Origin of the sequence: Paenibacillus sp. RC21, assembly GCF_044907935.1 — a bacterium.
In the GTDB taxonomy this organism is placed as follows: domain Bacteria; phylum Bacillota; class Bacilli; order Paenibacillales; family Paenibacillaceae; genus Paenibacillus; species Paenibacillus terrae_A.
This window is the reverse complement of the sequence record NZ_JBIYCS010000010.1, coordinates 1-57,671: the sequence shown is the minus strand read 5'-3', so window position 1 is coordinate 57,671 and position 57,671 is coordinate 1. Positions and strand designations below refer to the sequence as shown.

General features: G+C 47.3%; 54 protein-coding genes and 1 pseudogene. 16 read left to right on the top strand and 39 right to left on the bottom strand.

Annotated features, from left to right (window positions below):
* Positions 1 to 78: 78 nt before the first annotated feature.
* Entirely contained in the window at positions 79 to 513 is a 435-nt protein-coding gene (locus tag ABIA61_RS23650) for a hypothetical protein (protein ID WP_283654623.1), read from the bottom strand.
* A 278-nt stretch (positions 514 to 791) separates the two neighbouring features.
* Between ABIA61_RS23650 and ABIA61_RS23645 the strand changes: the two genes are divergently transcribed.
* The gene (locus tag ABIA61_RS23645) at positions 792 to 1,256 is read left to right on the top strand and encodes a MarR family winged helix-turn-helix transcriptional regulator (protein ID WP_014279758.1); all 465 of its coding nucleotides are present in this window, start codon (positions 792 to 794) and stop codon (positions 1,254 to 1,256) included.
* A gap of 175 nt (positions 1,257 to 1,431) precedes the next feature.
* Here ABIA61_RS23645 and ABIA61_RS23640 read toward each other — a convergent pair whose 3' ends face one another.
* The 9 genes from ABIA61_RS23640 to ABIA61_RS23600 all read right to left on the bottom strand — a co-directional run bounded on the left by ABIA61_RS23640 (position 1,432) and on the right by ABIA61_RS23600 (position 11,525).
* A complete protein-coding gene (locus ABIA61_RS23640; RefSeq protein WP_283654622.1) occupies positions 1,432 to 2,988 on the bottom strand; it encodes a glycoside hydrolase family 32 protein in 1,557 nt (518 codons plus the stop codon).
* 239 nt (positions 2,989 to 3,227) lie between these two features.
* Complete coding sequence (locus ABIA61_RS23635; RefSeq protein WP_404581336.1) at positions 3,228 to 4,727, bottom strand: glycoside hydrolase family 68 protein; 1,500 nt, start codon at positions 4,725 to 4,727, stop codon at positions 3,228 to 3,230.
* A 708-nt stretch (positions 4,728 to 5,435) separates the two neighbouring features.
* Positions 5,436 to 6,950 (bottom strand): MDR family MFS transporter, encoded by a 1,515-nt coding sequence (locus ABIA61_RS23630; protein WP_404581334.1) that lies wholly within the window; start codon positions 6,948 to 6,950, stop codon positions 5,436 to 5,438.
* A 172-nt stretch (positions 6,951 to 7,122) separates the two neighbouring features.
* Positions 7,123 to 8,661 (bottom strand): ABC transporter ATP-binding protein, encoded by a 1,539-nt coding sequence (locus ABIA61_RS23625; RefSeq protein ID WP_404519702.1) that lies wholly within the window; start codon positions 8,659 to 8,661, stop codon positions 7,123 to 7,125.
* 57 nt (positions 8,662 to 8,718) lie between these two features.
* A complete protein-coding gene (locus ABIA61_RS23620; protein WP_283654619.1) occupies positions 8,719 to 9,306 on the bottom strand; it encodes an ECF transporter S component in 588 nt (195 codons plus the stop codon).
* A gap of 125 nt (positions 9,307 to 9,431) precedes the next feature.
* Positions 9,432 to 10,190 carry an energy-coupling factor transporter transmembrane component T family protein gene (locus tag ABIA61_RS23615; protein WP_283654618.1) on the bottom strand — a complete coding sequence of 253 codons (759 nt, stop codon included), beginning with the start codon at positions 10,188 to 10,190 and terminating at the stop codon, positions 9,432 to 9,434.
* Positions 10,174 to 10,770: a GNAT family N-acetyltransferase gene (locus tag ABIA61_RS23610; RefSeq protein WP_404519703.1), complete on the bottom strand. Its 597-nt coding sequence runs from the start codon at positions 10,768 to 10,770 to the stop codon at positions 10,174 to 10,176. The genes ABIA61_RS23615 and ABIA61_RS23610 overlap by 17 nt, the downstream gene beginning before the upstream one ends.
* Positions 10,771 to 10,973: 203 nt before the next feature.
* Positions 10,974 to 11,279, bottom strand: a complete 306-nt coding sequence (locus tag ABIA61_RS23605; RefSeq protein WP_404581333.1) for a hypothetical protein — start codon at positions 11,277 to 11,279, stop codon at positions 10,974 to 10,976.
* Positions 11,280 to 11,324: 45 nt separating this feature from the next.
* Entirely contained in the window at positions 11,325 to 11,525 is a 201-nt protein-coding gene (locus ABIA61_RS23600; protein WP_404581332.1) for a hypothetical protein, read from the bottom strand.
* 181 nt (positions 11,526 to 11,706) lie between these two features.
* Here ABIA61_RS23600 and ABIA61_RS23595 point away from each other — a divergent pair, with 181 nt between their 5' ends.
* A complete protein-coding gene (locus tag ABIA61_RS23595; protein WP_134911241.1) occupies positions 11,707 to 12,186 on the top strand; it encodes a GAF domain-containing protein in 480 nt (159 codons plus the stop codon).
* Between the two features lie 89 nt (positions 12,187 to 12,275).
* Positions 12,276 to 12,755, top strand: coding sequence for a hypothetical protein (locus tag ABIA61_RS23590; protein WP_283654614.1), 480 nt, complete (start codon positions 12,276 to 12,278; stop codon positions 12,753 to 12,755).
* Positions 12,756 to 12,858: 103 nt separating this feature from the next.
* Here the strand turns inward: ABIA61_RS23590 and ABIA61_RS23585 are convergent, their stop codons facing one another.
* Positions 12,859 to 13,623 (bottom strand): MerR family transcriptional regulator, encoded by a 765-nt coding sequence (locus ABIA61_RS23585; RefSeq protein WP_404581331.1) that lies wholly within the window; start codon positions 13,621 to 13,623, stop codon positions 12,859 to 12,861.
* A 138-nt stretch (positions 13,624 to 13,761) separates the two neighbouring features.
* Positions 13,762 to 14,346 (bottom strand): TetR/AcrR family transcriptional regulator, encoded by a 585-nt coding sequence (locus ABIA61_RS23580; protein WP_283654612.1) that lies wholly within the window; start codon positions 14,344 to 14,346, stop codon positions 13,762 to 13,764.
* Positions 14,347 to 14,542: 196 nt separating this feature from the next.
* Between ABIA61_RS23580 and ABIA61_RS23575 the strand changes: the two genes are divergently transcribed.
* Positions 14,543 to 16,543: an oxidoreductase gene (locus tag ABIA61_RS23575; RefSeq protein ID WP_404581330.1), complete on the top strand. Its 2,001-nt coding sequence runs from the start codon at positions 14,543 to 14,545 to the stop codon at positions 16,541 to 16,543.
* A gap of 78 nt (positions 16,544 to 16,621) precedes the next feature.
* Here the strand turns inward: ABIA61_RS23575 and ABIA61_RS23570 are convergent, their stop codons facing one another.
* From ABIA61_RS23570 to ABIA61_RS23560, 3 genes and pseudogenes are all read right to left on the bottom strand, one after another.
* Positions 16,622 to 16,993 (bottom strand): MerR family transcriptional regulator, encoded by a 372-nt coding sequence (locus ABIA61_RS23570; RefSeq protein WP_283654610.1) that lies wholly within the window; start codon positions 16,991 to 16,993, stop codon positions 16,622 to 16,624.
* A 93-nt stretch (positions 16,994 to 17,086) separates the two neighbouring features.
* Positions 17,087 to 17,836 (bottom strand): annotated as a pseudogene (locus ABIA61_RS23565) (transcriptional regulator); the annotation flags it as partial.
* Complete coding sequence (locus ABIA61_RS23560) at positions 17,763 to 17,915, bottom strand: hypothetical protein (protein WP_283654608.1); 153 nt, start codon at positions 17,913 to 17,915, stop codon at positions 17,763 to 17,765. The pseudogene ABIA61_RS23565 and the gene ABIA61_RS23560, both read right to left, overlap by 74 nt.
* Before the next feature lie 252 nt (positions 17,916 to 18,167).
* On the opposite strand from ABIA61_RS23560, the gene ABIA61_RS23555 reads away from it, so the two are divergent.
* The 3 genes from ABIA61_RS23555 (at position 18,168) to ABIA61_RS23545 (ending at position 20,663) form a co-directional block, all read left to right on the top strand.
* On the top strand, positions 18,168 to 18,632 hold the full coding sequence (locus ABIA61_RS23555; RefSeq protein ID WP_283654607.1) for an AbrB/MazE/SpoVT family DNA-binding domain-containing protein: 465 nt from the start codon (positions 18,168 to 18,170) through the stop codon (positions 18,630 to 18,632).
* 305 nt (positions 18,633 to 18,937) lie between these two features.
* A complete protein-coding gene (locus ABIA61_RS23550; RefSeq protein ID WP_283654606.1) occupies positions 18,938 to 19,240 on the top strand; it encodes an ArsR/SmtB family transcription factor in 303 nt (100 codons plus the stop codon).
* Positions 19,241 to 19,271: 31 nt separating this feature from the next.
* Positions 19,272 to 20,663, top strand: coding sequence for an aldehyde dehydrogenase (locus tag ABIA61_RS23545; RefSeq protein WP_283654605.1), 1,392 nt, complete (start codon positions 19,272 to 19,274; stop codon positions 20,661 to 20,663).
* 87 nt (positions 20,664 to 20,750) lie between these two features.
* Here the strand turns inward: ABIA61_RS23545 and ABIA61_RS23540 are convergent, their stop codons facing one another.
* The 6 genes from ABIA61_RS23540 to ABIA61_RS23515 form a co-directional block, all read right to left on the bottom strand.
* A complete protein-coding gene (locus ABIA61_RS23540) occupies positions 20,751 to 21,179 on the bottom strand; it encodes a universal stress protein (RefSeq protein ID WP_283654604.1) in 429 nt (142 codons plus the stop codon).
* 27 nt (positions 21,180 to 21,206) lie between these two features.
* Positions 21,207 to 22,436, bottom strand: a complete 1,230-nt coding sequence (locus ABIA61_RS23535; RefSeq protein ID WP_283654603.1) for an MFS transporter — start codon at positions 22,434 to 22,436, stop codon at positions 21,207 to 21,209.
* A 41-nt stretch (positions 22,437 to 22,477) separates the two neighbouring features.
* On the bottom strand, positions 22,478 to 22,933 hold the full coding sequence (locus tag ABIA61_RS23530) for a MerR family transcriptional regulator (protein WP_283654602.1): 456 nt from the start codon (positions 22,931 to 22,933) through the stop codon (positions 22,478 to 22,480).
* Between the two features lie 359 nt (positions 22,934 to 23,292).
* Positions 23,293 to 23,394: a hypothetical protein gene (locus ABIA61_RS23525; RefSeq protein ID WP_014599460.1), complete on the bottom strand. Its 102-nt coding sequence runs from the start codon at positions 23,392 to 23,394 to the stop codon at positions 23,293 to 23,295.
* Positions 23,395 to 23,506: 112 nt separating this feature from the next.
* Entirely contained in the window at positions 23,507 to 24,094 is a 588-nt protein-coding gene (locus ABIA61_RS23520; RefSeq protein ID WP_283654601.1) for a TetR/AcrR family transcriptional regulator, read from the bottom strand.
* A gap of 201 nt (positions 24,095 to 24,295) precedes the next feature.
* Positions 24,296 to 24,907, bottom strand: a complete 612-nt coding sequence (locus ABIA61_RS23515; RefSeq protein ID WP_283654600.1) for a pyridoxamine 5'-phosphate oxidase family protein — start codon at positions 24,905 to 24,907, stop codon at positions 24,296 to 24,298.
* 115 nt (positions 24,908 to 25,022) lie between these two features.
* Between ABIA61_RS23515 and pdxR the strand changes: the two genes are divergently transcribed.
* On the top strand, positions 25,023 to 26,528 hold the full coding sequence (gene pdxR / locus ABIA61_RS23510; RefSeq protein WP_404581329.1) for a MocR-like pyridoxine biosynthesis transcription factor PdxR: 1,506 nt from the start codon (positions 25,023 to 25,025) through the stop codon (positions 26,526 to 26,528).
* Between the two features lie 14 nt (positions 26,529 to 26,542).
* On the opposite strand, the gene ABIA61_RS23505 is transcribed toward pdxR, so the two are convergent.
* A complete protein-coding gene (locus ABIA61_RS23505) occupies positions 26,543 to 27,148 on the bottom strand; it encodes a pentapeptide repeat-containing protein (RefSeq protein ID WP_283654598.1) in 606 nt (201 codons plus the stop codon).
* Between the two features lie 11 nt (positions 27,149 to 27,159).
* Positions 27,160 to 27,798: a pentapeptide repeat-containing protein gene (locus ABIA61_RS23500; RefSeq protein WP_134911259.1), complete on the bottom strand. Its 639-nt coding sequence runs from the start codon at positions 27,796 to 27,798 to the stop codon at positions 27,160 to 27,162.
* A 398-nt stretch (positions 27,799 to 28,196) separates the two neighbouring features.
* On the opposite strand from ABIA61_RS23500, the gene ABIA61_RS23495 reads away from it, so the two are divergent.
* Both ABIA61_RS23495 and ABIA61_RS23490 read left to right on the top strand, forming a co-directional pair.
* Complete coding sequence (locus ABIA61_RS23495; RefSeq protein WP_283654596.1) at positions 28,197 to 31,496, top strand: DUF5695 domain-containing protein; 3,300 nt, start codon at positions 28,197 to 28,199, stop codon at positions 31,494 to 31,496.
* Positions 31,497 to 31,692: 196 nt separating this feature from the next.
* On the top strand, positions 31,693 to 33,252 hold the full coding sequence (locus ABIA61_RS23490) for an Ig domain-containing protein (RefSeq protein ID WP_283654595.1): 1,560 nt from the start codon (positions 31,693 to 31,695) through the stop codon (positions 33,250 to 33,252).
* Positions 33,253 to 33,282: 30 nt separating this feature from the next.
* Here ABIA61_RS23490 and ABIA61_RS23485 read toward each other — a convergent pair whose 3' ends face one another.
* A complete protein-coding gene (locus ABIA61_RS23485) occupies positions 33,283 to 34,329 on the bottom strand; it encodes a hypothetical protein (protein ID WP_404519710.1) in 1,047 nt (348 codons plus the stop codon).
* A 274-nt stretch (positions 34,330 to 34,603) separates the two neighbouring features.
* Here ABIA61_RS23485 and ABIA61_RS23480 point away from each other — a divergent pair, with 274 nt between their 5' ends.
* Positions 34,604 to 34,870, top strand: coding sequence for a hypothetical protein (locus ABIA61_RS23480; RefSeq protein WP_404581328.1), 267 nt, complete (start codon positions 34,604 to 34,606; stop codon positions 34,868 to 34,870).
* 67 nt (positions 34,871 to 34,937) lie between these two features.
* The gene (locus tag ABIA61_RS23475) at positions 34,938 to 35,333 is read left to right on the top strand and encodes a hypothetical protein (protein WP_404581327.1); all 396 of its coding nucleotides are present in this window, start codon (positions 34,938 to 34,940) and stop codon (positions 35,331 to 35,333) included.
* A 392-nt stretch (positions 35,334 to 35,725) separates the two neighbouring features.
* Here ABIA61_RS23475 and ABIA61_RS23470 read toward each other — a convergent pair whose 3' ends face one another.
* The 6 genes from ABIA61_RS23470 to ABIA61_RS23445 form a co-directional block, all read right to left on the bottom strand.
* Positions 35,726 to 36,553, bottom strand: coding sequence for a carbohydrate ABC transporter permease (locus tag ABIA61_RS23470; RefSeq protein WP_283654588.1), 828 nt, complete (start codon positions 36,551 to 36,553; stop codon positions 35,726 to 35,728).
* A complete protein-coding gene (locus ABIA61_RS23465) occupies positions 36,550 to 37,434 on the bottom strand; it encodes a carbohydrate ABC transporter permease (RefSeq protein WP_044645320.1) in 885 nt (294 codons plus the stop codon). The genes ABIA61_RS23470 and ABIA61_RS23465 overlap by 4 nt, the downstream gene beginning before the upstream one ends.
* Positions 37,435 to 37,473: 39 nt before the next feature.
* Positions 37,474 to 38,754: an ABC transporter substrate-binding protein gene (locus ABIA61_RS23460; protein WP_283654587.1), complete on the bottom strand. Its 1,281-nt coding sequence runs from the start codon at positions 38,752 to 38,754 to the stop codon at positions 37,474 to 37,476.
* 173 nt (positions 38,755 to 38,927) lie between these two features.
* A complete protein-coding gene (locus ABIA61_RS23455) occupies positions 38,928 to 39,995 on the bottom strand; it encodes a response regulator transcription factor (protein WP_283654586.1) in 1,068 nt (355 codons plus the stop codon).
* Positions 39,992 to 41,788 (bottom strand): sensor histidine kinase, encoded by a 1,797-nt coding sequence (locus ABIA61_RS23450; protein ID WP_404581326.1) that lies wholly within the window; start codon positions 41,786 to 41,788, stop codon positions 39,992 to 39,994. Before ABIA61_RS23450 ends, ABIA61_RS23455 begins: the two co-directional genes overlap by 4 nt.
* A 133-nt stretch (positions 41,789 to 41,921) precedes the next feature.
* Positions 41,922 to 43,928, bottom strand: coding sequence for a beta-galactosidase (locus ABIA61_RS23445; RefSeq protein ID WP_283654584.1), 2,007 nt, complete (start codon positions 43,926 to 43,928; stop codon positions 41,922 to 41,924).
* A gap of 378 nt (positions 43,929 to 44,306) precedes the next feature.
* Between ABIA61_RS23445 and ABIA61_RS23440 the strand changes: the two genes are divergently transcribed.
* On the top strand, positions 44,307 to 45,224 hold the full coding sequence (locus ABIA61_RS23440) for an AraC family transcriptional regulator (RefSeq protein WP_283654583.1): 918 nt from the start codon (positions 44,307 to 44,309) through the stop codon (positions 45,222 to 45,224).
* A gap of 142 nt (positions 45,225 to 45,366) precedes the next feature.
* On the opposite strand, the gene ABIA61_RS23435 is transcribed toward ABIA61_RS23440, so the two are convergent.
* The 6 genes from ABIA61_RS23435 to ABIA61_RS23410 form a co-directional block, all read right to left on the bottom strand.
* Positions 45,367 to 46,455, bottom strand: a complete 1,089-nt coding sequence (locus ABIA61_RS23435; RefSeq protein ID WP_404581325.1) for a site-2 protease family protein — start codon at positions 46,453 to 46,455, stop codon at positions 45,367 to 45,369.
* Positions 46,456 to 46,529: 74 nt separating this feature from the next.
* Entirely contained in the window at positions 46,530 to 46,802 is a 273-nt protein-coding gene (locus ABIA61_RS23430) for a hypothetical protein (RefSeq protein WP_404519719.1), read from the bottom strand.
* A gap of 65 nt (positions 46,803 to 46,867) precedes the next feature.
* Entirely contained in the window at positions 46,868 to 48,145 is a 1,278-nt protein-coding gene (locus ABIA61_RS23425; protein WP_404581324.1) for a Tle-like phospholipase domain-containing protein, read from the bottom strand.
* 53 nt (positions 48,146 to 48,198) lie between these two features.
* Positions 48,199 to 48,474, bottom strand: coding sequence for a hypothetical protein (locus ABIA61_RS23420; RefSeq protein WP_404519720.1), 276 nt, complete (start codon positions 48,472 to 48,474; stop codon positions 48,199 to 48,201).
* A gap of 323 nt (positions 48,475 to 48,797) precedes the next feature.
* Positions 48,798 to 48,995, bottom strand: coding sequence for a hypothetical protein (locus ABIA61_RS23415; protein ID WP_283654578.1), 198 nt, complete (start codon positions 48,993 to 48,995; stop codon positions 48,798 to 48,800).
* Positions 48,996 to 49,131: 136 nt separating this feature from the next.
* Positions 49,132 to 49,503 carry a hypothetical protein gene (locus ABIA61_RS23410; RefSeq protein WP_283654577.1) on the bottom strand — a complete coding sequence of 124 codons (372 nt, stop codon included), beginning with the start codon at positions 49,501 to 49,503 and terminating at the stop codon, positions 49,132 to 49,134.
* A 273-nt stretch (positions 49,504 to 49,776) separates the two neighbouring features.
* On the opposite strand from ABIA61_RS23410, the gene ABIA61_RS23405 reads away from it, so the two are divergent.
* The gene (locus tag ABIA61_RS23405; RefSeq protein ID WP_404581323.1) at positions 49,777 to 53,139 is read left to right on the top strand and encodes a DEAD/DEAH box helicase; all 3,363 of its coding nucleotides are present in this window, start codon (positions 49,777 to 49,779) and stop codon (positions 53,137 to 53,139) included.
* Between the two features lie 324 nt (positions 53,140 to 53,463).
* A complete protein-coding gene (locus tag ABIA61_RS23400; RefSeq protein ID WP_283654575.1) occupies positions 53,464 to 53,919 on the top strand; it encodes a MarR family winged helix-turn-helix transcriptional regulator in 456 nt (151 codons plus the stop codon).
* Between the two features lie 130 nt (positions 53,920 to 54,049).
* On the opposite strand, the gene ABIA61_RS23395 is transcribed toward ABIA61_RS23400, so the two are convergent.
* The 3 genes from ABIA61_RS23395 to ABIA61_RS23385 form a co-directional block, all read right to left on the bottom strand.
* On the bottom strand, positions 54,050 to 55,000 hold the full coding sequence (locus ABIA61_RS23395) for a ring-cleaving dioxygenase (protein ID WP_283654574.1): 951 nt from the start codon (positions 54,998 to 55,000) through the stop codon (positions 54,050 to 54,052).
* A 46-nt stretch (positions 55,001 to 55,046) separates the two neighbouring features.
* Positions 55,047 to 55,673 carry a nitroreductase family protein gene (locus ABIA61_RS23390; RefSeq protein ID WP_404519723.1) on the bottom strand — a complete coding sequence of 209 codons (627 nt, stop codon included), beginning with the start codon at positions 55,671 to 55,673 and terminating at the stop codon, positions 55,047 to 55,049.
* A 316-nt stretch (positions 55,674 to 55,989) separates the two neighbouring features.
* Positions 55,990 to 56,361 (bottom strand): MmcQ/YjbR family DNA-binding protein, encoded by a 372-nt coding sequence (locus ABIA61_RS23385; RefSeq protein WP_283654572.1) that lies wholly within the window; start codon positions 56,359 to 56,361, stop codon positions 55,990 to 55,992.
* Positions 56,362 to 56,502: 141 nt separating this feature from the next.
* On the opposite strand from ABIA61_RS23385, the gene ABIA61_RS23380 reads away from it, so the two are divergent.
* Complete coding sequence (locus ABIA61_RS23380; RefSeq protein ID WP_404519725.1) at positions 56,503 to 57,384, top strand: metal-dependent hydrolase; 882 nt, start codon at positions 56,503 to 56,505, stop codon at positions 57,382 to 57,384.
* Positions 57,385 to 57,671: the final 287 nt, after the last annotated feature.

The window sequence follows — 57,671 nt, the reverse complement described above, 5'->3', positions numbered from 1 at the left end:
TTTTGGATTCAACTTTTAGCCACAATTAACAAATCAGAAGCAACCACTTGGTCGGTCATTTCGCTCATTCATGTAAAGTCAGATGTGAACGCTGCCAGAAAAGCCGTCTACATCGTCTTCGGGTTGATGATCGGAGCTGACGTTGTGCTCCCTTGTCTTCTTGCTGTTCGTTTGGGAGGAACCGTTCTTATACGCTTCGCTCCAATCTTCGTTGATGATGTGCGCGGGAATAATCCAATCCTCCGAACGATAGCCCGGATTTGGCACCCACACACTTCCTTGCAAGCCAGGAATGGCACCCGATTCGGAAGTGTGGTTCCCAGCCTCAAGCATGCTGCCCTCATAGGCTTGGCAAATCTCCAGTGCAGATAGTACATCCTGATTCTCAATATGAACACTCAGACCTGTGTCACCGTTTGTGCTGGCGGTGTACCCGATTTCTTTTAATGTTTCACAGGCTCGGACGGCCTGCTGCGGATCACGAAATTGAAAACGGAAAGAGCCCGTCTCCATGTGCCTCATCTCCTCTGTTGTATCTTATTTTGGGTCCAAAATATATGTTATTTTTTAATATAACCATCTGGGACGGAATTTTTACATTCAAAACCTTTATTTTTCAAAAATTTACTTTAAAGCTTTGAAATTAAATAGTTAAAAAAGCAGCTACTGTGACAAATCGCATGTTCTCATTACGTAAATCCCTTTATGCTAGTAACAAGGGTATGGTTGCCCGGTCATCCAAGCCGAGCGGTCAAAGGATGCCCAAATCCATACATAAAGGCGGAATGAAGATGATAGATTACCGGACACTGGTGACACAGCAATCCATGCATTTGTATAGCGTGTTTGGCAAGTCATTCAAAAGTGTAAATGAGCATGCGGTTGCTGGCATCAAAACGGTGGGCTTCAACCCAACGGCCTTCGCCGTAATGGAAGTTTTGTATCACAAGGGAGCGCAGCCAATCCAGCAAATTGGAGCAAAGCTGTTACTGCAAAGCGGAAATGTCACCTATGTTATCGACAAGCTGGAAAGCCGCGGTTATTTGCACCGTCACCCGTGCGACCAGGATCGCCGGATTATATATGCGGAATTGACGGACGAAGGACAACGCGTCATGGACGAAATTTACCCTGACTATACACGTCAGATTGAACGTGCTTTTAGCGGAATCAGCGAAACCGAAAGAGATCAGCTTATCGGTTTGCTCAAAAAGCTGGGCCGTAGCGCTGACAACCTGTCACCCTATCACAAATAGAATGAATAGTAGTTTTAGCAAATGATCGTTTGTGAATAAACGAACAATCTTATTGCTGTGCTAAACGAAAATTAGATTTACACCAGAAAAGTCCACCCTTATATTCATGGGTGGACTTTCTATATACCTGAATAGAGCGAAATATGCCCAATCTTACGAGCAGCATAAGTACCCGCTAACGATTAAAATGCTTGATCACTACATTGTTAAAAATAGCCGGGCAGCCATCGGTAAAAAGAGTAATTCCCTGATCCTCTAATCGCGGGAATATTAAACTGGAATACGCTACTTCTCCGTCATCTACAAAGACTTCAATGCTGGTTTTATCGACGAGAATTTTCAGGTGAACGTTTTTCTTAGTGGCATCAAAAGGTGCCCTGCTCTCTATATATTTTCCACTCTGATCCGGCTGCCCGGTGTTGGCTCTATTTACGTAAGAGTATTGCCCATCCACCGAAACACCCACATCCACATGACGCTTGCCGTCCGCTGACTCTCGAAGCCTGAATCCCGCATTTTTGATCATTGACCAAGATACATCCGCCTCTAACTGATAAGCATCGCCTGCTGCCGGAAGCGGGTGAGCACCCTCTACCTTGATCTGTCCAAATGATTTCTTTGAAGTTTGGAATTGCTCCAAAGCTTTTATCGGCTGTGAAACCAAGCGATATCCGGCATCTGCTGTATGCTTCAGCCGAATTTGACGAACAATCGAATCCATTCCATTAAAGCCTTCCTTCAGGGTAGGCGTGTTATGGGCATAATCCCAATTGTTCATCCAGGCCAGCGCATAACGGTGACTGTATTTATCTTTGTCTTTCCCATCCTCAAACGTAACTGCACCATACCAGTCAAAGCCATAATCCAGCCACTCAGGCTCACTGCGATCAAGGAGAAATGCTTCTCCATTAAAATCTCCCGTCCAGTAGGCATATGTGTTGGGTCCACCTGTCGATTTGCTATTTGCGCTCACGCCCAGAATCCATTGATAGCTTCCATCATCCGCCCGCATCTGGTAAAGGTCAGGACATTCCACAAGCCCGATATTTTCCGTTTGAAAGCCGCTCGTATAACGCCAATCCTTTAAATTATCAGACTCATAAAAGCCAATCTTTGTTCCTTCCGCCATGACCATCACCCATTGATTACGTTGAATATCTCGGATGATTTTAGGATCTCTGAAGTCCTTTGTACCGGGGTTGGGCATCACAGGCTTGTTGCGGTAAGAAGTAAACGTCTTGCCTTTGTCCTTACTGTACCACAAAAATTGTTCCTGCTTTCCTCCATCTGCGGAGGGCTGTGTCACAATGGCTACCAGCGTGCCTTTTCCAAAACCTGCGGTGTTATTATCGTCGATCACGACTGAACCGGACCAAGGATCTCCATTCGGGTTAGTATATTTGGGAATCGCCACCCCTTCATCTTTCCAATGAACCAGGTCGGTAGATGTGGCATGTCGCCATTCTGTACCGTTCTTTTTGGGATAGTCACGATTATATAAATAGTAATAATGATATTTTCCATCGAAATAAATGGGTCGTTGAGGATCATTCTTCCACTTATCCGGAACGGTAAAATGATAGGATGCCCGGTAGGTTGGCCTCTTCTGTGTTTCTAGACTTTCACTTTTAGCCGGGTGATAAAGGCTCCAGCCAATGGCTATTAATATACTCAGGCCCACGATGACCATGATGGATCGTATCCAAATGCTCTTAGAAGCTATGCTTTTCATCCTGACGATCCTCCCCACTCTCTTTGTCTGGATAGTCTGACGAGCATGCGGGAATGGTCGGATCCCATCCTCTCATTGCACGATATGTATTGTCCGGTATGGGACGGCTCGGTAAATCAAATCTCAGTCCCCGATATCGTCCCACCGGACTTTCTAAGTGAAGAAAAACGCCGATAGAGCACCGAGTTTTCCTTCACTTTCTTTTTTTGCTGCACTCTCTCGCTTAAGCGAATACCTGCTTACTTCTTCCCATAGTCATAGGGTGGAACTTCCTTGTCGTCCGTTGGGTCAATCGTGATTTGCCCTTGCTCCAGAATTCTTTTCTTCACAACAGAAGTTTTGGAGCCTTTAATGTTCAGCAGGAAGCTTGGCGCAAAAGTGGATTTGTGATCCGCGAAAAGCCCCCGGTTTGTCATATAGCTGGTTACTACAACGTTATTTCCTTTGCCTTGCGGAATAGCAAAATGGGCATACGTCCAAGTAATATCATCACGATCCAGATTTTGGTGAAGAACGAGACCGGTTCCATTCAGGGGCTTATAAGGCCCTGTCAAAGAAGTCGATACGTAACCTAGCATGTAAATATCGTCGCTTCCAATGGCATCAACGGTAACTTTGGAACCTCTGGTGCTTGTAAACAAATACCACAAACCATTCATTTTGAAAACATTCGCCCGCTCAATCTCATCAGTTACCAGATTGGATGCAATTAGCGGGTCCATAACTTTTTTCAACGTATAGTCATTATTTAATTCCACGATTCCCAAAGCACCGTTCGCCACTTCGGCCCCGTTTTTCTTGGGACTTTGCTGCAGATTATGTAGCTCTTCCGTGAAAAATTTGTTATTCCCGCCATAATACGCAGATTTATAAAGGGAATCCTCTCCCTGGTAGCCCGTCTCTGTACCTGTGTTCGCTTCAAATATGATGTATTTCTTCCCTTGATCCTCAATATAATGGGGGTCTCTGAATGTGTGGTTATCCAGGTTTACTCCCACGCTTTGCAGGACATTCTGGTAAATATTCCCATCTCCAGCATCGTAAATCGATTTGAGGTCCTCTATACCATTCACTTTCAGGGTTTCGTCATCGGGTTGAGAGAGATTGACTTGGGCCGTAGCCAAGGTTTGCTTGCCGTACAGTTTGTTTTCCGGCTCATAAGGCTGTCTGCTGGTATAAAATAAACGCACTTCTCCATCCGACGTTAAAGTAGCAGAACCGGACCATTCCTCCGCCTGATTTTTCAGGATCGGATCGTTTGCAAGGAATTTATCGTTATCCTTAAATACTCTTCCGGCATTTTTCCAGCCTTCCAGCGAGGTGTTGCCTGCTTTTTGATAGAACAGATAAATAAACGTATCCTCTGCTCTCTTAGGATCGCCTGCCAGTCCAAAAACAATATTGTACCCCTTGTAATTAGCTATCGTTCCATCGGCATTTTGTAGCGGCCAAGTATCCCACACATCCAGATCAATGAGCTTGCCCGACGCGTCGCGCCCTTTTGCCGAAGGAATATTCTTGATGATAGATGCATCAAAGGATGGAACTTCGAATTTTTCTTTGCCTTGCTGATTGAAAATGTTCAGCATATCATGACGCGTGATTTGAGTAAACCTGCTGTCTTCCTTGAGATCAGCACCGTCATTTTCCTCCGCAAAAGCTTGAATGCCGCCTCCTAACAGCAAGGTAGTTGCTACTGTTACGGTTGTTGCTTTTCTGAACCATTTATTAAACTTCAAGTAAGCCATCTCCCTTTTCTGATTATTCTTCCCTGTATCAGATACCCAACTTTTATGTTGGTAGGGCCATTCTATATTTAATGCTTAACGATTGATATAGACTAGATATCCCCTTTTATTCAAGGCTAAAAGAAGGAGACACGTCGAACTCTATCCTCATATTTTCCTATTTAATTTCTGAAAATACCATTTCTTTCATTTCATTTACATTTAAATAAGTTCGTTCCTTGCTTTTTTTGCATATTCAATTTTGCTAGGTAGGTCGCTTCATTTTCCTTCAAAATCATTCAGAAACATTCATCAAAAAATCCATTTGCAAACGAATTCAGAAAAATGGTACTTTAGGGCCCCTTTAATTTTCGAGAAAAATATTAGATACATGTGTAATAAGACTATTCTACCATTAATTTACTTATTTAATTATTCACATACAGTATTTCTGACATAAAAAATACACCTCTGATGCTCATTAGCCCAACTATATAAACTGAACTTTCTGCTTTATCTATGTGAGAAAAAAACTAAACCTATTAAACTATCAGGAAATGACGATTAAAAAAATAGCAGTAGCTCTGGACGCTATTTCCCTGTCCCAAGCTACCGCTATTTCCCTATATATTCTGTATTTCCATACCGCTATACAAGCAATAAACATTCTGTTGGCAAGCGCCACATGTAACAAGGAAACGATCTACGATTCCTTTATTCCTATGCAGTTCCTCCCTGTGCCACCTTTGCAGGCTTGCTTGCTTCTTCTTCCGTACCCGGTGGACGGTTCCGAAGTCCGAGGACGACAAACCAGCTAATGACTGCAATAACAACCATAATGATGAACAGGGAATGCAGACTGTTTTCCAGCACAGAACGGAGCAAGCCAGCAGTCTTGTCACTCAAACTTTGTGAGGCATGAGGTGCAAGCAGGCCGTTAATATCCTCCTGCGTAACCCCTTGCTGTGTAAGCTGTCCGTCTGCTGTCTGGGCAGCAATGCGATAATTCAGCCATGAACCGAAGGCTGCGACACCAATCGTTTGTCCCAGTGTGCGCAGGAACGTATTCAATGCTGTAGATGCACCACGCAACTGGAACCCGACCGAAGACTGGGCAATAATCGTAAACACGGTCATGGAGAAGCCAAAGCCCAATCCATACAATAATGTGGACAGGAACAGCAGCCAGATCGGTGCCATTTCGCCCATCAAGGTCATCACGAAGGCACCCAATACAATCAGGGTCAGTCCGACTAATGAGGTTCGACGCGAACCTAAAGTCAGCAAAATGCGTCCCCCGATCATGGAACCAAACAGCCAGCCTACTGACATTGGAGCCAGTGCCAGACCGGATGAAGCGGCATCTCCGCCGTGTACTCCTTGAATCCAAAGCGGCAGGTAGCTGGTCAGCCCGATCAGCAGAGAACTGACCAGCAGTGCTGCGGCACAGGAAAAAGCGATATCCCGTATCCGAAACAGCTTTAGTGGCACCATCGGTTCCTGAGCGCGTTTTTCGATCACCAAAAACAGAATCAGGAATAAAATAGCAACGGCAGCCAAGGCCAGCAATTCAGGAGAAGCCCAACCGATATATTGTCCGCCCAGTGCCAATACGAGCAAAAGGGCCGTCATTCCAATGGTAAAGGTAACAGCTCCCGGCACGTCGATGCGCGCGGTGCGCTTGGCTACCTGCTCCCGCAGGTAACGAGCGATGAAGAACATTGCAAGCAGTCCAAAAGGGACGTTAAAACCGAAAATCCATTCCCAGCCAAAATAAGTGACCACGTAACCGCCCAGCAAAGGCCCGATTAGGGAAGAAATCCCCCATACCGAGCTGATCATTCCCTGAACTTTTCCGCGTTCCTCCATTTTGTATATATCTCCGATAATGGTAAAGGTAACGGGAATCACGCCGCCCGCTCCAATCCCTTGAATAGCCCGGTACAAAATAAGCTGCTCCATACTACCAGCCAGCATACAAAGCAAAGAACCGAGTACAAACAATGAACAGCCGATCAGAAAAATCGGTTTGCGGCCAAATAAATCGCTAAGCTTGCCGAAAATAGGTGTGGTTACAGCCATCGTCAGCAAATAGGCCGTAAAAATCCAGCTGAGCAAATTCACGCTGCCCAGTTCACTAACAATAGTCGGTCCGGCAGGACCGATGACGGTTCCCTCAATCGCGGCCAGAAAGGTGGCCAACAGAACACCGGTCAGCACGAGCCCGCGCTTCATGGGTTTATCTTTTCCCAAGCAAATCACAAATCCTTTCCTTGTATAAACTGTGTTGCACCTGTACAATTCGACTGCACAGGATTGGTATTACCCGCACTGCATAATCGTAAACAGGCGGCCTATATAGGCCGCCTGTTTTGTACGATGTATATATATTATTGTCTACATATACTTAAATTTTGTCAACTGTAATCGTATGATAAATCTCACTATTTTCCATTTTATAAAGTCGACCCTCTTCCATGCACAGAACATGACTGGCAAAGCTTTCAGCGAACTGCATATCGTGGGTGATGATCAGAAAGGCTGCTCCCTGGTCCGCTTGTTCAACGCACATGCGAAGCAGGATGTTCGCTCCTTCATAATCCGTTCCGGCAGTAGGCTCATCCAAAATGTAAAGCTTTTTGGGCAGAATGAACTGCGCAGCTACGCTTAAGAGCCTTTTTTCACCGCCACTCAGCAGGTACGGAGAGGCATTCAGCCTGTGATCCAGTCGGGCGGCTGTCAGCAATCGCTGCGCCCGTTCCTCATACGCAGCAGGAATCGGCTCGCCAGCCCGTAATCCAAGCTTGACGCGGACGTTGTACAAGCATTCGTCCCACACCGTTGCAGCCGCAAACTGATGCTCCGGCTGCTGGAACACATAACCGATCCCGGCGGCCAGTTGGTGGATCGGCAGCTTCGCCATATCCTGACCCTCCCACCACATGCACCCCTTGGGTGCAGGCAGGAGGCCCATCAGCAGCTTGCCGAGCGTTGTTTTGCCGGAGCCGTTCTCGCCCAGCAGCACGGCTCGTTCGCCGGGTGCAAGGGCAAGGCTCACGCCTGCCAACGCTGCCCGGCTACTGCCGGGATAGGTGAAGGTCAGCCCCTTCACCTCCAACAACGGCAGGCCGGGCTTCGCCCCCGGCCCTTGAGGCACGCCTCCCCTCCCTGCGGGAGAGGGCAGCAGCCCCAAGGCGGCCAACTGCGCGCCATGCTCGCGCAGCAGCTTGTCGGGCGGGCCTTGCAGCTGCACAGCCCCGCCTTCCAGCACGATGACGCGCTGCGCTGCACGCGCGGCATCGTCCATGCGGCCGGACACGGTGACCACCGTCCGGCCTGCGGCATGGAGCCGCCGGCATAGCAGGGCGAAGTCGCTTTGGGCCGGCGGGTCCAGTTGCGCCGCTGCGTCGTCGAACACGACGAGCGGCGCTTCCAGCGCCAGCACCGCAGCGATAGCGGTGCGTTGGCGCTGGCCTCCCGAGAGGCGGCGCACGAAGGAGCCGCGCTCGGGGGCAAGGCCGACGGCCTCCAGCGCAGCCGTCAGGCGCTGCGCTATTTCCGCCGGAGGCACGCGCAGGTTCTCCGGCCCGAAGGCAATCTCGTCTTCGACGATTCCCTGCACCAGCTGGGCATCCGGGTCCTGAAGCACGACGCCGACGGTAGAGGCGACAGCCGCCAGATCAGCCGTGTCCGGGTCCATCCCGTATACGGTCAGCCCCCCAGTCCGTTCACCTTCACCCGAACGGGACAATCCGCCATGGAGAAGCTGGCACAGCGTAGACTTTCCACTTCCGCTGGCCCCGACAATCGCAACATGCTCACCCACCGCAATGTCCAGCGTCAAGCCCTGTATCGCGGGTTCCGCCTGACCATCATACCGATAGCCAAAATCCTTCATGGACACGGCTATTTTACATCTAGAACCATAATCGCTAAATTCATTCATAACCGAAATACCCTCTATCCCTGTTCTTGAAGAATACGGCCTCGCTCTTGGCAAATGCTACGCACGTGAAGCTCGTCCCAACTCAAAACGTTTTAACAGTCCTGTCCGATTCAACGCATCGCCCAACATCTTGGTCAGCAGACCGCACAATACAATGCCGCTCAGGATGCGCACGACCAGTGTAATCGTCAGTACCTTCCAGCCCCAATGCATATAGCCGAACATATTGGCTGCCACGATAAACCACAACGGAACCATAGCCCCGCCTGCCAGCATCAACGAAACGGCATTCCAGCGTCGATGGCGCAGTACAGCAAATACCAGTTCAGCGGCAATCATATAGCAGACCGCAGCCGCGATAATAGAAGCGATTCCGTAGACTGAGCCCATAAAGGACTGCACCACTGCACCGAATGAATAAGCAATTACCGCCGTACCCGGCTTACGAATAATATAATAGGCCAGCAAACCATATATCATGTACAGCCCGACAATGGAGGAAGTCGCGATAGGCCCTCCCAGACTGTTTAATGTTTTGTTAATCATCGACAAATAAACGGTCATGACTCCATTCAACGTTGCCAGCATCGCCATCAGTACAATATCCAGCGTCGTAAATCTTGCAAAAATACGAGATTCCTTCATATGTAATTCCCTATCTCCTCTCCAAATATAAATTACCACTTTCTAAATGTATTCACACATGCCCTTATTGTCAACCATAATTTATTATACGAGTTGACAATAAGGGCGAAAAAAGAGGCTGCTCCCTATAAGCTCCACCATAAAACAGCAGTACCTAATACAGCAACCACAGCACATACATAGCCGGAACGACGACGATCCAACATGCGAAGATAAGTCCGGTCTGCATATGCTCCAAAGCCTTTGCCCTCCATCGCCAGCGCCGTCTGCTGAACTCGCCTCACGGCATTCACCAGCATAGCACCGACATACCCGCCCCACCAGGATAGCCGATTCCGCAGCCCACGCGGCGGTTCCTGTCCACGTACACGCCGTGCCGCCATTATGGTACGTCCTTCCTCTTCCAATAAGGGGAGAAACGTCAGCGCCACCGAAATACCGAACGCAAACCGATAAGGGACACGCAAACGCAGATTCAAAGCCTGTACAAAATCTCGGGGATCTGTTGTTGATAAATAAATATACGAGGCCAAAAACAGCACAAAAATGCGCAGCGTCAACGCCCCTGCGATATCGAGCCCTTCCGCTGTAATCCAGATCGGCCCCAAAGCTGCCACGATATGTCCTTCCCGAATCGCCAGAATAGACAATATAAAATACGGAATGCCCAAACCAATCAGAAATGACATAGCCCGAAGCTGGCGTGCCAACGTTAAGCCTGCCCCAAACCAAGCCGCAGCGATCAGTACAACCAGCAGCGCAGCTTCATGCAGTGTTGAATCCCATGCCATCGACAGCAGGCTAAAGCATCCCACCAGGATCAACTTACTTAATGGCCCCAGCCTGTGCAGCGGCGACGACCCTCCGTTATACTGAAACAGCATTTCGCTTCGCCTCCAGTCTGAGCCATTCTTCATGCAGCAAGGAGTACATCAGCATATCCTTAAAGCCTGTAGACGTATGCTGCACTTGCCGTAACAGCCCTTCCTGCGTCCAGCCCATAGAGGACAACAGGGCTTGCGATCCTGTATTTCGCGGGTCCACCAGCGCTTCCATCCGATTCAGCCGAATCGTGTCATACCCGAAAGACAGCACCAGCCGCAGCGCCTCCGACATATAGCCCTTTCTCCAATAGGGCTTAGCCAGCTCGTAGCCGATTTCGGCTTTATAGGCTCCCTCGGTCTGCCAATAATTAAAGCCACAGCTGCCGATCAGCTTCCCGTTCTCCTTCAGCTCTATGCCCCAGCGCAACGCATCCTCCGTCTGTGCCAGCTCATTCAACAGCTCGATCATATCCTCTGCATCCTCACGCCCGGACATCCCCGTAAGGTTCATATAACGGTGAACCTCCGGGTCAGACCAACAGGCAAACATCGTGGCCGCATCCCCGGTTTCCATCTTTCGCAGCCGAAGACGCGGGCTTTCCAGAGGTGGTATATGCCCCTTACATGCATATGCACACATGTTCAATCATCCTTCCAGCATCAAAGTGACAATAAATATACGCTACATTTAAGCATACCCCTCCAACAAACGCAAACCCCCCCCCTGCTCCACAAATGCGCCGATCCGGCATCCATGAGACAGGAGGGTATGTTTTGAGTCGCTCATTTCCAAGTAGTTAGGCAGACATGAATGTTGACTATACTCTGCATTCCAATGCCACTTTAGGAGGAGGCGCGGGAAGCGGCACGGGCCGGTTTCTGCACAACATCCTTGTACAATACGCCCAGCATCGACTGAATTTCCTTCAATTCCTCGATCCCTGCACCGGTAATGCTGAACATATCGTCATGCGGAGCCAAGAAATTTTCCAGCGTCAGGTTTTCCAGCTCCTGCTTAACCTCGCGTTCCCCTACGCGGTATCCGCGTTCTTCGAGTACAGGTTGAATATCTCTCACCGTCAAATCGTTTTGATGTGCATAGGAAAGCATCTGGATTCGGATAAACAAATTTTGAACATCTGCATGCATGGTTGTAGCTCCTTCCCGGCTTAAGCCAACATCGTTATATTGTTTTTACCCATAGGAAACAAGCCGGAAACAAATGAGTGGCAACCCTTTTGAATTGTAGAAACCAAGCAGCGAAGGCGATCCACTTTTCATAAAATGTACGACTACCGTCAGAATCAGACTGGCCACCACTCCTGAGCTGATTGAACTATGTACCTTTTTCATACCTGACAACTCTTGTTCTTCTCCTGAAATTACGCTGTACAAAGATTAGAGTACTAAGGTCGCTGAAAAGGTTACAGATGTATTTTCCTCTTGACTGAATATATACAATCGTTATATCTTAAATTAATTAACCAATGGTAAAAGTAGCTTGCAGAATTACCTTTTTCTGCCCACATATACAACAGATAATGGTAAAAAATTCACTGATAGGAGCGTGGACTACATGTTTCAGGCTATCCCTTACGAAGGCACACGTCACGAACAATTTGAATCGGTTCTTGGACAACTCCGGGCACTCATTCATGATGAACCCAATACTATTGCAAACCTGGCGAACGCTTCTGCATTGCTTGGTCATTTTCTGCCGGATATTAACTGGAGCGGCTTCTATCTCTATGATGGAACCGAGCTTGTACTCGGTCCATTTCAGGGCCAGCCTGCGTGTATACGAATTCCGCTGGGACGCGGTGTATGCGGTACAGCCGCAGTAGAGCGACGGACCCTTGTCGTAGAAGATGTCCATGCGTTCCCGGGCCATATCGCCTGTGACGCGGCTTCCAACAGCGAAATCGTCATCCCCCTCATCAAGAACGGGGAACTGCTGGGAGTGCTGGACATTGACAGCCCGCTAAAAGCCCGCTTTGACCACGAAGATCGTGTATTCCTAGAGGAATTTACGGCTATTCTGGTAGCCAGTTTGTAACCAAAATCCGCGTATAATCATCGTCTTCCTTCGCCACAATATATGAGGGTCTGGAACCCAAAACCATCCGGTGAAGGAGATTGATGACAATGTACAACAACACCATGGCTCCACAACAGCAGCTTCGTCAATGTGAACAAATTATGCAGCAATTGGTACAACAAACACAGCAAGGAACTGCCATGTATCAGCAGTTACTGCAACAGGAGCAACAAAATGCATCCAATCTAGAGGATCTGGTGCAACGTGAACGTAATGCAGCTCAAATGATCCAAACCGCAATCCAGCACCATCAACAAGCTGTGCAGCAATGCCAGCAAGTCATTCAATTGTGTAGTCAGTTGGAAAACACCATCCGCTCCAGCAGCCAAATGACTCAACCCGGCTTTGGCGATAACTACGCCTCCCGTAGTATGCAACCGTCCTCCTATGGTATGGGAAGCCACATGAATCAAAGCTTTCCGCAACACATGGGTGCAACTGGGCAGCAACATGCAGGCAGCGGTAACATGCAACACTACGGTAACAACAGTCAGCAAGGCATGAGAGCGACACACAGCAGCATGTAAAACTGCTTTACACGCAAAAGGGATGAACAGCAAGCCATTAAATTAGCTTGCTGTTCATCCCTTTTTATACTTCTTCTCGCAGCCTTTCCCACCAGCTGTTGAGTTAGCTTAATTCACGTTCGGCCAGCACCTTCATCCCGTCTCGCAAATACTCAGCCAATCCGGGTTCATATCCTTCATACATTTTTCTGAAGTCCTCATGCTCCACATACAAGTCTCCCAGCCCGCTATAAATCTCTGCTGTAGGTGTATAGAATCTGCTTACCCATTGGAGATGGCGGCGGATCAAAGCCTGTACTTCTTCACTGTTATGCTTCAATCCCTTATTCATAGCTTCTGCCAACTGCCGATGAATTTGATCCGCCTCTGCCTGAGAATCCAAATAATCCTCTTTGGACCAGTTCTTCGTTGCTGTTTTGCTCTCCTGAATTTTTTCATCAGCCTCATGACCATAACGTTCCGTCAGATCACGTTCATACATTTCCTGCTTTTCCGGGTCAAACCCTTGGTACAATTGCTCCGGTTTCATCGTCTGTTCTCCTTTCACATGAGCCACCGTTTCGTCGATGGTCTGTAGGAGAGTATGCAAGCGGAAGACTTTGTTCTGCACCTTGCTTCGATGCTCCAACAAAAACTCGGCCGTTTTTTCCTTCGTCTGCTCCAGCAAGTCGCCAATGTCGGATAATGGTAATTCCAGCTCTCTGTATACCATAATCTGCTGTAGTCTCAACAGTTGCTCCTGTTCGTAATAGCGATACCCGTTATCCCCGACATGGTGCGGTTTCAGCAATCCGATTTCATCATAATAATGTAATGTTCGTACGCTGATTCCCGACAGACCGGATACTTCCTTCACCGTGTAAGCCATTCCGCTTCACCTCCCTTGTTACGCAGTCTACAGCCTCACGTGGCGTGAGAGTCAACCCAGCATTATTGCCCTAGTATTACCTTTTACCCGTTAAGCGTGTGGTGAACCGTCCCTGTGACTAGGATAAAATCAATTCCTTTATTTAAAGATCGTGATCAGACGACTCATATATTCACGCATATTTACAATTAAATCCGAGTCGCCATCATGAAGACACCAGTTGTACATGACCCCACGAGCTGCAATAAATAAGTAGTCTGTTATCTCTTCGGATGTCATGCTTTGATCCAACTCTCCCACGGCTTGCCCTCTCTCTATAATCTGTTGAAGTATATTTTGCATATCACGACCTTTAGTAATGAAAAGCTTGTTATTACTTGTATATAACTGTTGCACCGTCTCTAAACCAACATTCTGATTATATTCCGCATAAACCTCAAAATATTGAATAAGATCCTGCATAATACTTTCTGATGGTAGTTCATTCTTAAATTTCAATTCAAAGTAGCCATCCGCCTGTGCATACATCTCTACCAAAATATCACTTTTAGTCTTGAAATGATTATAAAATGACCCTACTGACACGCCGGCCTTCCGACAGATATCCTCAATTTTAATTTTTTCCAGGCTCTTTTCATGCATGAGCTCTAATGTACTGTTGTATATATTTTTTTTAGTCTGCAGACTTTGCAGCTTGCGTCCATTCAATTGTTTTTTTGACACTCACTTACTCTCCCTCTCTATTGTAAGTATTTCTCTTTCTCAGGTGCCCTGTTCATATTACTTAATTATAATAGGAAATGCTATTTTGTTTAATTGTGAAAACAATCACATAATAATACCTGCTCCTATTCTATACTGAATCCATTCGGTGAATGTATTCAGTTAAACGAATGATCCATACTTAGGAGGTATTCTTATGAAAGAAGAACATCAAATTTTATACGAGCCTATGAAAATTGGAAAACTGGAAATTAAAAACCGCTTTGTAATGGCTCCCATGGGTCCTGGTGGGCTTTGTGATGCCGATGGTACCTTTAATGAACGTGGCGTCGAATATTATGTTGAACGGGCAAAAGGTGGGACAGGTCTACTCATTACAGGTGTAACGATGGTTGAAAATGAAATTGAGAAATGTGCCCTGCCGTCCATGCCCTGTCCTACTCTAAATCCCTTGAATTTCGTTAAAACGGGTAAAATGATGACGGAGCGGATTCATGCATACGGCACAAAAATATTTCTACAATTATCCGCAGGATTTGGCCGGGTAAGTATCCCTTCAATTGTTGGTAAAACAGCTGTCGCCCCTTCTCCCATTCCTCATCGCTGGCTTCCCGATGTAACTTGTCGTGAGCTGACCATTGACGAAATCCACACCTATATCAGAAAATTTGCGGAATCCGCAGCTATTGCCAAAAAGGCAGGCTTTGACGGTATTGAAATCCATGCGGTTCATGAAGGCTATTTATTGGATCAATTTGCGATTTCTTTCTTTAACCATCGGAAAGACGAATACGGAGGAAGTCTGAGAAACCGCTTAAGATTTGCCATAGAGATCGTTCAAGCCATCAAAGCCGAATGTGGACAGGATTTCCCGGTATCTCTTCGATACAGCATCAAAAGCTTTATTAAAGATTGGCGTCAGGGCGGATTGCCAGGCGAAGAGTTTAAGGAGCAGGGAAGGGATATTGAAGAGGGGATTGAAGCTGCCAAAATATTAGAGGAAGCCGGGTATGATGCTTTCAATGGGGATGTCGGTTCTTACGACTCTTGGTACTGGGCACATCCACCCATGTATCAGGAAAAAGGTCTTTATCTTCCTTACAACAAAATTTTAAAAACCATTCTAAAGGTACCTGTGATTACTGCTGGCAGATTGGATAATCCAGATTTGGCCAGCAAGGCTATACGCGAAGGAAAAACCGATATGATTGCACTTGGTCGACCATTGTTAGCTGATGCTGATATCCCCAATAAAATCAAGGCTGGGAAAATAGAAAAGATTCGTCCCTGCCTCTCCTGCCAGGAGGGCTGTATGGGTCGATTGGCATCTTTTGCAACGATTTCATGTGCCGTTAATCCGGCTTGCGGCAGAGAAAAAGACTACGCACTTGGAAAAGCAGACCAGTCCAAAAAAGTTTTGGTGATTGGTGGAGGGCCGGCAGGATGTGAAGCTGCCCGTGTAGCTGCTATTCGGGGACATCACGTTACCTTATTTGATAAAAATAACCGATTGGGAGGTAATCTAATCCCGGGCGGAATTCCAGACTTCAAGGAAGACGATCATTTACTTGCGGCCTGGTACGAAGGGGAACTAAAGGATTTAAAAGTTGACGTCCGATTGAACACCGAGGTTAACCGGACTACCGTAAAGGAATATGCAGCAGATGCCGTTATTTTTGCTACCGGCTCCTCTCCAAAAACCTTCTCCATCGGTACATCTACCAAGGTGTATTCCGCAGAAGAGGTTCTGCTTGGGAAAAAAGATCCCGGTGCTTCCACTGTAATTGTCGGGGGCGGGCTTGTGGGATGCGAAACTGCACTCTGGCTTGCTGATCAAGGTAAAAAAGTAACCTTGGTGGAAATGCAAGAAGATATTTTAACCGTAGGCGGACCCCTGTGCCATGCAAATGAAGATATGCTGCGTGACCTTGTTGCATTTAAGGATATCCATCTCCTGACCAACGCCAAAATTGTCGATGCCAACGATCAAGAATTTGTTCTTAAAAACAAAAATGGTGAAGAAACGATTCTAAAGGCCGATTCAGCGATTCTAGCTGTAGGATATACTCCTCAACAATCGCTTTATGAAGACATCCAAAATGACGTTTCCGAAGCCTACTTAATCGGTGATGCCAAGCAAGTACAAAATATTATGTACGCTGTCTGGGATGCGTATGAGGTTACCAGAAATATATAGTGCCCTGCTCCCTCCGAAGAGCCGTTTGCTTTTTAAGCAAACGGCTTTGGCTTTTTTACCTTTGCATCAAATACTTGGTTAAGAGAAGCTTTTTCCCATAACAACTTGATCATAGTAGGCAATCTTCTGAATGATTTTCTCCAAATTGTGTTGTGTTTGGGCCATATGTTCTTCTACCTTTTTCTTATGAGCTACGAGAAGATCTCTTCTTTCATGCACGGTGGCTTCGCCTTTTGCATTAAGCTCAAGGTATGCCTTAATCTCTTCAATCGTCATCCCGGTATCTTTCATAGCCATGACAAACCTGATCCAGTCGATTTGTTTATCCGTATATACTCTTCTCCCGCCTTCATCCCGACCGACATCAGGTAATATACCCTCTTTTTCATAATAACGAAGTGTTGATGCAGGCAATCCACTCTTGATTTGAACTTCTTTGATGGAGTACATGGTCATTCCCCTCCTCGTTTTTATTGTAGTTCTTAAAGTTAGCTTTAACTATAAGTATAAGTTTTCATAGAAAAGAGTGCAAAGTAATGAGAAATAGCGGTTAGCAGCCGTCATAATATTCAAAAGCTCTGTAACCATTTCTTTTTCCGATTTATCCACAGTCGTACAAATATACTCCACATAATCAGAGAGCACACTTACATCTCCAGATAAAAGCTTATTTACATAGATATTAACTTGTGCCCAATGCTGCGTATCCTCGTCCGTCTCTTTAACCCAGCTTAAATCAGCGTAAGCGTAAGTATATTGTAATGCCTGCTCATAATCTCCATGTGCTTCACAGACACTTGCGCATAGCAAATCAGCATAGGCGATGTATCCAAACAATGGCCCCCTTGTTTTCTTTTCATTTTCCCTTTTCTTTCGCTTATTCTGACGATGGTCTAGGGAGTATTGGATTTTGGCTTTATCCCGCATTTTTTGGACTGTCTTATCAACCTTCCCCCACTGACGCAAGGAACGATACACATTCGCCAGGTCTTTCAGCGCATCAAGCTGGTCTATTTCATCAAGCCGCTCTACAAAGGGATGAAAATGGCATGCTGCCTCAAAGTTTTGATTTTGGTCATCTCCGATGTTAATCGTAAACAAACGATACTGGCAAAGGGCCAGTCGTTCCGAATATTGCTTTCTCTCACTGATCGCCACGCTCTCGTAAAGGATGGCTGCCGCCGCATGTTTACCGTCTTTGAAGAAGTCTTCCGCCACATTAAACTACAACAAGGAATACACCAGATTGTCCATTAACAAATCGGCCATTTGCTGAATACAGTCCTGCTGTTCGTCCAAGTCGGGTAATATTCAGTCCGTTTGTCTTCATGTATGTATCAAGCTCTGCTCGAATCGTGATTGTATGGTTCACAATAAACAACCCCTTTAACGTTCATAGGATAAAGTTACGTTACTGCTCTGTGGCACAAATCCGATTTCAATCTGGTATTAGACGCAAGCTGTGCTAAAATTATTATTTTTCCACAAAAAAGTATACCATTTTATAGAATTTTTTTGTATACTTTTCAACAGTTTACTTAATATATGCGATTGCTTCTCTAAGCCTATTTTTTTTTCTCCTCTTTATTTAGTATTATAAGGATATAAAAAAGGAGGTTATCATTTGAAAAGTACAGGTATGACACGTCCCTTAGATTCGTTAGGTCGTATCGTCATTCCCAAAGAGATGCGAATTTCAATGGATTACAAGATGGGTGATCCTGTTGAGATTTTTGCTGATGAGGAAACGGGTATTCTCGCCTTACGAAAATATACCGGGGTGACATGTAAAATGTGTGGTTCGGCGGAGCAATTGACTTATTTTAGAGACAGCTTTATTTGTGGGGAATGTATTCGTGATTTGAAAAATGGTACGAATTTCAGCCCTATCACCAGGCCGTCCAAATCGACTTTCTCTAACAGGGAAAGGCCATTGAAGCAATCCAAACGTCTGCGTCGATCAACGCAACAGATGATCGAAAGCCTAAAAGAATTGATGCAAAAGCAACCCAATGCAGCACAGCACGAATATGCAAAGATACTTGAGGTTTCCCAAGCCCGTATATCCCAGCTTAAAAAAATGCTATAACTACAGATTGCTATCCTACATAGGTATAACATCACCAATCCCATGCACCATTACATTTGAACTGTATTACGAAACATCATAGCTAACCGACAAAAAACAATGGATGACCATGGCGAGAATTTCATACTAGGCATAAAGAACCGCCGGTTGATATTATTCAGGCGAAAGAACCTGTATCCGGTGGTTCTTTGTATCTAGTGTTATTTTGTATGTTATTCTTTTGCTCGACTTGAATACTCACATCAAAAAGACTATACTCCTTCCATTAGGTTTAAATGATTAAACATTTAAGGAGATACTATAGTATGGGAAAACAAGCAATCGAGCTGCTTCGAGCGTGCATTCCTACTTTTCAGACTTTAAGCGAACCGCACCGTCAGGATATTCTGCTGTTACTTTCAGAGAATGGCAAAATGACCGTCAACGATATTACGCAGCATTTGGTTTTGTCACGACCTGCCGTTTCCCACCATTTGAAGCTTCTGAAGAATGCGGGAGTCGTCCAACTGGAACAACGAGGCACGGAGCATCATTATTTTTTAGCCTTGGAGGATTCGATACAGTTATTGAAAAACCTAGTTACAACGCTGGAGCGGGACTGCCTTTAATAGAAAGGATGAATAGGAGGGTACGTACTTTATGGAGCAGCTAACATCAGAGCAGGTCAGCCACATTTTACAGCAGCATCGCCAATTTTTTCACAGTGGGCAAACCCGCAGTGTTGAGTTTCGGCTAGAGCAGTTACGGAAGTTGACCCATGCCATCCAACGTTATGAGCAACCGATTATGACCGCCTTGTATCAGGATTTACGCAAAAATGAATTTGAAGCCTACACTACGGAAATCGGCTTTACTCTGGACAGTATTCGTTATATGACAAAGCACCTCAAGCGATGGATGAAGCCCCAAAAGGTGAAAACACCTATTTATCATCCTCTAACCAAAAGCTATATGTACAAGGAGCCTTACGGAACGGTACTAATTGTCGGGCCGTTTAACTACCCATTTCAATTGTTAATTGAGCCGCTCATTGGTGCCATCGCCGGAGGGAATGGGGTCGTTATGAAGCCATCCGAAAATACACCTGCCGTTGCCGCCGTCATCAAGAAGCTGATACGTGAAACCTTCGATGAGTCTTATATCCGGGTGATTGAAGGCGAAAAGGAAGTCACATCCGCGTTGATTAACGCCCCTTTTGACTATATTTTCTTTACGGGGAGCGTGGGGGTTGGCAAAATTGTCATGGAGGCGGCGTCCAAAAATCTGGCACCTGTCACTCTGGAGCTGGGAGGAAAAAGCCCGGTCATTGTGGATCAATCCGCGAATATTGAGATTGCGGCCAAACGTATTATTTGGGGAAAGATGATGAATACGGGTCAGACCTGCATTGCCCCTGATTATGTGCTTGTCCATAAAGAGGTTCAGCAGGAACTAATGGAGCAGATGAAAGCTGCAATTACAAGCTTTTATGGTCAGGATGCTCAGCAAAGCAGCGATTACGGCCGTATCGTTAATGAGCGACAGTTTGACCGATTGGCTGCTATGATTGAGCAGGATCGAGAGAATATACGCTTTGGTGGCACAACGCTTAGGGAAGACCTCTATATTGAACCTACCCTTCTGGAGTCCCAATCCTGGTCAGATGCTGCGATGCAGGATGAAATATTCGGGCCGATTCTGCCGATGCTGGAATTTGAACAGCTGGAAGAGGCCATCCAAACGGTAATGGATCATCCGAAGCCACTGGCACTGTATTTATTTACAGAAGATAAACAGGTTGAACATGAAGTGCTTACCCGCCTGTCCTTTGGAGGTGGATGTGTGAACGATACGGTGTCTCATATTTCTAACCCTCATATGCCCTTCGGAGGCGTTGGAGCAGCTGGTATGGGCGGTTACCATGGAAAATATAGCTTTGATCTCTTCTCTCACACCAAAAGTATCATGAAGAAAAACTCCAAGGTCAACAACAAGCTTCTATTCCCGCCTTACGGGGATAAACTCAAGTGGGTTCGGAAAATTTTTCGCTGATATCACTACTAAAAAAGCCCGGCTGATCTGGGGAGGTATACGCATCATGCGTATCTCCGTCCCTTTTCAGACAGGCTTTTTTACCGTTTATTTTACCGTCAACACAGGGCAAGGTGCATGCTGGATCACATGATGGCTGACGCTGCCCAGGATCATTTCGGAAACCAGCCCTTTGCCCCGTGTTCCCATAATGATCAGATCCGCCTGCTCCTGCTCTGCACTTTGGCAAATGATGCTCGCCGGATCACCATGACCCGTCAGCATACGGTACAAAATACCCTCGTCCTTCAAAAAGTCGGATGCTGGCTCCAATATATGACGCCCTTCCTCCTCCATTCGCTCATCCACATCCACCCCAACCGGGGGCTCATTCATGGATAAAGCCGGATTCACATGCAATACGGTCAGACGCGGTTCACCCTGAAGCTGTTTGGACAGCGCTTTGGCTGTCTCCAACGCCTTCATAGCGTGTTCCGAACCATCGATCGCAACCAGAATATGCTTGTATTCGCTCATACTCTTTTCCTCCTCAGAAGTTCATTCTTAGTGAGCATCAATCTGTATATCCTGCATATGTCGACGACGTACGATCAGTACCACTACACCCAGCAGTACCATCAATGCGCCAAAATAAAATGGAGTTTCCGCCGTATACCACTCGGACAGCTTCCCTGCAAGCCACGGCGAGATTGCCCCACCCAAAAAACGCATAAAGCTGTAAGCCGCAGATGCCGTGGAGCGCTCCACCGGAGCTGCCTGCATCACAGCCGTTGTGATCAATGTATTGTTAATCCCCAGAAAAATACCAGCCACGATCACCGCAACAATGACGGTCTTCGGTGAGCCTGCGACTGTTCCTATCGCCATAACGCCTAAATCAATGGCAAACAGCGTCAGCATGACACTAATGGAAGATACCACGCTAAAGCGTGCTTGAATCTTCGGTGCTACAAACACCGAGGTAAAGGCCAGCATAATCCCCCAGCCGAAAAAGACATAGCCCAAACCGTGCTCGTCCAAATGCATCACATATGGAGAATACGCCATCAGCGTAAAAAATCCGAAGTTATACAACAAAGCCACAATGCCCAGCGTTAGCAGGGCCGGATAAGTGAGCGCTTTGAACGGATCAGCAATCGAACCGCGCTTTTTAGGCTTCGGAATCGAAGGCAGCATAAATGTAATGAACAAAAATCCCACCACCATCAGCGCAGCTACACCGAAGAACGGACCGCGCCAAGAAATGGAGCCTAGCTCACCGCCAAGCAGCGGGCCGACCGAAATCCCGAGACCCAGGGCCGCCTCATACAAAATAATGGCTTTGGCTGTTCCCGAAGTGGACAGACCAACAATGGCAGATAGCGCCGTAGCAATAAACAGAGCGTTCCCCAGACCCCAGCCTGCCCGGTAGCCCACAATCCCGCCAACCGTATCGGCTGTACCTCCCAACCCGGCAAACACAATAATCAACAATATCCCGGTCAGCAGCGTCCATTTGACACCCAATCGGCTGGACACTACGCCCGTAATCAGCATAGCTACGCCTGTCACCAGATTATAGCTGGTGAACAGCAGTGACACCTGACTCTTGGTGGCATGAAGCTGATCGGCGATGGCCGGAAGGATAGGATCGACTAATCCCAGTCCCATAAATGAAATAACGCAGGCAAAAGCAACCGCCCATACCGCCTTGGGCTGAGACAGCAAGCCTGCCTGTTTTTTTAACTCATCAGGTAACTTTAACTCATCAGGTAATGCGTGTTGTGAACTCATAGTAGGATGTAACCTCCAAATCTAAATGTAAAATGATTCGCTTATGACGGGTCGCTGCCAAGCTCCTTATCAAGCAGAACCTTTCGTTCGCGAACCCTGACCCGCAGCTCCTCCAGCTCGGTCTGGAGCATACGGATGCTGTTGATTTTACCCTCCATCAGCTCCAGTTGTTCGTTCAGTGTTACCTCCATATCCTCCAACATGGCCCGGCGCTCAACAGGATGCAGGATATCCGTTCGTTCACGATATTCCTCCCGCTGACCCTTGAGCATTTCCGCAGCGGACATGTAACGCTGAAGCTCTTGCAGGGAGAAACCAAGCACTTCCTTGGCACTCACAATTTTTTTCAGTAAATCCACATCCTCCTGCGTATACAGCCGCATATTCCCTTCGCTGCGCTGCGGGGAGGGCAACAGACCGATTTCCTCATAATAACGAATGGTTCGCTTGGTCAAACCGCATTGCTTGGCGACCTCGTCAATTTTATACGTAACCATGACACCCACCTTATGAAAAAGTTTATATATAAATACTACGCCTATCTAACGTTAACGTCAACGTTAACTTTGGAGAAAAAAAAGAAACCGCTCCTATTAGAGACGGTTCCTGTTTTGACTTGCATGTTCATAGGCGCGAAGCATCGGCGCTCAAGCCCATGAAATATATAATTTAGATAAAAATAGTGCGAGTGATGATAACCAGCAAAATGAAGAGTACCAGAATAACACCAGTGGAAGTCCACATGCCGTAGCCACCACCGCCACAACCTCTGTCTACTTCACCCATCTCAAATTCCTCCTCCCTCCGTTGATTACAAATACATCGCCTGAATTCAATTCAGATTGTTAACAACGAGTTAGATAACGAATGCTTTAGAGATGATAACGAGCAAAATGAAAAGTACCAGAATCGCTCCTGTAGATGTGAAAGCTCCATAACCAGCGCCTACTCCAGACATACTGATTCCTCCCTTCATGGTTTACAAAAGCATCTTATGCGTATGTTGCCAACCATGATAGGTACAGATGCCGCGCCTCCCGCCCAAATGTAGGTCTTTCGCTTTGGTTCCGTTATCCTCCATGCGCCAGCATGCCGTGATACAGCAGGTTTCGCGTCTGCTTGGCAAGTACGGATGGACTTTCGCGTCCAGTCAGCAATTTGGTTAACGTCAACCGTTCAATCAAACCAACGACGCATTCCGCCGTCAGCTCCGGGTCCAATTCCTCACGGCAAGAACCCCATCGTTGTGCCGCAAGCAGATGCTTTTTAATATGACCTGCCATTTCTGCCTTGATACGCACCGAGTCCGACGCCTGGTAAAATCCGACACGGGTTATCGCCGAATTATTGGATAACATACGAAAAACGGATTCCAGAAACACTAGCCCCCGGCTCAAAATTTCAGCTTGGCTTTGATCCGGTTCCACCTTCATGCATTGGACCGTCTCATTCACCAACACTCGGAAGCTCTCAACAAGCTCCTCATACATTTGTTCCTTACTCTCAAAATGAATATAAAAATCCGGCTGCGTCAATCCCGCACGCGCCGCGATCGAACTTACCTTGGTCTGATAAAAACCGGTCTGAGCGAACTCCTCAGCCCCCGCCTCCAGTAACAACCGTCGACCTTCCCGACTTCTGACTCCTGCTCTCGTCACGGTCCTTGCCCCCTTACTCCACAAATCTATCGTATTATAAGGTTCCCTTGCGGTAAGAACAACGGGCTTGAGGATGATATATGCCTGTCCTTCCAAAGTCCTAATACAGAAGAAATGAAGGTTTTGAAAATATAAGGGCATCTCCCTTTAAGGTAGTATTAACCAATTAGACCGTGAGCAAGCAAGAATGATGACGCCGGATCAGTGGTGAGGACAATATTTGCGCATCATTTCAATGGTTGTCAGATCATCATCCCGCCCTCGGTTTTGCAAACCGTCGATAATCTGTTGACGTTCCTGCTCTTTAACATTCTGCCCGAATTTGAATTTGGCGGTCCACTCATCCGGTACAATCTTGATCAGCGCGACCCCTTTCAGACGTGAAGCATACCGGGGATCGCTGGCATCGATAGGTTCATAGCCGCCCTCCGGTTGCAGCTTACTCATAAAAATGGAAAAGGCAGATGCCTTTTCTTCCAGTTCCACTACCTGTTCCGCATGACCTCGCACGGTAATACTTTTAAAAAATGATGTCGCCGGACATGCCATATGTTCATCCGTAAAATAAGACGGGATGAGCGCATACTCTTTGGCAGCGGAAAAAGTAACCCGGTTGTCCTCCATCATCCGTTCCATCTTCTCTCCGGCACGGCTGCCATGAATATAAAAAACACCATTTCCATAAGCAAAATTCAAGGGTACAACCCGCGGGAACCCATCCTCGCTGTTCATACCCAGAAAACCGAAGCTGACCTCGCTCAGAAATAGCTCTATTTCCTCTTCTTCTGCCACCGTAAATTCTTTTCTTCTCATGGATCATGCTCCTTTCGTCTATTGACCAGCGATACATTTCAGATTATGTTGAAGATGGATCAATGAATAGATCCAATATGATCGAAAATGAGTAGTCCAATGGAAGGAGAAGGTTATGGATATTACGATTGCTTATCAGCGTGCTATTCAACTGTATCATCATAAATATTTGGCCTTGTATCATGCTCTTCGGGAAGGAATTCTGAACGGATCACTTGCCAGCGGTACGCGCCTGCCTTCAAGTCGTGATCTGGCTGTGATGTATGGAATTTCGCGGGGCAGTGTTGCAGAAGCCTACGATATGCTATTGGCAGAAGGGTATGTGGAAACCGCGGTAGGCAGAGGGACTTTTGTCATTGAACAAACCGCGTTGCTACCCAACACATCATCGATTGATAAGCAGACCCGGCAAGCACCTTCTGTTAAACAAACACCCCCAGCTCTGTCCACATGGGGACAACGGATTATGCAGATGGAAAGAGAGTCACGGCCGTCTTCTGCTTCTGGTGTAAATGAAGATGCGGCTCAACAACCCCTGATTTCTTTTCAGGCAGGAGAAGTGGTGTTGGAAGGCAATTCACTGACCGCATGGAAAAGCGCAACGGCTGCCGCTGGAAAAGACTTGCAAAAGCCTTCGTCTGCCTTGATGACAGCACCCGTGAATGGCGATGAATGGTTGCGTGAAGCGATTTGTCAGCATGTTGGAAGAACGCGGGGAATTATGGCCCACCCAGATCAAGTCGTATTATGCAGTGGCTCCATGGAAGTGATCACCTTATTATGCCAGTTGCTTATTAATGAGCAAGATCCCATCGTGCTGGAAAATCCCTGTTATCCCGGTATTCACCGTGCGGTTACCGCATCGGGCGGACAGGTGCAAGTTGCTGAGCTGGATCAACAAGGAATTATTCCGCAGGATTGGGATTCCAGATTACTATTTGTTACACCGGGACGACAGTTTCCAATCGGAGCTGTATTGCCATTAGCACGCCGTCAACATATTTTGCAATGGGCGGTGTCCAGAGGCGCGTGGATTATCGAAGATGATTATGACAGCGAATTCCGTTGGGCAGGACGACCGATTGAACCGCTGAAAGCACTGGATCGCGCGGATTGTGTCATCTATGTCGGTTCCTTTTCCAAAAGCATGTTCAGCAGTCTTCGACTGGGCTACGCTATTCTGCCCGCTGCACTGACTCAAGCGCTAACAGCCGCCAAACGGCTATATGACCCTCTGCCGCCTGCCCGTCTGGAACAGCGCGCACTGGCACGCTTTATGATACGCGGCGACTTTGTTCGCCATCTGCGCCGGATGACCCGGATGTACAGATCACGTTACGAGGTGTTCCAGCGCGAAATGCAGCAGTTGAGTAGACTGTTTCACTGGCATCAGACTGACTGCGGCCTGCATGCCTATGCGGTCTGGAAGCATGAGCCTGCTCAGTATCAGCAATTGATGCAGGCGGCCCGGTCTTTCGGAGTCACATGGCGTGATGCAGCCGATTACCAACTGACGCCAGGTCCCCCATCCGCCTGTTTTATTTTTGCCCATTTAACGGAACACCAAATGATTGAAGGCATTAACCGTCTGCGCCAGGCTTGGGATAGTATTAAAAAATGAGTGGAATCTTCGCCTCAATCGACCTTCGCACCATATGAACGTAAGAACGCCAACGCCTGGTCCCGATCCATCCGTGCACCTTTGACAACAAGTGCTTTAAAATCGACTCCATCCATAGTAGCACCACGTAAATCGGCTCCCTGTAGCTTGGCATGAGCTAAAATAGCTCTGGTCAGGTCGCAATCTCTGAGGTCTGCCTTCTGCAGATTGGCATCCGAGAGATCGGCTTCATAAAAGCGTACTCCTCTCAAATCCTGCTTTTCCAGCCGGGCCTGCCGCAAATTGGTATAAGACCAATCGCCCTGAACGAGCGTAATGCCGTCTATTTTTGCTTTTGAAAAGTCTGAGCCCGTCATTTTACAATTGCTAAATTTGGAGACGAACAGATTGGCTTCAATAAAGTTACAATTTATAAAAGCCGATTCAGTATGAATAGAACCGTTCAACAGTGCCCCTTGAAAATCACATTCGATAAAACGACATTCGCTGGTCATGATTTCCTCCAACGAACCGTTCGTAAAGGTACAACGTTCAAAGGTGCAACGAATAAGTTCACCATCCCTTAAATCTTTCCCGCTATAATCAATGCCCTCATATTGCTGCTCCTGATACTGAAACATAATGATCCCCCTTATTTAATCACTAGCCCTAACAGCCCCACAAAAGACGAAGCTTGATGTGGAGAGATCATGCACCCGTCCAGGTCTTCGATATCCACCTGTAGCCCATCAAATTCGCAATCGCTCAGATCAATCCCCTTGAGCTTGGACCCCGACAGCATGGCCTGATCCATATTGCAACGGGTAAAAAAGGTTTTTTGTAGCGTCAAATGATAAAGGTCGGAGCTTATCAATGAACAATCCTCAAAACCAACCTGCTTGAAATTGGCAAAGCGAAACATTGAATAATCCCCTAAGCAATCCAGAAAACGAACATTTTGGAGTCTGCTTCTGGAGAAGTCTGTTCCGAGAAGTTTGCAATTTCTAAACTCTACCCGGTGAATAAAGGAACCGGAAAAGTTAATATTAGACAGGTCGCATTTATCGAAAATAACATCTGTCCATTCACTTTCCGGCAATGACGATTCCATAATCGTAACATTTTTAAAAGTCATCTTCTCAAACGAAACCCTGGTAGCTTCCACATTATCCATGGTCATATCCTCTACAGACCCCGTGTTAAATTCATCCTTGGATCGTAAGGAGTACATTTCATCGGTTAATACAGGTAAGTCTGAAGGAATTTTCGGCAACTCTATCTTAATTTCCATAGCTATCTCCACCTTCTGAGTGCTTATTCCGACATATGTCTAGTTTATATGATGATGCACCGCAGTAACAATGGCTTTATACACGTACCTGTAAAATGAAAAAAGCCGCGCTACCCAGCGCGACACCTAAGCTTTCTACAATCAGGTAGCTCTTATTCTTCGTAGGTAATGATTTTGTTAACAAACCCCTTTAGCTCCTAACTGAGCAGATTGGTCTGATTCGAAATTTCACGAATGAAACCCGCCACCTAGCCACTATTACAATCTATCGTTCCTGTACCCTAATATACGAATCTATTTTCTATCAATCTCCACACATAGCGTAGCAAAAGCATTTCTGCCACATATATTAACGTTGTGAGTATACTCACGAACCTTTTTTTAAGGGGGTTGATAGCATGGCAGTACAGCTATCTAATAATATGTTCTCCATCTCGGTCGGAGATTACGGGGATATCTCTTCCTTACGTCTGGTAGGAGACACATTCAATACGAACTATGTCATGAACAGCTCCAACGCACCCAAACAAAATACGGCAGATCATCAGTGGCTTGGTGAACTCATGTTTACCTACCGTCTCGGTAACGGGGCGTGGACTCGGGCATGGACAAGCAACTCTGCGGATGCACGGACGATCACCTCATCCGGCAGTAGTGTTCAGGTATCGTATCAAAATTCGTCAAACAATCAGGGAATACGTAATTTTACATTAAATGAAACGTATTCGCTGGTCAACGATTACCTGCATTGGCAGATGAAAGTAACGAACACTTCCAATCAAACGCTGGAAATCGGAGATTGGGGGCTTCCGCTGCCGTTTAACGAGTATTGGTCCGGCGGCAATAACGAACAAATCTATGAAACAAGGGTACTTTCCCACTCCTTTGTAGGGCATAACAGCTCTTTTATTACCGCTGGACGGCCTAGCGGCATCGGGCCTTATCTACTGCTAGCCCCTGATTCCTCTACAGGCGCAAGTCTCGAATATCAGGACCATTGGAGAGTCGAGGAGCACCCGGGCAGCACGTGGGCTATGGAGCAAGGCGGCTGGTCCGAAGGACTAAATGTGTTCTATATCCACTCCAATGTCATCAAGAACACCAACCGTGGCTATCTTTCCAACACCAGTCTGTCGCTGGCTCCAGGCGAAAGCAAAACGTATGCCTTTAAATTTTACAAGGTAGCGGACGAGCAGGCCGTGAAGGACAGGCTGTACAGCGAGGGACATGTGGATGTGACCGTGGTTCCGGGCATGATTTTCCCGACGAATCTCAAGGCTAAATTCGATCTGCATACCAGCAAATCCATTACCTCTGTCACAGCGCAATACCCGTCCGAAACGACCATCAGCTATCTGGAAACAGCCCCTACAAACCATAAAATATATGAACTTACACTGGGACGACTGGGGCACAACAATATTACCGTGAACTACGGTAACGGCGAAAAAACCGTTCTCCAATTCTATGCCATCGAGCCAGTCGATGCTGCACTTCAGCGCCACTCTACCTTCATGGTCAACAGCACCCAATGGAATATGCCGGGCGACCTGCGGGACAAGGTGTTTGACGACTGGATGATGCAATATAAGGCCAAGCGCAACAGCTTTGCAGGCTACTGGGGTTGGGGTGACGATTGGGGATTAACCCATGGCCAGTTCCTGGCTGAGAGAAACGTTCAGAAGCCCGTGGCATCCGAGATTAAAGCAGTCGATGATTATCTGGAGGTTGCCGTCTGGACAAATCTGATGGAAGGCCATCATACCGATTATCTGGTTCCCGATTTCCTGATGCCGCAGCCCAACACAACACCGACGTACCGGGGCTATGCCTATCCGCATATTTACAACACGTTTTTCAGCATGTATAAGCTCGCCAAGCTGTATCCGAACCTGATTAGCTACCGCAATAGCAAAAACACGTATTTGCTGCGCGCTTATCGTATTTTCAAGGCATTGTATGAAGGCCCTGTCGCCTACAACTGGAACACAGGGCTCATGGGTGAACTGACCACGCCGGATATCATTAAAGCGCTACAGGAAGAAGGCTTGACCACCGAGGCTAACGACCTGATCGCCAAAATGGCTACCAAGTACAACAATTTCAAAAACACCACCTATCCCTACGGCTCCGAGTATAACTATGACAATACAGGTGAGGAAGCGGTATATACGCTCGCCAAAATGAACAGCAATACGACGATGATGAGTAAAATCAACGCCAAAACACGCGCCGCACGCGGACATATGCCTGTGTGGTACTACTACGCCGATCCGGTCACGATTACCGGGGAAAATTGGTGGAACTTCCAGTACACCACCTCGCTGGCAGGCTACGCGATGGATGACTGGACACGCCGTTATTCATCCAAGCCCGAAGTGGATCAACGCTTGTCCTATGCCGCTAAGCTCGCTAACATCGGGGCGATTAACTCGGGACAGATCAGCTCCGATCCAGCCAATATCGGCGCGGTATCGTGGACGTATCAGGCGGGAAAGGGCAATTACGGTGCTCTTGGTCTGGACGGCGGTCCGCTCTTCAACGGCTGGCGCGGCATGTCCGGGGAAGCGGATTTGGGGCTGTTCGGAGCAATTAAAGTTCTAAGCTCGGACATTGCTGTCGATCCCATTTTCGGCTTGTATGGCTATGGCTGTGACGTTACAGAAAGCGGTAACAACTATACGATCACTCCCAAGGACGGTGTATTCCAGCGGCTGCATCTGATCTCCCAAAAGCTGAGTCTGGAACTGAATCGGGACCAATACACCTCGGCTATCGTGGCCAAATCCAAAAATAACGTCCGTCTGACGCTGAAAAATACAACAACGGGCACAGCCCACTCCACCATCCTGACCTTGACCGGACTGGCCGCAGGTACGTATGACGTGCTCGTAGACGGAACGAAAACCGGCTCCGTCACAGCTGTTAACGGCTCATCGGCTACGGTCAGACTGAATATCGGTACGGCGGCCTCCTACGATATCCGTATTCAGACAGGCTCAGGTAATCCGACTCCAGCCGGAGACGTTGTAGCCCAATATGATTTTAATGAAACAAGCGGATCTACCGCAGCCGATTTGTCAGGCAATGGGCAGCAAGCTAATGTGAACGGCGGCTCGTGGGGCGTTGGACGGAACGGCAATGCTCTGCTCTTAAACGGAACAGCCACCTATGCCAGCCTGCCAGGTGGTCTGGTCAGCAGCGTTAACGATTTTACGATTGCGGCCTGGGTACGGGTGAACACCCATAACGGCTGGGCCCGCCTGTTTGATTTTGGGGCAGGCACGGATCGGTATATGTTTTTGGCACCCAAGGCCGAAGGGACAGGTATGCGCTTTGCCATCACCGTCTCGGGTAACGGGGAGGAACAGCAGTTAAATGCCCCGGAACTGGCGACAGGGGTCTGGAAACATGTGGCCGTGACACTGTCGGACAACACGGGAATTATGTATGTAGACGGTATAGAAGCGACGCGAAATACGAACATGACGTTAAAGCCGTCCAGCCTTGGGCTGACGGACCGGAACTATATTGGAAAATCCCAGTTTGATGATCCTTATCTGAACGGGGCAGTAGATGAGCTGATCATCTACAACAGAGCGCTGACAGCTCAGGAGATTCGCAGTTTGGCCTCGGTAAGCAACGCTGTTGCAGACCCTAAAATGGTATCCAGTTCGTATGCTGAAGGAGCAGATTAAGCGGATGTAATTATTTTATACCATTAACTTTTTAAGTTGTGAATGATTCGTGCCGTGAATGATTTGTATCGTGAATCATTCAAGCTATGAATGGTTTTATGCCCTATTCATTTGAGTAAAAAAGGCGGGCGGCTCACGTGGAAGCCTTGTTGCTGCCCGTTTTAGAGGCCGTCCGGCTTATGAGGAGGATTCCGCCATGTGTAAAGAACATGCAAGACCACCCCTGTCGGCAAGTGTTGACTGTGATTCATGCGGTACTGCTTCTGCTTCGATAAATGAGGCTCTCCTTGAAACAGAAACCGCACAAGTCTCGGGTTCCGCCGTATCCCCGCAAGCAATTGGCAGCGATGCCGAGGTGATTGACCGCTTCGGACGGATTATTAACTGGTACGGCGTTGAACTGGTGGATTGGCAAGGCTATATCGCCAATCCGTTCATCAACCTGACCGTGAAGCCCCCTGCCAGTGCGGCGTATCCGATCAGCATCACGCTTAAGGCGCAGGGAACGTCCCGGCTTATGATGAATCTGCCCAGTACGTTATCTGCCACTGGCGCTACGAAGGTGCTAAATTTTAACAATGCATCCGAGAGAAAGGATTTTAAGCTGGAGGTTGCACCTGACCGCAACGGTGGCCCGGACGAGATTGAGCACTATACGTTGTATCTCACCATTGCAGACAGCGCGGGGGCCACACGGACCCATACCATTCCGATCCGGGTATGGGATCAGGACGATAATCAGGATACCAAATTCCCATTGGTGTTCGATTATCGCTACGATACGGTCAATCACTATTTTGACGATCCAGGTACTCGTAAGGCGGCCGAACAGGCGATTAAGGACTGGTTCTACTTCTTCGATGTCCAGCCGTTCGATACTGTTCCCGCTGGAGCTGAACGCAACTATATTCCCAACAACGACTGGAACGGGCATACGATTGGCACGAATAACGCCCCTTATAATGGAGAATGGATTTTCCTGCGCGGTATCGACGGCCCTTATTCGACTGGATGGCCTGGTAACAGTGGTTATTACCACACGAAAAACGGCGTCCGCGTTCCTGGTCCCATTCATCGTTCGTTGGGAACCGCACTGGATTTTTATCCAGATGCTCAGGTATTCACCTCGCTGAATGACGACGACTGGTACAAAACCGATCTGACTCAGGTGACAGACGTATATGGCCTCATTATGCACGAGTTCGGCCATGCCGTCGCCTTCAGTGATTCATGGGTGGGAATGAATACTTACCACAGTAGCGGCGGTGCCGACTCCGTCGTTGAAGCGTACCAAGGCGTCCGGGTTCCGCTAGATGGAAGCTATCACATCCCGGCGGATCGGCAATACTGGGACCGTCTCAGCGGACAAAGCGCAGGCTGGGTGGCAGAATTCCCGGTACGCCGCTGGATGCTGAACAAGCTGACGCTGCTCATAGCCGAGAAAGCAGGCTGGAAGCTGAACCGCAAGCTGACACCTTTCCTCGAACCGGAAATCGTCACAGCCTCCTTGCCCAAAGCCGTCAAAGGACAAAGCTACAGCCAACAACTGACAGCCAAGGGTGGGGTCCCCTTCTACGACTGGACACTGAAAAGCGGCAATCTGCCTACCGGGCTGACACTCGACCGCTTTACCGGAACGATCAGCGGTACTGTATCCGCCAGCCAGTCGCAAAACAGCTACACCTTTACGATCGAGCTTCGGGATTATGATGAGTTGGCGAAGCCGTTCACACGCAGCTTTACGATTGGCTTGTAAGCAAGCGACTATGATTTCACTTGCGGGGTATTAGCTCTGTTTAATCCGCGTTGTTCTTGGCTTCAAACGTGCCAATTCCTCGCTGGTGAGCTGTCTTGTATAAGAGCGTGGGGATGATCCTGTATCTACTCTGCGCACCTTGCCTGCCCCTACGGGGCGGGCTACCCGTGTGTTAAACGCCTGCATGAACCACTGTACCGGGAAAGCAATGGACAGACGACCGTCTGCCGTGCCTGCAAAATTGACCGCAGCCGCATAATTATCCGACTGTCTGAGCCAGACAGAGCCGGAATCCCCTGGCAGCGATACAGGGGTAGTGCCTCTAATAACAGTCTGATCCTGGAAGGTCAGCAGCCCCAAGCTTCCACCGTAATTAATTTGCAGATCCGTGTAGACGGACTCTACCGTACCATTCACCAATCCGGTCGTGCGCCCCACCTTTTTGAATTTTTCTCCTACACGATAAGCGGTCACATGACCCGGGACAACTCCTATCGTAGCGTAACGCGGATTAAGCGAGCTGTTGCGGGTCGGCAAGGAAAGCGCCGCATCAATGAAATTGGTTCCTGTTGGGTTCAGGCGTATATAACGATACAACCGCCCTATACGATCTCGGGTATCCGTCCCCCCATCGGCTCCGCCTGGCTGAAGCGTAGCCCCCCGATTGTCAGTATTGGAGGGATTGAGTACATGGTTATTGCTGAAAAGATAACGTGTAGCCGGCGCTCCAGTTGGGGCAACGATCAGCCCGGTCGTACCGGAGCCTTCAATCGTTCCGACACTGTAGCCGGCGATGACCGGGCGTATGCGTACCCTGTAGTCCGTGGCATTGGCTTTGATCTTTCCGGATTTAACAATCCGGACAGGAACGCTCGTTTGCTTGCCTAGTGCTGTGGCCGACAGAAGTCCGGTAGAGGCCGTGGCCAGCCGATCTGTGTACACAATGACAGCGGCCCCCCTTTTGGGACGAGCAGGGTCCCTATACCCTACGCCGATGCCGTGGACACCGGACATTTTTAAGACTCGCTTGGCCATCCGCTTTTTCACTTGAAGGGCGGCCGAGAAGGTAGCCAACATAATCATCCCCTTTGACATTCAGATGAAATATTGTATGGCTGTGGCGATAATTGTTTACGGATATCGTTAAAACCCACCACTAGAAAAACTCTGCTGCTTCTGCCGCACCAACAGCTAACGTAGAAGTAAAAGAAGAAATTCCAGTACAAGCGAGAAGTGGAGAAGGTTTGAATTTCATTGAGGCAGACAGATATATCACTCAAAAAGAATCTTCAAAGACAAAATTCAAGACAGCAGATGAAGTTTTTGCGGCTCATGGTGGCACAGCAAACAAATGGATTTAGATTCATTATCAGAGAATACCGCGGTTATTAATGTTGATTCTGTAGCTGAATTGGATGCGTTATTATCAGGAGTTTCAGGTTCATTTTCTGGAGAGGATATTGTTCCGAATCAATCAATAGATTCAAATAGTAGTACATCTAAAGCAGAATTAGCCGCTACTAGCACCGGAACAGTAGAATCGAACTTATATGACGCTATAGCATGGAATCGAAGCACTGCAACAAGCAGTAAAATTACAATCAAACATCTTTTTTGATATGATTATTTTGTCGACTTTACTTCATATAATAATACATAGACAAATCCCTTCAAGGAGGTCCTTCATGGAGCTTTCTTTTTTATCAATATTGACATACAGCATACAAGCAATTGCAATTTTACTAATTATATTAAATTTTCTGAGGAAAAACGAAAAAAAAATAGGTCGGGGAACACTTTCACTGCTTTTATCTCTTCTTGGTATGCTTGTTTCTTTTGAATTTGGCAATTACATATTGGGGGATCAGTTGTTTTCCCTTTTAGGATTACCCGCATGGTCTAACAGTGTTAATAATACTGGGTTTCACTACACCTTTTTTCTATCCATTATTTTCTTTATTCCCAGTTTAATCATTGGATATAAAAATCCTAAAGCATTTGGAGCTGAAATGGGAAAACTGGTTTCTAGTATATATCTAACTCTGATAACAGTTACGCTTTTATTATTAATTATAAGCTAATTTCTCGAAGTGAAAGTTGTCTTAACGGGGGACTTTTGTTTTAAGACATTAAATCTGAACAATCCTGGGCGGGTAATTAGATTAAGGAGCTGATATTATGTATAATTCATTCACCTCCATATTTTTTGCTGCGTTAACTGCAATCACCCTCATAACGCTGCCAAAATTAGAAGCTAGGGTGAGTAAGAGAACAATGTTAAAAGTGAGAATTTCCATAATAACAACAGTTCTGCTAATCGGAGTCGTGTTGTATATCATTGACCCTCAGTGGTGGATCATTGTAGCCTTTGCAATTTTGTATGTAACCCTTCCTATCTTTTTATTGAAACGTTGGCGCGAAAAAAGCTGAATCAGAAAAAAAGCCTTCCTTGTTGATAGGAAGGCTTTCCACTTTATCCCTTAATCGCTCCCTCCGCTATGCCCTCCATGATGAATTTTTGGAAGAACGAATAGATCAGGATCACCGGGATGGAGGTCAGTACAAGTGCGGCCAGAATGAGCGACCAGTCCTTGTTATACTCCCCGAACAGCATGTTTGTCGAAAGAATCAGGGTGTAGTGGTTCACATCCGTCAACATCAACAATGGAAGTAAAAAGTCGTTCCAAATCCACAGGAAATCCAAAATCGCAATCGTGACAGTGATCGGCAGCAGCAAAGGAAATATAATCCGGAAGAACGTTTGGAACTCATTACAGCCGTCCATTTGCGCCGATTCCTCCAGCTCACGCGGGATGGATTTGACGAATCCGTGGTACAAAAAGATCGCCATATTCACACCCAAGCCGATATAGATCAGCGCCAGACCATACGTACTGCCTTGGACGGACAAATCCTTTGCCATCCTTGTAAGCGGTATCATAATGGAGTGAAACGGTACCAGCATGGATGCGACAAACAGGAAGAAGATCGCACTGCTCATTTTCCCTCGTGTACGAGAGAGCTTGTAGCCCGCCAGCGCCGAACAGATCACGATGCCGCCAATGCCGATAAAAGAAATAATCGTGGAATTGAGGGCGCTGTTCAGCAAATGAGTCTGGTGAAAAGCCTGACTGTAATTTTCAAAATGAAGCTTTGTCGGCAGCGACGTAAAGGATGCGAACATCTCACCCTGCGTTTTAAAGGAATTAATCACCGCCATGTAGATCGGGAAGAAGGACACCACAGCGCCCACGCAGAGGAGCAGGGTAATCAACAAGGAGTTGGCTTTTTTCAGACTCATGCCTCCACCTCCCTCTTCTTCATCACACGTAACTGGATCAGCGTGAAGATCAGCACGATGGCGAACAAAATAACGGATTTGGCGCTTGCATAACCATAACGGAAGTTGTTGGAAAACGCCTCCTCATAAATGTTCATCGTAATCACCTGCGTACTGCGCCCCGGCCCTCCGCCAGTCAGTCCATAGACGACCTCGTAGACCTTGAAGGCACCGTTCAGCGTCAGGAAGAAACAGATGGTAATCGCATGGGTAATCATCGGCAGCGTCACACTTCTTAACGTCTGGAACGCGTTCGCCCCATCAATAATAGCGGCCTCCTTCAAGCTTTGCGGTACACCCTGAAGCGCAGCCAGATAAATGATCATCATATAGCCGACACCATTCCAGAGCGACACAATAATGATGGAAAAGAAAGATACCTTCGGATCGCCCAGCCACGATTGGCCCAAAAAGGCGATAGCTGTCTTTTCGGCAATCTGCGGCAGCACGGAGGAAAAAACAAACGTCCACATAAATGCGCTAATAATGGTACTGATCATATTGGGCATAAAAAATATCGTCCGAAAAAATCCTTTGGTACGTGTACGTGATTCAATCAGCACCGCCAGAGCTAACGCCAGCACATTTTGCAGTACAATCATGACCAGTACATATTTGAGCGTGAACCAGAGGGAATTGAGAAAATCCGGGTCTTCCTTCAGCGCCTCGACAAAGTTTCCCAAGCCGATAAAGCTGTAATTCGGATTCAATCCGTTCCAGTCTGTAAAGCTGTAGTACATACCGCTGATCGTTGGAATAAGCAGGAAGATGGCGTAAAAGATCAGCGCCGGGGCGGTAAACGCCAGCAGCATCACGTATTTTTTATAGATTTTAAAGGGCATGGAGTCTCCCCCCTCCTGATGTAATTCTATAGGTTTCCGTTACTTGTTTACTTTGTTATACGATTTCCATGCCTTATCCAGCGCCTTAATCACGTCATCCTGCGAGAGCTGGCCTGCATAATAGGATTGCAGCGATTTGCCTGCTTCATCCTTGACCGCTTGCGGGATGGACGGATCTTGATACGACTTGCCTGCTTTCACATACTCGGTAGCGTCATTGACCCAAGGATAGCTTTTGAACGTATGCACTTTAGAGATTGGGTTGAATTTCAATGATTCATAGAACGCGCTGGAATCCTTGTCGTCCAACACATAGTTTACAAAATCGAGTGCAACCTCCTTGTTCTTGCTTGTAGAGGATACAGCCAGCGAAGTCGAAGTGGACAGATTGATCAGTGTCGCATTCGGATCGTCGTTGATCGGCAGCGGGGCTACCCCAAAATCCATCTTCGGATCAGATTTCAAAATCGTTTCTGCAAACCATGGCCCTTGAATCCACATCGCTGCTTTCCCCGCAGCAAAGGCCGCCGATCCATCATCCCCGCCAATTTCCAGCGCCTTGTCTGTACCGTTGCTGTTCACCAGATCAATAATATCGAACATACTCTTCATTTCGGAAAAAGAGCCTTTGTCCTGATTCATCCGTTCGATAAAATCCTTGTTCTGTGTGTTCATCATCGCACCCGCTGTCAGTGGCACGAACAACTGTGGAATCCAGGATTCCTTGTAGGACAGCAGGAACGGCTTCACATTATTCGCTTTCAGCTTCTCGACCACAGCCTTCATTTCGGTCAGCGTTCCCGGTGGCTTCAAGTCCAGGTCCTTAAATATCTTTTTATTGTACAAGTAGCCCCATGAAATCGTTTCCAAAGGAACTGCCACGACCTTGCCGTCTTTCGTCGTCACCGAAGGCTTCACACTATCCATCAATTTGCTGACAAATGGCTGCCCGGACAGGTCCTCCAAATAGCCCGCTTTATAAAACGGAGGGATTTCATTCACCGCATGCAGGGCGAACACATCCGGGGCATCGTTGGATGCAAGTCTCGTTTTCAAAATTTGTGCTGCATTGTCGGAAGGCGGCATCTCCAATTGGACCGTAACGTCGATATTTTTATCTTTCTTTTCCTTCGCTACGAATGCGTTAATATATTTATCGTAATGCTCCTTCAAACGGGGCTGTGCGATAAACATTTTGAGATTAACCGTTTTACCGTCTCCACCGGAACCGCTGCTGTCACTACCTGAAGAATTCGCTCCACACCCGGCCAACAACGTGCCAACCAGCATTGTGCTCAATACACCTTTCCACATCTTCATGCAAAATGACCTCCCCTAAGTTGAAAATAACTGTGACCCACTGGCTGCTAATTCCTTTGTGCTACTTGTTTTGTATACGCTTTCATTATAGGGTGGGAGGTCACTTCTGCCATTGGACACCATTAGCCTGTTGGGTTGGATTTTTTTAAACTACGGCTGTTATCATCTCTACATCAGTGCTCCTTCCTCATTTCACCGGGCGCCATGCCAAAATGCTTTTTAAACACCCGGTAGAAATACGATACGTCCTCATATCCCGCCATCTCCGCCACCGCTTTAATCGAAATCTGTTTATCTGCCAGCCACTCGCGCGCTTTTTCCATTCTCCGCTGCACGATATAGTCCGTTACATTTTGACCATACTCCTGCTTGAATACCTTGCTCATATACTCCTTGCTGACAAAAAAGTTTTTCGCCAGTTGCTCCAGTGTAATCGGCTCGGCAAAGTGGCTGTCCATATAGCACCGCACCTCCTCCAGATTCAGCTTGTTCTTATACTTCCGCTGCCGAATGAGCTGCTCCAGCTCCTGCACATACCATGTCGATACGAACTCCAGCGCACGATCCGCAGAGGATAGCGTGTCCTGCGAAAGCGGAAATCCAGCCTTGGCAGTGGGCGTATCCAGCCCGTTGGACGCTGCCAGCTCTTTAAGCTGGGAAAGAAGCTCCTGCACCAGCCTGCCCAGCATATGTGGACCGGGTTCCCCGTAGCTCTCCAGCTCCTGCAAGATTTGCTTGCAGGTCATTTGTACGCCTTCCCGGTTCAGCTCATTAAAATAAAGCCGCAGCAGTTGCTTATACCGGGACAGCTTGTGGAAGAACTCATAGTCCAGCTCCGCCGCCTCCTGCTGCTGTTCCGCTGCCTTGGCTTCCAGATCGTCTTTGCATTTAAGCAGCACCGCATTCAGCTCGACGGGATTGACGGGCTTCAGCAAGTAATCAACGGCCTTGTACCGAATGGCATGTTTGGCATACGCGAAGTCGTCATAGCCGCTCACGACAATGATCTTCATATCGGGAAAATGGTTATTCAGCGCTTGCAGCAGCTCCACTCCGTCCGCGCCCGGCATACGCATGTCGGTAATCACAATCTGCGGGGATAATTCTCCGGCCAGCCTGAACGCCTCATCCCCGTCCTCAGCCTCACCAACCACCGACATTCCAAGCCTTTCCCATGCGCCGAACGTCTTTAGAATATCCCGGTTCCACGGCTCATCGTCGACAATTAATACCCGGATCATCCTTTTCCCTCCCCTGCTGATGTGAATGGAATGCGGATGGTGACACGTGTACCGATCCCCGGCTCACTGTCTATCGTCACCCCGTAATTCACTCCAAAATTCATCCGTATCCGTGAAGCCACATTGCTTAATCCGATATGGCTACCCTGCGCCCAGATCGGCTCCTCCGATGCATGTTCCAGCCGTGCCCGTACTTCTTCCAGTCTGTCGGGTGCCATGCCGCTACCATTATCGCAGACTGTAATGCATAGGTCTTCTTTCATAATCTCCACCCGGATTCCTACCCGCCATGCTCCAGCCTTACGATCCAGACCATGCTGAAACGCATTTTCCAGCAACGGCTGAAGCGACAGCTTGGGCAGACGAACATCCAGCGCCTGTTCATCCGTCTCCACCTGAAACACCAGTCGTTGCGGAAACCGCCGCTGCTGGATGCGCATATAGTGGCCTACATGGTCAATTTCCGCGCGTAAGGAGGCCATATCCTGCGGCTCCCGTACCACGTAGCGGAACATCTCACTCAGCGACCGAATCACCTCATACGTGTCCTCCGGCTTTTGGGAAAATACCATGCTACCGATCATTTGCAGCGTATTTTGCAGAAAATGGGGGTGAATCTGCGCCTGGAGCGCTTTTAACTCAGCCGTCTTTTTTTGCAAATTCATACTGTATTCCGTCTGGATATGCTCGCGGATTCGTCCTGCCATGCCATGCAGACTTCTTTCCAGCAACCCAATCTCATCCGGGCGTGTACTGGGTTCTCCGGCAGGTCCCTTGATCATATCCAGCTCCTGCACCGAACGCGCCAAATGGACAATCGGACGTGCTGTACGCCATGCGATGAAAACAGCAATGCAGATCGAAACCAATATGGAGATCCCGCCTATAATAATCCCGTACAGCATGGTCGAAAAAGCGCTGTGGTTAATGGAGGAAGTAGGTACGATTTTGACCAGCCGCAGCCCTACCACATCCAAATCATTATAAAATACATAATTACCGGCTGTCTTGATCATTCCCGGACCCGGCCGAACATCACGCAGTGCTGTTAGTACCTCCGCAGGAGGCGACTGGTGAACCTGCGACGGATACATCACCTTTCCATCTGAACCTGTAATAAAAACCTGATGCTGGTCTCCCCGCCCCAGCAAACCCAGCGTCTGATCAAATTGGGACCACAGCACATCCAGCAAAATAGCTCCCGTCTGCTTCTGATCCTCAAAACGGCGAATACTGCGGGTCAGTGTAAATCGTTCCGGGGCAGCGTGGCTTGTGCGAATCGAATAATCCTTATTCGCTTTCCACATCTCGGCATACTGAGGGGGTACACCGTTTACTGTCGTAATGGCATTTTGCATTCCATTGAAGGTAAACAGCGTTTGCGGCTGCTTCAAATAGAGCTGGATACCGATGACATGGCTCCCGGCCGAATAATATACATTCGCCAGCGTATTGAGCATTTTTCGCTGCGCATTAAATTGGCTGGAAAGATTGCCCGGCTCACGCTCATTCAAATAATCGCTCAGATCGGGGCTGATCTGAATGCTGTAAATCAGGTGGTTCAGACGATCTAACTGGTCGCTGATATAGACTCCTGTCCATTTCATATTGGACATGTTCGTCTCGACCACTTCGGTTTCCATCGACGCTCTGCTTTTTTCCGCAGCCAGCACTGTGACGGCGATGACTGGCAGCACAGAAAGGACGATCATCGTCAAAATCAGCTTGAGCTGAATGCTGCGTCGATACGGGGCTGTCAGTGCCCGAAACCAGCGGACTACTCGGGTTGGCATAGTGATGCTCTCCTCTGTTCAGCCATATGCGAAAACGCCCCGCTATACGCAGGGGCGCTCATTTTCCGGGTATTCCCGGCTGGACACATATATGATTTCATTTATATGTCGATTTCAGCTCATTACTCATCATTTACGCTTCTTCGATAATTATAACACTCCAAGGCTCTAATTGAAGCGTTTGTCCTTGAGTAACTGTCTGCTGTCCAATCAGTTCCTTGCCGTCTCCATGCGGATACACAACTGAGCCTGCTTGTTCAGAATAGTTAAAATAGTACCGGATCGTCCGTTCCAGCTCATTCGTACCGGATTTAACAATGATCGGATACGACGCTTCTTGATCCACTCCCCACACTCCCGCCTGCTTCGCGACAGAACGGAATAGCTCACGAATGACCGCCGGGCTTACGACACAGCCGATGTAGGTCGCCGTTCCCTGACCATAGCGGTTTTGCGTAATTGCGGCATATTTGCCCCAATGCGGATGGTCGTAATAGGCCAACACCTCGGCAGTTGTCGGTGTAATCAACTCCATCCACGTATCTACCTGATTTTCCTCCGGTGTTACCTCAAAAGGATTATCTTTAAGCGTTACATTCTTCGGCTCCACGAACAGGCTGTAATGAATGCCGCAGGCTTCACTAATCACACCAGGCTGCCGGGAGGTTCTCACCTGCACATGCTCATTGGTAAACCCGCTTCGGAACGTGTATACCACATGACCGCCGTTTTCCACATAACGGTTCAGTTTTTCCAGTAACGCATTCGGTGCAGAGTAGAGAACGGGTACGATCAAGAGATCATAGTCGTCAAATGACTCCGTACCCGGATGAACGATATCCGTACCGATATTCAGCTTATACAGCTCGTCATACAAGCGACGTACAATGTCATTGTAATTCAACGGACTATTCATATTGAACTTGAACCAGTCAATCGACGTTAACGCTTCGTTACTGACGAGGATCGCTGTCTTGTTTTTCTTTTTCAGGTTTACCAGATGAGGGGATAATCTTGCAAAATCCTTCCCAATCGTCTGTGCTTCCTCATAGACAGGATTGGGTTCAAAATCATGACTCAGCAGACCCTTCCAGTAGGTTTCGAAGGAATTATGGATGGAATGCCAATGCCAGTAGGCCACCATATTGGCCCCGGAAGCCAGATGACTGAACGCTTGCAGCCGCAATTGTCCCGGATAAGGAACCCAATGGGTAAAAGCCTGCGCTTCCGTTTCCAGCACCAGATAATTATTATTCTTCGTGGAGCGCGCCACATCACCACCGAAGGAAATTTCAATCCCGGTCAAATCATCCTGTGTTGGATGGTAAATATCCACTCCCGTCACATCAAATGCTTGGGATGCCGCAAAATGATCCACATCCCGCTGAATGCCGAAGGAATGGCCTCTCCACTCAAAATCAAAGTTTTGCGTAACAAACTGATCTTCCCGCTTGTATTCATTCACGAGCGCGACCTGCCAGGCGAGGAAATCCGTGACCAGCTTGCGCTGGAATTGGGAAAATGCTGCGCCCAAGCTTCCATTAATCGTCCCGACCACGGAAGGGAAATCCTCCCAGCTATTGATCCGATTGCTCCAGTAATCAAGGCCAAATTTGTGGTTCAGCTCTTCCAGTGATTCAAATTGCTCACGCAAATGCTTAACGAATTGCAATTGCACATTCGGTCCGCTTGTGTTGTAATGCTTCGTTTCGTTATCTGTCTGAAAACCGATCACCGCCGGATGCTGACTCACCCGCCCAATCAGCTTGCGTATAATCCGCTCGGCATGGAACAGGTACACCGGGTTCGTAATGTCCATAATCTGACGGGCCCCGTATTTACCTGGTCCCTGAGGTGTTGTCGCCAATACGTCAGGATGCTCCTTGACCAGCCATGTCGGTACGGCATAGGTGGGCGTGCCTACAATGACCTCAATGCCCGCCTTATGCATTGCATCCAGCACCCGATCCACGGAGGTAAAATCAAACACTCCGTTTTGCGGTTCATGCGTACTCCAGGTGGATTCGGCAATTCGAACCACGTTGATACCCGCATCCTTCATCATTTGAATATCTTGGTCCAGACGGTCATAAGGCATATATTCATCATAATAAGCAACGCCGTACAGCAGCTTTTTCATCAAGTCGTCCTCCAATATGTTTGTAGTAGAGTGTCATGTGCTATGCGCATTATTTTTAAATGCCGTGGCTTTTATGCGGTTTTGACAGAGATTGAACGGCTATGGGTAATTGCCAGCCATGCGAACCTGTCCGCTCTGCGGTACATTCGGGATATAGCCTGCAAAAGCCAGCGCATGCCATATGCGGATTGATGTTGTTTCCATAGCTTCTCCTGATCGCAAAATGGTACCGCTTTCAATCAATCCTTATATAAGCACTCTCTTTTATATAAAAGCTTATATTATAGGATTTGTAAACGCTCTTTTATTATAGTTACATGTTAGGTACAATGAGATTGTCTAAGCGGTGTAAAATTTGCCCTAATCGAAGGTGATCTTATGATATTGAATTCTGAAGTTGATCCAGCTCTATTCGAAAATTGCCACTGGCTTCCTAACATTGACTGGAATGTAAAGTTTTTCGGCGCTCATATTCACCGGGTAAAAGCAAACTGGTGTATGCCAGAAGAGTCACATATCGGTTTTGAAATTGTACTGATTTTGGAGGGTCGTCAGGAGACGATCATGGAAAATAATGTGTATTCGGTTGGTGTCGGCGATATTCTGATCATCCCACCGGGATTCAAGCATGTGAGTCAATGTGCTTCCCCAGACGGGATGTATTATTTCAGCACCCATTTTAATATAGATGATCCGTTGTTCCGTCAGGAGATGATTAAGAGCAATCAGCTTTTTTTTCCGGCTGGTACTGAAACGAACATGAAGCTGCAAAAGATCGTGCACAGCTGGATTGGCATGATGCAGGAGAACGGAGAATATACGACAGCGGATCGTTTTCGCATGCAAATTGCCTTGTTTGAGCTGTTCGGAATATTCTCGCAAATGATATCTACCGGGATGGAGCCTACGCTTTCGCCCTCATCCGTTCAGTATGCCAAGGCCATTATGGAGGCCATTCAATCCAGATTCAAGCCTTATCGGGATGATGAATCTGCCGAGCCGACGTTCCGAATTGAGGATGTGGCAGCCTCCCTCGGGATCAGTCCCGGATACGCACAGGAGGTATTCCGCAAGGTATACGGCTATTCACCGCGTCATTACCTGTCGGAGACGAAGTTGCACGAGGCGAAAGTGTTGATCCAGCAACCCAATCTGCCGCTGAACAAGGTGGCCTCCCTGCTCGGATACTCCAGCTTGGCTCATTTCAGCAGACAATTCAAGCGCTGGACTGGCACCAGTCCGCTCAAATACCGCCAAACGCTGAGTCCGGTTACTGAGCAGGAACAAGGTAGCTAAATAGAGACACGGTAACAGAGACTTCGCTATTTTCATAGTGATAAAAAGAGCGTGACACCGAACATCCCGGTTGCCGCGCTCTTTCTATTTTATTGCTATCGACACGTGCTCCATCCAGGATTACTCCTTCAGGGTATTCGGGTCACAGCCTTACATCCCCTATATGCTGATGCACCACATACATCATCCCCATCAAGAACAAGGCCAGTCCCAAATAACCAATCCCGAATTTCCAGCGTGATGACGTGGGTACCTCGTAATATTTATCATTTTCAAACGGAATGTAATCAATCTCACACAACAATTTAAGCTGATACGCATCCGGTGTCGGTATATGCTCCACACCATTCAGCCTTACATCCTGGACAAGACACTGCTGTGGCAGCAAAAGTGTCTGCTCCACATCCAGACTTTCCATACACACCGTCACATATTGCTGCCCTTCCAGATCCGAGTAGGTATTAAAAGATAGTCGACGGGTATGCTCCGGTCCGGGTAGCGGGTATCCTTGCTCATACAGATGCTGTACGTTAATCAGCGGCTTTTGCAATAAAGATTGGACCTTGACCTCTCCTTTATTGCGTTTAACATATTTTTTGTACAAATCGTAGGCAAAGAGCGCCCATATCAGGAAAAATAAAAAGGATTTTAAATACACAATGACAACGATTCCACCCACCAAGCCGACTAGCCACAACCACCGCGATACTGCCGTGGAAATTCGTCCTCCGTCGAGCGGGTGAATTGGCAGCAGATTGAGCAGATTCAGGAAAAAACCGACATACGCCAGCGCGTACAATAGCGGACTGTCCGTCGCATAGGCTCCCGCGTATACCGCCATAGCCCCAACCGTGCCCAGTAACGGGCCGCCCATCGCCACATACGCCTCTGTTTGCGCATCCAAAGGATGCCGTTTCATCGTAATCAGCGCACCAAGAAAAGGGATAAACAACGGTGCCGATACGGGAAGTCCTTTCCGCTTGGCAGCCCATACATGCCCCAGTTCATGCACAAACAGCAAAAGCACAAAACCAACCGCAAATCCCCACGGGTACAGAAGCGCATAGAAGCCAATCGTCGTCGCCATAGATATCAGCGCACCGCCGAATTTACCGAATTTCAATAGTGCCAGCAACGACTTCCCTTTCAAAAGAAGCAGCGCCGCCGCACTGCCTAGATACCATTTGGATGAGCCGGATTTGGAATTAGCCTTTTTATCATCTTTTTGCAAAAGCGTCCGCCTCCTTTCTCTACACTTCCATTGTATCCTGCTATGTACAGCTTGTAAAAACTTCCTTGCTTCAATTAATGTACAGCGTCTGTTCGCTTCATCAATTCAACGTACTGAATTAGCTCTGCCTTTTGCTGCTCCAAGACATGAATCCTGTTCGCTAACCCGGCAAAAAAAGCTTCGATCTGGTCCCTGATCACATTAGCTGAATGCCCTCTCCATTCATGCAGACGACCATACAACACGCGCGCCGCCTGTTCATCCGTGCGAAGCTGAGCGAGCAGCCATGTCAGCTCCTTTTCCGCAAGCAATAACTCTTCCAGTTCGACCCGTATTTGTCCGTTCAAATCACTGTCCGCCTCCTATGTATTGAATGACGTTGCCATCCCCTTGTATCGTTAGTTCATTGTTATTAGCTGATGTCCGCCTGAATAAACTGCTCTACTTTGTATTCGAGGTAATAAAGAAACTCATTGGTGGTCTGCAAATGCCACTGGCTGAATTCGGTCATGGAGGAATCAAGCTGCGTTACAATCGGCTGTAGTCGTCGGCTCTGACTACTGTGCAAATAACGTGAAAGCCTTGCTCTGACACGCTGGAAATCTGCATCACATTGTTGCGCGTTTGCCTTCCATTTTTCGGCTACAGCGAGTAAATGCTCCGGCATAACCTGAATCGTACCCGCAGAGGCAGATGTAGCTGCCGTTATGAGTGCATTTTTTTGAAATTGAGTGAAGGTCTGCCCCAATTGATGCAGCCAGCCGTCCACCGTTGCCATCAGGTTGAAATCGGATGGAATACGCGGAGATTCCGCAATTCGTTCGCCTGTTGCCGGATCGTATAGCGGATTAGAGATATAGCCGTTCTCATCAAACTTATAATACTCAAGGGAGTGATAGTAAGGTCCGCCCAACGTGTTGTCAATTTGCTCTTTTAGCCCTATGCCGTCATTAGCCGTTTCATAATTACTGTTGATATGGTAAGAAGATCCTACGTGAAGATCGTATCCTCCCCCAATAAAGCTGGCTATCATATCACCTGGATGAAGGAAATTCGTAATTTGATGGTCAAATTCGCCTTTTTCTGCTTTATCCCTGTATTCTGGCGTCAAGCTGGAAATAACCGAAGGCGCACTGAATGTAACAGCACTTAACCCCGTGTAAGCTGCTGCATATTGCGCATTTCCTCCTCTCAGCGAATGTCCAGTTAGCGAGAAGCTATAGTTCTTGTATTTGCTTTGTAAATCCTTCGCATAGTCCTCTGCCTGATAGAACTGGTTTGAGCTACCGAACAAAGCCTTATCTACACTCTTTTCTTTTTCCCCCATCCAGTTGTTGAACGCCGTGAACCCTAACTCGTCGTCCATTTTCTTCATATTCTCGTTGTAAGCATCCGAATGAATATTTAAACTGCCATGAATTTTTCGGTTAATTTCAGGAAGTGCGAGGGTCGCATCGTTATACAAATCCTGTGGATCATCCGTTTCCGTCCCACGATAGGCAATGACAGCCTGATTCGTTTCATCGTTGTAAAATGTAGTGGCCGCTAATCCTGAGTCTTCACGATTAATGGAGTCCAGTACCCTCCAGCCTGGAAGCTCTTCTACTTTTCCACCTGCTTCCCGATCTTCATATGCTATTTTTGACATTGTTCTATAAGTTTTATCGTCTACACGAGTTGAAATACTCATTTATAAAAACTCCTGTCATCGCATCTTAAAACAAGATACATTAGTTACAAACTCTAGCTCAATTCATATCCTTTCTCTAATAAGACCTTCTCTAGCTCAGGGCTAATTATAAAATCAGAGGTTTCCTGTGTCTTATAATTTACTGAAATATCAAAGGTCTGTTCTTTTTGGCCCTTTACATTTCCTTTAAAGTTTATTGAATAAGCTACATACTTCGGTAACTTGTGTTCATAGGTGATCTCAACATCAATACCATAGGCCTCCTTCAAATATTGAACAGCCGTAGCCTTGGCTTTACTGATCAGTTCAGCATCTTCATCTTTACTCACCTTTTGGCATCCTCCTAATATTAAAATAAGAGCTATCAACACCATCATTCCTTTTAGATATCGGTGGCCGATTCTAATCATCCCTTTCATATGCACAACGTCCCATCTTATATCCACAAAATCCCTTTTATGAATTGTACCTTTTCTCAAACGGAAACAAACAATACGCCTTTAGGCTTAAGATATGATTAAGTCCACAGCATCAAAAGGATGTAGAAAATCGACGTTCTTAGCTGAATAGTTTCAGTTCAACAATAAAATTATCCATATTTTTCAATAATAATTTCCATTGTGCCCTTATAATATTCGACTCCAACTATTAATTACTTGTCTAATGAATTTGTATTTGGATAGGTTCCATTTTCGATAAGGACTTTTTCTAATTCGGGACTTATAGCAAAATCCGAAGTTTCTTGAGTTTCGTAATTCACAGAAATGGTGAAATCCTCTTCCGCATGGCCTATTACATTACCATTTATATCGACCTTATTCGTTACATAAGTTGAAACTTTTTTTTGCATATGTGATTTCTACATTTAATTTATACTTATCCTTCAAATACTGGACGCCGTAGCCTAATCTCAGTCACCCTCTCTCAGCACGTAGATATCCTCGTTTACATCCAAAACGACGTCTATTTACATATGCGAATAATAATTATTCCCTTGATTTATATCCTTTTTCTATAAGGACATTTTTCAATTCAGGGTTGTATAGAAAGTTGGAAGTTTCTTGAGTTTTATAATCAACGGCAATATCAAAGGTCTGTTCTAGACTTCCTTTCACATTACCTTCGAAATCAATTTTACTGGAGACATACGATGGTAACTTATGTTCATAGGTAATTTCTACATCAAGACCATAGTTATCTTTCATATGCTTAATTGCTGTAGCCTTGGCTTTATGAATCAGTTCAGCATCTTCATCTGTATTTTCCTTTTGACATCCTCCCAGTACTAAAATGAGGACTACACACAACATCATTCCCTTTATAAATCTGCCATGACTAATTTTAATCACCTTTTCCACAATGAGGCGTCTTTATCTATATCCACGAAGCCCTTTCCCATTCCATAAATTGTATCGTTTGTTCCCCTGCCCATTCAATAAGCTTTTAGACATAATACTCATTTCGGCCTATAGTATTAAAATGGTAGAGTATTTCCACTCGCATGGTTTGTTAGTTTCAGTTTCTGCATAATATTATCCATATATTTCAATAACCATCCGCATGTGTCCACGATCACGCCTGTTCTGTTATCATAAAAGAAAACGGAATGACTCAGGAGAGGATTGCAAACCATGAGCTTTGAACTTACCCGGCGGGTCATTAGACAGCTATGCAGTCAAGCCGCTTATGACGACGGGGACGCCTATTATCGGGCCAAAAGAGTGGCCTTCACGCAATTAGATCATGATGATGGTGTGTATGAGGCTACGATCAAAGGAAGTCGCTTCTATGCCGTTGCAGCTATGATCCGCCCTAATGGCAGTATCCGCGCGGAATGCACCTGTAGCACATTTCAGACCACCGGACGGTATTGTAAGCATATTGCCGCTGTTCTCATTAATGTCCATGAAATGCTGAGCGGAAAAAGCCTGTCTGTGCGTTCTTATGCTTCCAAACTCCATTCGGACATGACCTCGGACTCAGTAGAAGGAACTGAAGCAGACGGAATCTATACCGCTACCGCTGCTCAGTATGATCACGCCCGGACCGCACGATTCTCCGGCATCACGCAGAGTGACCTCCAGTTGACCGACAGTATGTTAAAGTTGTTCAGCAGCAAGAAGTCACTTCGCAGCACTCCTACCCTGCTGGATACCCGCGCTGTTCTGGATTTTCAATTTGTGATCCGTCCTTTTGCCTACGGTTACCAGAAGTACATGTTTGGTATAGAGATGAAAGCCGGGCCCAAACGATTGTATATCGTCCAGAAAATCCGTCCATTTCTCGACAGCATTGATCGTGGCGACAGCTACATGTTTACGAGAAACTTTTCATACGAGCCTCAGTTGTACCGATTTCGACTCGAACATGACGCCATTCTTCAGCAGTTGGTTCAAGTTCGCCGTAATGAGCGGATGATCCGGGAAACCTCGGGTACGTATTCGTCCTCTGGCAGCCACATGAGTGGAGAACGGATGCTACTCATTCCACCTGCGGCCTGGGAAAAGCTGCTCCCCTTGCTGGCAGCAGCACAGGGCGTCCAGTTTGAAATTCACGGAAACACAACCGAGGGTATTCCTCAGTCGGACAACATGCTGCCGCTGCAATTCGAATTCGATAAAGCCGAGGCTGACACCGAGGGTTACCAGCTAAGCATTCAAGGGCTGGATGATCTAACCATTATGGAGGGCTACGGCATCGTCATTGCCGATGGCAAGCTCGTAAAGCAAAAGAATGATCCGCTGCAACGTCTGTCCGAGCTAAAACGGATGGTCGAAGTCCATCACAAGCGGAAGATTCAGATTGCAGCGGAACAGATGGAGTCCTTTATGGACAAGGTTGTTCCCGGGCTGATGAAGCTTGGACGTGTCCATATGACCCGTTCCGTATCTGAGCGGGTTACACAGCAGCCATTAAAGGCGAAACTATATCTGGATCGGGTAAGAGACAAGCTGCTGGCAGGACTGGAGTTCCAATACGGGGAAATCATCGTGAACCCACTGGAAACCGACGAGCGGAAGCCTGACAACGAGCGTATTCTGATACGGGATGGGGAGCAGGAACAACAAATTTTGGATCTGATGGAGCATAGCTCCTTCGCCAAGACAGACAGTGGATATGTTATGGAAGATGAGGATGCGGAATATGATTTTCTGTATCATACGGTGCCACAGCTGGAAAAGCTGGTAGAGGTGTATGCCACAGGTGCTGTTAAATCGAAAATAAACAACACTCTGCCTACCCCGAAGGTACGAGTAGAGCTGGACGAACGTACCGATTGGCTTGAATTTAAATTTGATATCGAAGGCATTCCGGAATCCGAAATCCGCCTGCTGCTAAAATCATTGGAGGAAAAGCGAAGATATCACCGCTTGCCGAATGGTGCTTTGCTGCCGCTGGAAACAGAGGAATACAAGGAACTGATCCGGTTCATGAACGAAACGGGAATTCGCAAAAGCGACCTGGATGCCGCACAAATTCGCATACCCGTTACGCAAGGACTGTATTTAATAGATCCCCATGATCAAGGGAAGAATCTGACGCTGGGCAAAACGTTTCGCCAACTGCTGGAGAATATTCGTAATCCAGATCATCTCGACTTTCCAGTACCCGACACACTCGCTCCAATCCTGAGGGATTATCAGGTTTACGGCTTTCAATGGCTCAAGACGCTGGCGCATTACCGTTTCGGGGGCATTTTGGCAGATGATATGGGACTGGGCAAAACGCTGCAAAGTATCGCCTTTCTCGTCTCTGTACTGCCGGAAATCCGTAGTCAGCAGCTTCCAGCCATGATCGTGTCTCCTGCGTCACTGGTATACAACTGGCGGAATGAGCTGGAGAAGTTTGCACCCCATATCCGCGTCGTTATTGCAGACGGCATCGCGGATGAGCGTAATCGAATCATTAGGGACGCAGCGCGGTATGATGTCATCATCACCTCCTATCCTCTGCTGCGTCGGGATGCAGACTTGTACGGCAAGCTATCGTTCCACACGCTGATTTTGGACGAGGCGCAGGCATTCAAGAACCATGCCACCCAAACGGCACAGAGTGTGAAGGATGTGAAAGCCCGTTACCGTTTTGCCCTTACCGGAACACCGGTGGAAAATACACTGGAGGAGCTATGGTCCATCTTCGATGTGGTATTTCCCGAGCTATTTCCCGGTGGAAAAAGAGCATTTCACAACCTCACCCGGGATGTGATCGCCAAGCGGGTACGTCCATTTCTGCTGCGCCGCCTCAAGAGTGACGTCCTGAAGGAGCTGCCGGAAAAAATCGAATCCGTTCAGGTGTCACGGCTCCTGCCGGATCAGAAGAAGCTGTATACCGCCTATCTGGCCAAGCTCCAGCATGAGACATTAAAGCATCTGAATGAGGAAGGCTTCCAGAAAAGCAGGATCAAGATCCTTGCGGGTCTGACCCGGCTTCGCCAGCTCTGTTGTCATCCAGGCTTGTTCATCGAGGGCTACACCGGAAGCTCAGCCAAGTTTGAGCAGTTGCTTGAGATCGTTACGGAATGCCTTAGTTCGGGCAAGCGGATGCTCATCTTTTCACAATTCACGACGATGCTTCAATTGATCGGACGCGAGCTTGCTCAGGAAGGAGTGCCCTACTTTTACCTGGACGGGCAGACTCCCGCTTCGGAACGTGTGGAGCTATGCAGCCGTTTTAATGAAGGAGAACGTGATCTGTTCCTGATTTCTCTGAAAGCAGGAGGAACCGGCCTGAATCTCACCGGGGCAGATACCGTCATTTTGTATGATCTGTGGTGGAATCCCGCTGTAGAGGAACAGGCTGCCAATCGCGCCCACCGGATGGGCCAGAAAAAAGTCGTGCAGGTGATTCGTCTCGTCGCGCAAGGTACGGTAGAGGACAAAATGTATGAATTACAGCAAAAAAAGAAAAATCTCATCGACCAGGTCATCCAACCGGGACAAGAAACCCTTTCGGCACTGACCGAGCTGGAGATTCGTGAACTGTTAATGATCTAGGCAGGTTTAACCGCTATGAATCCAATTTAAAATAAACTTGCACATCGCCGTGTGGTTCACACGGCTGTGCAGGTTATTTTTTGTGATCAGACAAACCACCCGGTCAGTAATGACCGTCCCTCTTTCTTCACTATCCCTCCAACCTGAAATGACTGGGGATGTTTTTCAATGTTCAAACCATAACCAGAGTCCGTTGAAATGGTACATTCCACGGACCTTGCATAGTTGAGTATAGTGGATTAATTTGAATGATGCAGTACATTAACAACGTGGGTTTGTAAATCCAATATTCCGATGAATCACCACATTAAGGAGGAACTTGCAATGAACCATCCTCTTCATGATTCTCACAGGAATAAAGCAGTGGAGCTTATTGAGTATGAGTTAACAACATTTATACGCCGCGCAGTATACATTGATCAGTCTGAGCACAAAATCGGCACTTTGGAGCGCGCCACGTATCTGCTATTGAGGCAGCTCATGGAGTATGGCCCCACTCGTGTAAAAACGCTCGCAGATATGTTTCTGCTCGATATTTCTACCGTCAGCAGACAAACGGCCGCATTGGAAACCAAGGGACTGATTCGCCGTCTATCCGACCCTTCGGACGGGCGCGTCAGCCTGTTTGAAATCTCGGAGCTGGGTAAGAAACTGTTGCTGGAAGACAAAAAAATGAGAGTAGCCCGGTATTGCGAAATGCTGGAGAACTGGACAGATGAGGAACAGGAAAAATTCGGGGAGCTGTTAGTACGGCTGAACAAAACCTACATTGAGGGATAATCCCATACGGATATCATAAGACAAGATGTCACTGAAAAAATCCAAAAGCGAAAAGGTCCAAATTGCCGTAGAAGCACCCCGCAATTGGACCTTTTGTTTACTTATCCTTATATGTCCTGATCCATCATGATTAATCCTGCTTCAATACTCTAACTTCAATGGGAACCAGATTAGACTCAATCAGGGAACGCTGAGGCTCAAACCACTCTGGCAGCATCAGCTTGTGCCCCAATTCGTTCAGCTCCTCATCCACGGTAAAGCCGGGTGGATCGGTCGCAATCTCGAACAAAATACCACCTTGCTCCCGGAAATATACAGCATTGAAGTATTGCCGATCCACAATACCGCTCGTCCCAAAGCCATGCTGGCGAACCGTTTCATTCCACACCTGATGTTCTGCATCATCCTGGGCACGCCAGGCAATATGGTGAACCGTACCCGCACCACCGTTGCCCCACGGTACATCTTTGACCGGAATGTCGATCAGATTGCCCAAATCGCCAGTCGCCTGATAGCGGATGTAGCCTGCATCTGCATCTTCTCCGATGGGAGTCATTCCCAGAATGTTCTCCAGCACGCCTTGCGTATGCTTGGAATTAGCACTGAACAGCACTGCGCCGCCAAAGCCCTTGATCGCTTTATCCGCTGGCACGCCGCCGGCTGTCCACGTGTTCACAGGGCCATCTTCCCGCTCCACCAGCTCAAGATGCAAGCCCTCATTGTCTCGAAACTGGATGAATGACTCGCCAAAACGAGTGGCCTTCGTGAAAGATACCTTCAAGCTGTGCAGACGGTTTTCCCAGTATTCCAAAGCACCGGACGGCACGACATACGTTGTAATTCCTACCTGCCCGCCTCCGAGCTTGCCCTTGCGTGTACCCGGCGCCGGAAAAAAGGTAATAATCGTTCCGGGGCTGCCTTGTTCATTACCAAAATACAAATGATATACTTCAGGAGCATCAAAATTAATCGTCTTTTTAATTAATCTCAACCCAAGCACGCCTGCGTAAAAATCAACATTGCCCTGCGGATCTGCTGCAAAGGACGTGATATGATGAATTCCTGCGGTCTTCAATGACATCTCAGTCACTCCTTTTCCTCATCTAATCTGATTTTATTTATATATTTCAAAATCCGTTGTAGCTGACAAATTGCCCAACTGGCTTACGGTATCCACGTGCACGCTGACCAGATACATCTTCTTTACCCAAGGTAATCAGCATCACTGGCACAAAGTTTTCAGAAATATTCAATACTTCCCGTACCTTCTCCGGGTCAAAACCGATCATCGGGCAAGTGTCCCAGCCTTTGTCCTTGGCAATCAACATGAACTGCATGGCAGACAGGCTGGCATTGCGGATCGCTTCTTCCCTTTGGAAGACAGGTCCCCGCTCGCGATAAAACTGGGTCACCGATTCCACCTCTCTGTCATATTCCTGCTTGCTCAGAACGCCCAGGTTTAGAAAGCCTTCATTATATTCAGCTACTTTCGTATACGCCTCGGTATCCCCGAGCACCACAATTGCGGCCGAAGACGTTAATATTTTATACTGCTTACTTGCCTCGTCATGCAGTCTTTGTTTCGTATCTGTATCCTGTATCACGATATAATGCGCATGCTGTAAATTAAAAGCCGATGGAGCAAACTTTACTAGCTGGAATATCTCTTCCAGTTCTTTTTTATCTATTGTAACATCAGGAATAAATTTAGAAGCCGATCTTCTCTCTTGAATAATATTTACCAATTCGCTCATGTTCAGTTCCACTCCTCGATATTATTTTTAAATGAATTATCTTTAAATTAAGAATATATCTTTATGTGTTTTCTGTCAAGTAAAAATCTTAGTAAGAAGTATGTATTTAATTGATCCACGGACTATCTCAAAATTCGACGAGGAATGGAGTTTAAAGTAAGAGAACTCTTTATACTCCAAGGCGGCAAACCTATTGTCGCAAGACTGGAATCCATATGGAGATAAAGGGCCGGAACGATATATAGAGGTACAGATTTGGGATGATAAACCATTAACATCATACAAATTCTAATGAAATCATCATATAACACACCTTTCACAGATCGGTTGCCCGTATTCTCATCGTAATGGCTTCACGTTGCGCTTTGGTCAAGCTTTTGAAAACCAAATCGTACGAATGGTCGATCATGCTGTACAAATCCTCCAGCGGGAAAGTAGAATCGACCGTTACCGTGTTCCAATGCTTTTTATTTAAATGATATCCCGGCTTAATCGCCTCGTTTTGCTCACGCAGGTTTTCCGCAATAACCGGATCACATTTCAGAGAAACTTGGCAAATACCGTTCGCTTGCCTTAAGAGAGCAAATACTTTGCCTCCCACCTTCAGCACCTGTGGCTCAGGACCAAAAGGGTAATCCTCTATCGCTTCTTTTTTGCTTAGACCATATGCCACAATCTTCTCATACATCAGCCTTCTCTCCTCTGCTCAGTCTTCATCCTATGAATCTTTTTAAAGTCGTATTTGATCCTTATTATATCACCTCCGCACTCTTCAAATACACCAGGACCATGCTACAATTAGAGTATCTGTGCCAAAAGGAGACTCATTATGGATACCATTACACATACACTGTTCGGCTTGGCCTTATACGGCGCAGTCAAGAAGTCGGACATGACGCGCAAGCAAAAGGGCGCACTACTATTCACCACCGTTATTGGCTCGCAAATCCCTGATATAGATGTGATTTCTACGTTGTGGGATGTGTCAGGGCGATACCAGATGTGGCACAGAGGACTCACCCATTCACTGTTCCTCGTTCCCGTATGGGCGGCATTTATTGCCTTGCTGGTGCGCTTGTTCTTCCAACACTCCGGCTGGCGGTGGTTTGGAATAGCCCTGCTGGCTGTGTTCATTCACGATACGAGCGACCTGTTTAACGCTTGGGGTACGGGGTATTTTGAACCTTTCTCGCAGATGAGAGTGACCTTCGGGACGATTCCGATTGTGGACCTTGTTCTATGGGCGTTGATGCTGGCGGGGTTCCTCTATGTCCGCTTCCGGCGTTCTGCCCGAATTTCCTCGATGGCCGTCTACCGGATCGTATGGGCGCTGATGGCGCTGCATTTCACCGTCCAAACTGCCCAAGGCATGCTCATTCTGCACCAGCAAAAGACACAAGCGCCTTATGAGCAGGCAGCGTTATCTGCCGATTTTGTCCCCGGTATGTTCACGGTAATTAGCAAAAAGAACTCCGTGGTCACCTTGAGCAAAGGCTCCCTATGGACAGGCTTCCATACAGTAGCCGAGCTGCCATCCAAGGATCAGGCTAATCTGGATTTGCTGTTTGCCAGCAATCCCAAGTCACAAACGCTTGTGCAATGGTCACCCTTCGTGGTCGTTGTAGACGATGGACAGCGTCTGGGCGTATACGACCCACGTTTCTATCGGGAGGGTCAATCCTTTCTGTACGAATTTATCGACCGTCCGTGAGTTCGTGAGCTCGTGCGGGTCTAAAGATTTAGCTATATTTTATATACTGTATCTGCAAGCTGAACAGCCCTTTCACTTCCCATTAGGAAGTTGGAAGGGCTTGTTCTGTTCGTATTGCAGAGAAAGTTATGCAAGAACCCTATATTTTGATATACTTCCGTGAGAGGCTGTATCGACAACTTCGAACGGTACTCTAGTACCTTGACCAAATCAAATTTGAGGATAGAGATGTTTTAATTTACCTCTAGCCTGCTCGGTAGTAAACTGCCATTCAACCGATTTCTTCG

What these genes read in the sequence shown, in the direction of transcription:
- ABIA61_RS23605 (WP_404581333.1), bottom strand. Translation starts at nt 11,279, where the DNA reads ATGCATGCAGATGTTCAAAATTTGTTTATCCGAATCCAGATGCTTTCC.
- ABIA61_RS23615 (WP_283654618.1), bottom strand. Translation starts at nt 10,190, where the DNA reads ATGCTGTTTCAGTATAACGGAGGGTCGTCGCCGCTGCACAGGCTGGGG.
- ABIA61_RS23470 (WP_283654588.1), bottom strand. Translation starts at nt 36,553, where the DNA reads ATGAGTCTGAAAAAAGCCAACTCCTTGTTGATTACCCTGCTCCTCTGC.
- ABIA61_RS23550 (WP_283654606.1), top strand. Translation starts at nt 18,938, where the DNA reads ATGGGAAAACAAGCAATCGAGCTGCTTCGAGCGTGCATTCCTACTTTT.
- ABIA61_RS23640 (WP_283654622.1), bottom strand. Translation starts at nt 2,988, where the DNA reads ATGAAAAGCATAGCTTCTAAGAGCATTTGGATACGATCCATCATGGTC.
- ABIA61_RS23650 (WP_283654623.1), bottom strand. Translation starts at nt 513, where the DNA reads ATGGAGACGGGCTCTTTCCGTTTTCAATTTCGTGATCCGCAGCAGGCC.
- ABIA61_RS23515 (WP_283654600.1), bottom strand. Translation starts at nt 24,907, where the DNA reads ATGAGAAGAAAAGAATTTACGGTGGCAGAAGAAGAGGAAATAGAGCTA.
- ABIA61_RS23395 (WP_283654574.1), bottom strand. Translation starts at nt 55,000, where the DNA reads ATGTCATTGAAGACCGCAGGAATTCATCATATCACGTCCTTTGCAGCA.
- ABIA61_RS23535 (WP_283654603.1), bottom strand. Translation starts at nt 22,436, where the DNA reads ATGAGTTCACAACACGCATTACCTGATGAGTTAAAGTTACCTGATGAG.
- ABIA61_RS23490 (WP_283654595.1), top strand. Translation starts at nt 31,693, where the DNA reads ATGTGTAAAGAACATGCAAGACCACCCCTGTCGGCAAGTGTTGACTGT.
- ABIA61_RS23480 (WP_404581328.1), top strand. Translation starts at nt 34,604, where the DNA reads ATGGATTTAGATTCATTATCAGAGAATACCGCGGTTATTAATGTTGAT.
- ABIA61_RS23400 (WP_283654575.1), top strand. Translation starts at nt 53,464, where the DNA reads ATGAACCATCCTCTTCATGATTCTCACAGGAATAAAGCAGTGGAGCTT.
- ABIA61_RS23540 (WP_283654604.1), bottom strand. Translation starts at nt 21,179, where the DNA reads ATGAGCGAATACAAGCATATTCTGGTTGCGATCGATGGTTCGGAACAC.
- ABIA61_RS23465 (WP_044645320.1), bottom strand. Translation starts at nt 37,434, where the DNA reads ATGCCCTTTAAAATCTATAAAAAATACGTGATGCTGCTGGCGTTTACC.
- ABIA61_RS23385 (WP_283654572.1), bottom strand. Translation starts at nt 56,361, where the DNA reads ATGTATGAGAAGATTGTGGCATATGGTCTAAGCAAAAAAGAAGCGATA.
- ABIA61_RS23475 (WP_404581327.1), top strand. Translation starts at nt 34,938, where the DNA reads ATGGAGCTTTCTTTTTTATCAATATTGACATACAGCATACAAGCAATT.
- ABIA61_RS23415 (WP_283654578.1), bottom strand. Translation starts at nt 48,995, where the DNA reads ATGCAAAAAAAAGTTTCAACTTATGTAACGAATAAGGTCGATATAAAT.
- ABIA61_RS23585 (WP_404581331.1), bottom strand. Translation starts at nt 13,623, where the DNA reads ATGGCTTACACGGTGAAGGAAGTATCCGGTCTGTCGGGAATCAGCGTA.
- ABIA61_RS23590 (WP_283654614.1), top strand. Translation starts at nt 12,276, where the DNA reads ATGTACAACAACACCATGGCTCCACAACAGCAGCTTCGTCAATGTGAA.
- ABIA61_RS23610 (WP_404519703.1), bottom strand. Translation starts at nt 10,770, where the DNA reads ATGTGTGCATATGCATGTAAGGGGCATATACCACCTCTGGAAAGCCCG.
- ABIA61_RS23595 (WP_134911241.1), top strand. Translation starts at nt 11,707, where the DNA reads ATGTTTCAGGCTATCCCTTACGAAGGCACACGTCACGAACAATTTGAA.
- ABIA61_RS23500 (WP_134911259.1), bottom strand. Translation starts at nt 27,798, where the DNA reads ATGGAAATTAAGATAGAGTTGCCGAAAATTCCTTCAGACTTACCTGTA.
- ABIA61_RS23440 (WP_283654583.1), top strand. Translation starts at nt 44,307, where the DNA reads ATGATATTGAATTCTGAAGTTGATCCAGCTCTATTCGAAAATTGCCAC.
- ABIA61_RS23545 (WP_283654605.1), top strand. Translation starts at nt 19,272, where the DNA reads ATGGAGCAGCTAACATCAGAGCAGGTCAGCCACATTTTACAGCAGCAT.
- ABIA61_RS23450 (WP_404581326.1), bottom strand. Translation starts at nt 41,788, where the DNA reads ATGCCAACCCGAGTAGTCCGCTGGTTTCGGGCACTGACAGCCCCGTAT.
- ABIA61_RS23570 (WP_283654610.1), bottom strand. Translation starts at nt 16,993, where the DNA reads ATGTACTCCATCAAAGAAGTTCAAATCAAGAGTGGATTGCCTGCATCA.
- ABIA61_RS23620 (WP_283654619.1), bottom strand. Translation starts at nt 9,306, where the DNA reads ATGAAGGAATCTCGTATTTTTGCAAGATTTACGACGCTGGATATTGTA.
- ABIA61_RS23525 (WP_014599460.1), bottom strand. Translation starts at nt 23,394, where the DNA reads ATGTCTGGAGTAGGCGCTGGTTATGGAGCTTTCACATCTACAGGAGCG.
- ABIA61_RS23455 (WP_283654586.1), bottom strand. Translation starts at nt 39,995, where the DNA reads ATGATCCGGGTATTAATTGTCGACGATGAGCCGTGGAACCGGGATATT.
- ABIA61_RS23505 (WP_283654598.1), bottom strand. Translation starts at nt 27,148, where the DNA reads ATGTTTCAGTATCAGGAGCAGCAATATGAGGGCATTGATTATAGCGGG.
- pdxR (WP_404581329.1), top strand. Translation starts at nt 25,023, where the DNA reads ATGGATATTACGATTGCTTATCAGCGTGCTATTCAACTGTATCATCAT.
- ABIA61_RS23530 (WP_283654602.1), bottom strand. Translation starts at nt 22,933, where the DNA reads ATGGTTACGTATAAAATTGACGAGGTCGCCAAGCAATGCGGTTTGACC.
- ABIA61_RS23425 (WP_404581324.1), bottom strand. Translation starts at nt 48,145, where the DNA reads ATGAGTATTTCAACTCGTGTAGACGATAAAACTTATAGAACAATGTCA.
- ABIA61_RS23630 (WP_404581334.1), bottom strand. Translation starts at nt 6,950, where the DNA reads ATGAAGCGCGGGCTCGTGCTGACCGGTGTTCTGTTGGCCACCTTTCTG.
- ABIA61_RS23390 (WP_404519723.1), bottom strand. Translation starts at nt 55,673, where the DNA reads ATGAGCGAATTGGTAAATATTATTCAAGAGAGAAGATCGGCTTCTAAA.
- ABIA61_RS23380 (WP_404519725.1), top strand. Translation starts at nt 56,503, where the DNA reads ATGGATACCATTACACATACACTGTTCGGCTTGGCCTTATACGGCGCA.
- ABIA61_RS23495 (WP_283654596.1), top strand. Translation starts at nt 28,197, where the DNA reads ATGGCAGTACAGCTATCTAATAATATGTTCTCCATCTCGGTCGGAGAT.
- ABIA61_RS23460 (WP_283654587.1), bottom strand. Translation starts at nt 38,754, where the DNA reads ATGAAGATGTGGAAAGGTGTATTGAGCACAATGCTGGTTGGCACGTTG.
- ABIA61_RS23575 (WP_404581330.1), top strand. Translation starts at nt 14,543, where the DNA reads ATGAAAGAAGAACATCAAATTTTATACGAGCCTATGAAAATTGGAAAA.
- ABIA61_RS23625 (WP_404519702.1), bottom strand. Translation starts at nt 8,661, where the DNA reads ATGAATGAATTTAGCGATTATGGTTCTAGATGTAAAATAGCCGTGTCC.
- ABIA61_RS23445 (WP_283654584.1), bottom strand. Translation starts at nt 43,928, where the DNA reads ATGAAAAAGCTGCTGTACGGCGTTGCTTATTATGATGAATATATGCCT.
- ABIA61_RS23405 (WP_404581323.1), top strand. Translation starts at nt 49,777, where the DNA reads ATGAGCTTTGAACTTACCCGGCGGGTCATTAGACAGCTATGCAGTCAA.
- ABIA61_RS23485 (WP_404519710.1), bottom strand. Translation starts at nt 34,329, where the DNA reads ATGTTGGCTACCTTCTCGGCCGCCCTTCAAGTGAAAAAGCGGATGGCC.
- ABIA61_RS23645 (WP_014279758.1), top strand. Translation starts at nt 792, where the DNA reads ATGATAGATTACCGGACACTGGTGACACAGCAATCCATGCATTTGTAT.